General features: G+C 59.1%; 63 protein-coding genes and 1 pseudogene (1 of these 64 cut by a window edge). 33 read left to right on the forward strand and 31 right to left on the reverse strand.

Annotation, left to right across the window (positions count from 1 at the left end; all coding sequences use genetic code 11):
- The 13 genes and pseudogenes from NRG74_RS23850 to NRG74_RS23910 all read left to right on the forward strand — a co-directional run.
- Positions 1-677 (forward strand): annotated as a pseudogene (locus tag NRG74_RS23850) (type VI secretion protein); the annotation flags it as partial.
- Complete coding sequence (locus NRG74_RS23855; protein ID WP_064308181.1) at positions 677-1,369, forward strand: type IV secretion system protein; 693 nt, start codon at positions 677-679, stop codon at positions 1,367-1,369. The pseudogene NRG74_RS23850 and the gene NRG74_RS23855, both read left to right, overlap by 1 nt.
- A 28-nt stretch (positions 1,370-1,397) precedes the next feature.
- Positions 1,398-1,610, forward strand: coding sequence for a hypothetical protein (locus NRG74_RS23860; RefSeq protein ID WP_064308182.1), 213 nt, complete (start codon positions 1,398-1,400; stop codon positions 1,608-1,610).
- Entirely contained in the window at positions 1,603-2,007 is a 405-nt protein-coding gene (locus NRG74_RS23865) for a hypothetical protein (protein WP_257706773.1), read from the forward strand. The genes NRG74_RS23860 and NRG74_RS23865 overlap by 8 nt, the downstream gene beginning before the upstream one ends.
- Positions 1,995-2,858, forward strand: a complete 864-nt coding sequence (locus NRG74_RS23870; RefSeq protein WP_064308184.1) for a type IV secretion system protein — start codon at positions 1,995-1,997, stop codon at positions 2,856-2,858. Before NRG74_RS23865 ends, NRG74_RS23870 begins: the two co-directional genes overlap by 13 nt.
- A complete protein-coding gene (locus NRG74_RS23875) occupies positions 2,858-3,523 on the forward strand; it encodes a type IV secretion system protein (RefSeq protein WP_064308185.1) in 666 nt (221 codons plus the stop codon). Before NRG74_RS23870 ends, NRG74_RS23875 begins: the two co-directional genes overlap by 1 nt.
- A gap of 27 nt (positions 3,524-3,550) precedes the next feature.
- Complete coding sequence (locus NRG74_RS23880) at positions 3,551-4,336, forward strand: TrbG/VirB9 family P-type conjugative transfer protein (protein WP_257706774.1); 786 nt, start codon at positions 3,551-3,553, stop codon at positions 4,334-4,336.
- 2 nt (positions 4,337-4,338) lie between these two features.
- Positions 4,339-5,634: a TrbI/VirB10 family protein gene (locus tag NRG74_RS23885; protein WP_257706775.1), complete on the forward strand. Its 1,296-nt coding sequence runs from the start codon at positions 4,339-4,341 to the stop codon at positions 5,632-5,634.
- A 9-nt stretch (positions 5,635-5,643) separates the two neighbouring features.
- The gene (gene virB11 / locus NRG74_RS23890) at positions 5,644-6,672 is read left to right on the forward strand and encodes a P-type DNA transfer ATPase VirB11 (RefSeq protein WP_074585195.1); all 1,029 of its coding nucleotides are present in this window, start codon (positions 5,644-5,646) and stop codon (positions 6,670-6,672) included.
- Positions 6,656-7,600, forward strand: coding sequence for a lytic transglycosylase domain-containing protein (locus NRG74_RS23895; RefSeq protein ID WP_257706776.1), 945 nt, complete (start codon positions 6,656-6,658; stop codon positions 7,598-7,600). The genes virB11 and NRG74_RS23895 overlap by 17 nt, the downstream gene beginning before the upstream one ends.
- Before the next feature lie 28 nt (positions 7,601-7,628).
- Positions 7,629-7,958: a TrbM/KikA/MpfK family conjugal transfer protein gene (locus tag NRG74_RS23900; protein WP_257706777.1), complete on the forward strand. Its 330-nt coding sequence runs from the start codon at positions 7,629-7,631 to the stop codon at positions 7,956-7,958.
- 49 nt (positions 7,959-8,007) lie between these two features.
- Positions 8,008-8,547: a phospholipase D family protein gene (locus NRG74_RS23905; RefSeq protein WP_437181208.1), complete on the forward strand. Its 540-nt coding sequence runs from the start codon at positions 8,008-8,010 to the stop codon at positions 8,545-8,547.
- Between the two features lie 11 nt (positions 8,548-8,558).
- A complete protein-coding gene (locus tag NRG74_RS23910) occupies positions 8,559-9,191 on the forward strand; it encodes a KfrB domain-containing protein (RefSeq protein WP_257706779.1) in 633 nt (210 codons plus the stop codon).
- A gap of 179 nt (positions 9,192-9,370) precedes the next feature.
- Here the strand turns inward: NRG74_RS23910 and NRG74_RS23915 are convergent, their stop codons facing one another.
- From NRG74_RS23915 to NRG74_RS23940, 6 genes are all read right to left on the reverse strand, one after another.
- Positions 9,371-11,116 carry a DUF2326 domain-containing protein gene (locus NRG74_RS23915; RefSeq protein WP_257706780.1) on the reverse strand — a complete coding sequence of 582 codons (1,746 nt, stop codon included), beginning with the start codon at positions 11,114-11,116 and terminating at the stop codon, positions 9,371-9,373.
- On the reverse strand, positions 11,113-11,340 hold the full coding sequence (locus NRG74_RS23920) for an ABC-three component system middle component 6 (RefSeq protein ID WP_257706781.1): 228 nt from the start codon (positions 11,338-11,340) through the stop codon (positions 11,113-11,115). Before NRG74_RS23920 ends, NRG74_RS23915 begins: the two co-directional genes overlap by 4 nt.
- Positions 11,337-12,080 (reverse strand): HNH endonuclease, encoded by a 744-nt coding sequence (locus NRG74_RS23925; protein WP_257706782.1) that lies wholly within the window; start codon positions 12,078-12,080, stop codon positions 11,337-11,339. Before NRG74_RS23925 ends, NRG74_RS23920 begins: the two co-directional genes overlap by 4 nt.
- 229 nt (positions 12,081-12,309) lie before the next feature.
- On the reverse strand, positions 12,310-15,252 hold the full coding sequence (mobF, locus tag NRG74_RS23930; protein WP_257706783.1) for a MobF family relaxase: 2,943 nt from the start codon (positions 15,250-15,252) through the stop codon (positions 12,310-12,312).
- A 12-nt stretch (positions 15,253-15,264) separates the two neighbouring features.
- Entirely contained in the window at positions 15,265-16,818 is a 1,554-nt protein-coding gene (locus NRG74_RS23935; protein ID WP_257706784.1) for a type IV secretion system DNA-binding domain-containing protein, read from the reverse strand.
- Positions 16,818-17,201, reverse strand: a complete 384-nt coding sequence (locus tag NRG74_RS23940; protein WP_257706785.1) for a hypothetical protein — start codon at positions 17,199-17,201, stop codon at positions 16,818-16,820. Before NRG74_RS23940 ends, NRG74_RS23935 begins: the two co-directional genes overlap by 1 nt.
- Before the next feature lie 431 nt (positions 17,202-17,632).
- Between NRG74_RS23940 and NRG74_RS23945 the strand changes: the two genes are divergently transcribed.
- From NRG74_RS23945 to NRG74_RS23960, 4 genes are all read left to right on the forward strand, one after another.
- Entirely contained in the window at positions 17,633-18,109 is a 477-nt protein-coding gene (locus NRG74_RS23945; RefSeq protein WP_257706786.1) for a hypothetical protein, read from the forward strand.
- Positions 18,106-18,828, forward strand: coding sequence for a StbB family protein (gene stbB / locus NRG74_RS23950; protein WP_064308198.1), 723 nt, complete (start codon positions 18,106-18,108; stop codon positions 18,826-18,828). Before NRG74_RS23945 ends, stbB begins: the two co-directional genes overlap by 4 nt.
- A gap of 3 nt (positions 18,829-18,831) precedes the next feature.
- Complete coding sequence (locus NRG74_RS23955) at positions 18,832-19,218, forward strand: hypothetical protein (protein WP_064308199.1); 387 nt, start codon at positions 18,832-18,834, stop codon at positions 19,216-19,218.
- Between the two features lie 133 nt (positions 19,219-19,351).
- Entirely contained in the window at positions 19,352-20,149 is a 798-nt protein-coding gene (locus NRG74_RS23960; RefSeq protein WP_257706787.1) for a SprT-like domain-containing protein, read from the forward strand.
- Positions 20,150-20,412: 263 nt separating this feature from the next.
- Here NRG74_RS23960 and NRG74_RS23965 read toward each other — a convergent pair whose 3' ends face one another.
- The 3 genes from NRG74_RS23965 to NRG74_RS23975 are packed head-to-tail and all read right to left on the reverse strand — an operon-like array spanning position 20,413 to position 22,732.
- Positions 20,413-21,249, reverse strand: coding sequence for an APH(6)-I family aminoglycoside O-phosphotransferase (locus NRG74_RS23965; protein ID WP_257706806.1), 837 nt, complete (start codon positions 21,247-21,249; stop codon positions 20,413-20,415).
- Positions 21,249-22,052, reverse strand: a complete 804-nt coding sequence (gene aph(3'')-Ib, locus NRG74_RS23970) for an aminoglycoside O-phosphotransferase APH(3'')-Ib (RefSeq protein ID WP_001082319.1) — start codon at positions 22,050-22,052, stop codon at positions 21,249-21,251. The genes NRG74_RS23965 and aph(3'')-Ib overlap by 1 nt, the downstream gene beginning before the upstream one ends.
- A gap of 11 nt (positions 22,053-22,063) precedes the next feature.
- Positions 22,064-22,732, reverse strand: coding sequence for a recombinase family protein (locus NRG74_RS23975; RefSeq protein ID WP_023434504.1), 669 nt, complete (start codon positions 22,730-22,732; stop codon positions 22,064-22,066).
- Positions 22,733-22,857: 125 nt separating this feature from the next.
- On the opposite strand from NRG74_RS23975, the gene NRG74_RS23980 reads away from it, so the two are divergent.
- Positions 22,858-25,743 (forward strand): Tn3 family transposase, encoded by a 2,886-nt coding sequence (locus NRG74_RS23980; RefSeq protein ID WP_006473469.1) that lies wholly within the window; start codon positions 22,858-22,860, stop codon positions 25,741-25,743.
- A gap of 951 nt (positions 25,744-26,694) precedes the next feature.
- Here the strand turns inward: NRG74_RS23980 and NRG74_RS23985 are convergent.
- The 13 genes from NRG74_RS23985 to NRG74_RS24045 all read right to left on the reverse strand — a co-directional run bounded on the left by NRG74_RS23985 (position 26,695) and on the right by NRG74_RS24045 (position 34,787).
- Complete coding sequence (locus NRG74_RS23985; RefSeq protein ID WP_064308201.1) at positions 26,695-27,087, reverse strand: DUF2513 domain-containing protein; 393 nt, start codon at positions 27,085-27,087, stop codon at positions 26,695-26,697.
- A gap of 12 nt (positions 27,088-27,099) precedes the next feature.
- Positions 27,100-27,411 carry a transcriptional regulator KorA gene (locus tag NRG74_RS23990; protein ID WP_257706788.1) on the reverse strand — a complete coding sequence of 104 codons (312 nt, stop codon included), beginning with the start codon at positions 27,409-27,411 and terminating at the stop codon, positions 27,100-27,102.
- An 18-nt stretch (positions 27,412-27,429) separates the two neighbouring features.
- Positions 27,430-27,858 (reverse strand): hypothetical protein, encoded by a 429-nt coding sequence (locus NRG74_RS23995; RefSeq protein ID WP_064308203.1) that lies wholly within the window; start codon positions 27,856-27,858, stop codon positions 27,430-27,432.
- Between the two features lie 56 nt (positions 27,859-27,914).
- A complete protein-coding gene (locus NRG74_RS24000) occupies positions 27,915-28,742 on the reverse strand; it encodes a DUF932 domain-containing protein (protein WP_064308204.1) in 828 nt (275 codons plus the stop codon).
- Positions 28,743-28,937: 195 nt separating this feature from the next.
- Complete coding sequence (locus NRG74_RS24005) at positions 28,938-29,330, reverse strand: hypothetical protein (protein WP_257706789.1); 393 nt, start codon at positions 29,328-29,330, stop codon at positions 28,938-28,940.
- A 685-nt stretch (positions 29,331-30,015) separates the two neighbouring features.
- Entirely contained in the window at positions 30,016-30,219 is a 204-nt protein-coding gene (locus NRG74_RS24010) for a hypothetical protein (RefSeq protein WP_257706790.1), read from the reverse strand.
- Positions 30,220-30,228: 9 nt separating this feature from the next.
- Positions 30,229-30,441: a hypothetical protein gene (locus NRG74_RS24015; RefSeq protein WP_074585490.1), complete on the reverse strand. Its 213-nt coding sequence runs from the start codon at positions 30,439-30,441 to the stop codon at positions 30,229-30,231.
- Positions 30,442-30,524: 83 nt separating this feature from the next.
- Positions 30,525-32,207, reverse strand: coding sequence for a DNA cytosine methyltransferase (locus NRG74_RS24020; RefSeq protein ID WP_257706791.1), 1,683 nt, complete (start codon positions 32,205-32,207; stop codon positions 30,525-30,527).
- Positions 32,208-32,258: 51 nt separating this feature from the next.
- Positions 32,259-32,501: a hypothetical protein gene (locus NRG74_RS24025; RefSeq protein ID WP_257706792.1), complete on the reverse strand. Its 243-nt coding sequence runs from the start codon at positions 32,499-32,501 to the stop codon at positions 32,259-32,261.
- A gap of 142 nt (positions 32,502-32,643) precedes the next feature.
- Positions 32,644-33,735, reverse strand: coding sequence for a hypothetical protein (locus NRG74_RS24030; protein ID WP_257706793.1), 1,092 nt, complete (start codon positions 33,733-33,735; stop codon positions 32,644-32,646).
- Positions 33,736-33,795: 60 nt separating this feature from the next.
- Entirely contained in the window at positions 33,796-34,014 is a 219-nt protein-coding gene (locus tag NRG74_RS24035; RefSeq protein ID WP_257706794.1) for a hypothetical protein, read from the reverse strand.
- 54 nt (positions 34,015-34,068) lie between these two features.
- The gene (locus NRG74_RS24040) at positions 34,069-34,389 is read right to left on the reverse strand and encodes a theronine dehydrogenase (protein ID WP_257706807.1); all 321 of its coding nucleotides are present in this window, start codon (positions 34,387-34,389) and stop codon (positions 34,069-34,071) included.
- 29 nt (positions 34,390-34,418) lie between these two features.
- Entirely contained in the window at positions 34,419-34,787 is a 369-nt protein-coding gene (locus NRG74_RS24045) for a hypothetical protein (RefSeq protein WP_257706795.1), read from the reverse strand.
- A 197-nt stretch (positions 34,788-34,984) separates the two neighbouring features.
- On the opposite strand from NRG74_RS24045, the gene NRG74_RS24050 reads away from it, so the two are divergent.
- Positions 34,985-35,287, forward strand: a complete 303-nt coding sequence (locus NRG74_RS24050; RefSeq protein WP_257706796.1) for a type II toxin-antitoxin system RelE/ParE family toxin — start codon at positions 34,985-34,987, stop codon at positions 35,285-35,287.
- Positions 35,284-35,583, forward strand: coding sequence for an addiction module antidote protein (locus NRG74_RS24055; RefSeq protein ID WP_064308223.1), 300 nt, complete (start codon positions 35,284-35,286; stop codon positions 35,581-35,583). The genes NRG74_RS24050 and NRG74_RS24055 overlap by 4 nt, the downstream gene beginning before the upstream one ends.
- Before the next feature lie 928 nt (positions 35,584-36,511).
- On the opposite strand, the gene NRG74_RS24060 is transcribed toward NRG74_RS24055, so the two are convergent.
- Complete coding sequence (locus NRG74_RS24060) at positions 36,512-37,039, reverse strand: hypothetical protein (RefSeq protein WP_257706797.1); 528 nt, start codon at positions 37,037-37,039, stop codon at positions 36,512-36,514.
- A 50-nt stretch (positions 37,040-37,089) separates the two neighbouring features.
- Positions 37,090-37,572: a helix-turn-helix domain-containing protein gene (locus NRG74_RS24065; RefSeq protein WP_257706798.1), complete on the reverse strand. Its 483-nt coding sequence runs from the start codon at positions 37,570-37,572 to the stop codon at positions 37,090-37,092.
- Between the two features lie 490 nt (positions 37,573-38,062).
- Between NRG74_RS24065 and NRG74_RS24070 the strand changes: the two genes are divergently transcribed.
- Both NRG74_RS24070 and NRG74_RS24075 read left to right on the forward strand, forming a co-directional pair.
- Complete coding sequence (locus NRG74_RS24070) at positions 38,063-38,491, forward strand: LexA family protein (RefSeq protein WP_257706799.1); 429 nt, start codon at positions 38,063-38,065, stop codon at positions 38,489-38,491.
- Positions 38,481-39,767 (forward strand): Y-family DNA polymerase, encoded by a 1,287-nt coding sequence (locus tag NRG74_RS24075; protein ID WP_257706800.1) that lies wholly within the window; start codon positions 38,481-38,483, stop codon positions 39,765-39,767. The genes NRG74_RS24070 and NRG74_RS24075 overlap by 11 nt, the downstream gene beginning before the upstream one ends.
- A 19-nt stretch (positions 39,768-39,786) precedes the next feature.
- On the opposite strand, the gene NRG74_RS24080 is transcribed toward NRG74_RS24075, so the two are convergent.
- The 7 genes from NRG74_RS24080 to NRG74_RS24110 form a co-directional block, all read right to left on the reverse strand.
- Positions 39,787-41,079, reverse strand: coding sequence for a DUF1173 domain-containing protein (locus NRG74_RS24080; protein ID WP_257706801.1), 1,293 nt, complete (start codon positions 41,077-41,079; stop codon positions 39,787-39,789).
- A 138-nt stretch (positions 41,080-41,217) separates the two neighbouring features.
- On the reverse strand, positions 41,218-41,475 hold the full coding sequence (locus tag NRG74_RS24085) for an antirestriction protein ArdR (RefSeq protein ID WP_074585186.1): 258 nt from the start codon (positions 41,473-41,475) through the stop codon (positions 41,218-41,220).
- 35 nt (positions 41,476-41,510) lie between these two features.
- Positions 41,511-42,065: a hypothetical protein gene (locus NRG74_RS24090; RefSeq protein WP_074585187.1), complete on the reverse strand. Its 555-nt coding sequence runs from the start codon at positions 42,063-42,065 to the stop codon at positions 41,511-41,513.
- A 454-nt stretch (positions 42,066-42,519) separates the two neighbouring features.
- Entirely contained in the window at positions 42,520-43,155 is a 636-nt protein-coding gene (locus NRG74_RS24095; RefSeq protein ID WP_257706802.1) for a recombinase family protein, read from the reverse strand.
- Between the two features lie 162 nt (positions 43,156-43,317).
- Positions 43,318-43,668, reverse strand: coding sequence for a transcriptional regulator KorA (locus NRG74_RS24100; protein ID WP_257706803.1), 351 nt, complete (start codon positions 43,666-43,668; stop codon positions 43,318-43,320).
- Positions 43,665-44,609, reverse strand: a complete 945-nt coding sequence (locus NRG74_RS24105) for a ParB/RepB/Spo0J family partition protein (protein WP_074585189.1) — start codon at positions 44,607-44,609, stop codon at positions 43,665-43,667. The genes NRG74_RS24100 and NRG74_RS24105 overlap by 4 nt, the downstream gene beginning before the upstream one ends.
- Before the next feature lie 10 nt (positions 44,610-44,619).
- Positions 44,620-45,387 (reverse strand): ParA family protein, encoded by a 768-nt coding sequence (locus NRG74_RS24110; RefSeq protein WP_064308178.1) that lies wholly within the window; start codon positions 45,385-45,387, stop codon positions 44,620-44,622.
- A gap of 723 nt (positions 45,388-46,110) precedes the next feature.
- On the opposite strand from NRG74_RS24110, the gene NRG74_RS24115 reads away from it, so the two are divergent.
- The 11 genes in view from NRG74_RS24115 to NRG74_RS24160 are tightly spaced (at most 34 nt apart) and all read left to right on the forward strand, a layout consistent with a single transcriptional unit that may run on beyond the window.
- On the forward strand, positions 46,111-46,386 hold the full coding sequence (locus tag NRG74_RS24115; protein ID WP_064308179.1) for a hypothetical protein: 276 nt from the start codon (positions 46,111-46,113) through the stop codon (positions 46,384-46,386).
- 16 nt (positions 46,387-46,402) lie between these two features.
- Entirely contained in the window at positions 46,403-46,864 is a 462-nt protein-coding gene (locus NRG74_RS24120; RefSeq protein ID WP_082900428.1) for a TrbC/VirB2 family protein, read from the forward strand.
- A 1-nt stretch (position 46,865) separates the two neighbouring features.
- Entirely contained in the window at positions 46,866-47,162 is a 297-nt protein-coding gene (locus NRG74_RS24490; RefSeq protein WP_074585191.1) for a VirB3 family type IV secretion system protein, read from the forward strand.
- A gap of 34 nt (positions 47,163-47,196) precedes the next feature.
- Positions 47,197-49,833: a type VI secretion protein gene (locus tag NRG74_RS24125; RefSeq protein WP_257706808.1), complete on the forward strand. Its 2,637-nt coding sequence runs from the start codon at positions 47,197-47,199 to the stop codon at positions 49,831-49,833.
- The gene (locus NRG74_RS24130; RefSeq protein ID WP_064308181.1) at positions 49,833-50,525 is read left to right on the forward strand and encodes a type IV secretion system protein; all 693 of its coding nucleotides are present in this window, start codon (positions 49,833-49,835) and stop codon (positions 50,523-50,525) included. Before NRG74_RS24125 ends, NRG74_RS24130 begins: the two co-directional genes overlap by 1 nt.
- Before the next feature lie 28 nt (positions 50,526-50,553).
- Positions 50,554-50,766, forward strand: coding sequence for a hypothetical protein (locus NRG74_RS24135; protein ID WP_064308182.1), 213 nt, complete (start codon positions 50,554-50,556; stop codon positions 50,764-50,766).
- Entirely contained in the window at positions 50,759-51,163 is a 405-nt protein-coding gene (locus NRG74_RS24140; protein WP_257706773.1) for a hypothetical protein, read from the forward strand. Before NRG74_RS24135 ends, NRG74_RS24140 begins: the two co-directional genes overlap by 8 nt.
- Positions 51,151-52,014 (forward strand): type IV secretion system protein, encoded by an 864-nt coding sequence (locus NRG74_RS24145; RefSeq protein ID WP_064308184.1) that lies wholly within the window; start codon positions 51,151-51,153, stop codon positions 52,012-52,014. Before NRG74_RS24140 ends, NRG74_RS24145 begins: the two co-directional genes overlap by 13 nt.
- Positions 52,014-52,679, forward strand: a complete 666-nt coding sequence (locus NRG74_RS24150) for a type IV secretion system protein (RefSeq protein ID WP_064308185.1) — start codon at positions 52,014-52,016, stop codon at positions 52,677-52,679. The genes NRG74_RS24145 and NRG74_RS24150 overlap by 1 nt, the downstream gene beginning before the upstream one ends.
- Before the next feature lie 27 nt (positions 52,680-52,706).
- Positions 52,707-53,492: a TrbG/VirB9 family P-type conjugative transfer protein gene (locus tag NRG74_RS24155; RefSeq protein WP_257706774.1), complete on the forward strand. Its 786-nt coding sequence runs from the start codon at positions 52,707-52,709 to the stop codon at positions 53,490-53,492.
- Between the two features lie 2 nt (positions 53,493-53,494).
- Positions 53,495-54,373, forward strand: the 5' portion of a protein-coding gene (locus tag NRG74_RS24160; RefSeq protein ID WP_257706775.1) for a TrbI/VirB10 family protein. Its footprint extends 417 nt past the window's final position; only the first 879 of its 1,296 coding nucleotides appear in the window; it begins with the start codon at positions 53,495-53,497; its stop codon lies beyond the right edge, outside the window.

Raw genomic sequence — 54,373 nt, forward strand, 5'->3', positions numbered from 1 at the left:
ATGCCGGCGTATTCGACAACGCCGAGGACACTATCGACCTCTCCAAGGCTCGGCACTACTGCTTTGAAATGATGGAATTGCTCAAGGGTGGCGAAGCTCGGCCTGAGCTGCCTGTCGTGATGAGCTACCCGCTGCATCGTATCGAGCAAGCCATGAATGGCCGGCCTTTCATCCTGGTGCTGGAAGAAGGGCAGAACCTGGTCAAGAACGACTTTTGGCGCAAGCGTATCGACAACTTCATCATGCAGATCCGCCGCAAAAACGGGCTGATCATCTTTGTCACGCCCGATGCCAAGTATTTCCGGAGCGAAACCGACTCCATCGACAAGCAGACCGTGACCAAGATTTATCTGGCCGGAGATCAGGTGAAGGATGAGGACCATCAGAACCTGACCGAAGTCGAGCGCGAGTGGCTGCGCAAGCTGAATCAGAAGGATCGCAAGTTCCTGATCCGTCGTGGTCAGGAGTCGATTCGAGCTTGCTTCGATCTGTCCTCCGACAAGCCCGAGGAAGACCTTTCGGACTTCATCCCGGTGCTGTCTTCGAACGACGTGGGTGTAGCGCTGATGGAATCCATCATCGAGCGCCTGGGCACCGACGATCCCGAGGTTTGGGTTCCTGTCTTCATGGCAGAGGCCAAGACCAAAAACACCCACAACTTGAAGGCGGTCCGCTGATGAAAAACCTCAAGAAATTCGGCTTGGCTGCAGCCGTCTCCCTGGCCATTGCTGGTCAAGCTCAAGCGACTGGCGTCCCTGTCGGTGATGCAGGCACCTGGATGGCTCTGGCTCAGAACCTGGCAACTCTCCAGCAGCAGTATCAGACGCTGAAAGACCAGTACGAGACGCAGGGGGGAATCCTGAAAAACCTGCAGGGCACCTATGGTCGCGGCTCCATTGGTCTGGACGATTCGATCAACTCCGCGTCGGTCGTACCCGGATCCTGGCAGGAGGTGGTTTCCCGGCAGAACTCCGGCGCCTACGGCAGCAAGCAGAGCTATTACGAGGAACTGGTCAACACGCTCCCGCAGGAGCTGTTTGCCAATCCAGAAGGCAACCGCGCCCGCGACTACCAGCTGAGTTCAGATTCGGTGGTCGCGGCTCTGTCGGCGGGCGATGCCCTGTACAGCGAAGTACAGGTTCACCTGAACAACCTGGCCACCCTGGGCTCGCAGGTCGATACCACCACGAACGCCAAGGACGCTGCCGATCTCCAGAACCGCATCGCCACTGAGAACGGCATGTTGTCTTCGGCCCAGTCGAAGTTGCAGGCCCTGAACATGAACCTGCAGGCGAACCTGGCCAACCAGGAGAACCAGGCAACCTCGGACAACGAGCAGTTTTTCCGCTGGAAAGACGGCAACAACTGACTTCTCGCGTGCGAGAAAGGAGATCCATATGAAAGCGCTTTGGCTGGTCTTCAAGCTCATCACCTTCCCGATCTGGCTGCCGTTCTGGCTGCTCGGAAAAATGGGCAAGCTGCTGCTGCTGGTGCTGTTCGTCTCGGCTGCATCCGGTTGCGTGACCAACACCGGAAAGCTCGACAAGTCCCCCTGTGCTTGCGAGTTCACCCCCTTTGTCATCGATCACAAGGAGGCGAGCAATGCCTAAGTTCTTCACCCTGACCAATACCATCTGCCTGCTGGTTGGCGGCTTCGTGGTCGGCACCGTCATCTACGTCAACACTACGACCATTCACTTCGGTAGCGACGCGCCGACTGCACCCGCTGATGCCGGAGCCCCAGCTGTCCAGGCGCGCAGTGGCAATCCTCTGCTGAAAGCCACTCAGGCTGATGTCGCGGAGTGGTTCCCGGGCACCTGCTTTGCCGAGATCTACATGCAGGATCCGTCCTACAACGGCGGCCTCGTCGAGGGCTGTATCGACAAGACGGCACAGGAGATCAAGGCGCAGACGGGCGTTGCCTTGGGTGCTAGCGACTTCCGGACGCCTGAAGTGATCTCCCACTTCAAGAGCGTGTACGGAGCAGAGAACCCATGGCGGATCTGACGCTAAAAGGCCTGGTAGGGGCGACCGATGAGGTGACGAAAAGCTTCGTCGCTCAGGTCTTCCCGAACCTGGCCGGCATGGTCGAGCCGATAGTCTACCTCCTGGCAGTCGGCTATTGGGTCGTACTCGGCCTGCAGATGTACAACGGGCATGTAGCCGTCAAAACCTGGGATATCGTCAAGCGGGCCATGCTGACAGCGCTGGTGTTCAGCACGCTGAACTGGTCAAAGGGCGGCATCCAGCTGTACGACATCTGGGGAGGTTGGACCGAAGGTATCGCCGCCAAGATCATGAATGGTGGGAAAGACACAACCTCCATGCTCGATTCGCTCTACCAGAATGTCGGCAAAGTCTCCGCCACTCTGATGAATGTGAACTGGCGGCAGGTTGCAATGATCGTCATGGGCGCGGGACTGTTTGTTCTGAATTGCATCCTGTTCATTGCTGCAATCCTGAACATGCTGATCGCTAAGTTCGGTGCCGCGATTGTAATGTCGATCTTGCCAATCCTGGTCGGCTTCATTTTCTTCGATGCTGTACGTCAATGGGCAATGAACTGGTTTAGCAAGATGCTGAACTTCTCGCTGATCTACATCCTGTCGATTGCAGTCGTCCGATTTGGATATCAGATATTCGGCGAGGCCATTGATTCTGTTGCAAAGACTGCGACGATCAAAAGTGCAGCCCTGATTACTGCGCAGCAGTGGGGAACACTGGTGATTGTCGAGGGCGTTTTGATCATCTGCATGCTGCAGGTTCGTAGTTGGGCAGCTGCATTGTCATCCGGCGCAACGGTAGGCGGTTCGTCGCTGTTGGTCATGGCACTGCGCTCTGTTGGGATGAAAAGATAATGGACAAACAGTTCACGAAAGAAGAGAAAGCACGCCGCAAGCGTGAGCTTGAAGGCAACAAAACCAAGCAGGAGCGCAACCGTTCCCTGTTGGCCCAAGGGGTACAGGCAGTGGTCATTCTCAGCCTGGGATTCGCAGTTGCCAGCCTTGCCAATTCGAAGACCTACATTCCTGTCGTGACAGTCCTGGGCGCGGATGGCGAGGTGTTGAAGCAGCGCGTCATCGACAAGGACAACGTGGGCAAAGAGGAAGCCGTCACCGAAAAGGTGCTGTTCGACATGATCCGGGCCTGCAACACCTTCGACCTCCGTCGCAAGCAGCAGCTGTCCGATACATGCCACACCTACATGACCCCCGACGTTGCCGCCGAGTACGAGAAAGAACTGAGCCCGGAGAATCCGACCAACCCCTACCTCAGCCTAGGGGAAAAGGACTGGATCGAAGCCCAGCCCTACATGATGAACAAGGTCGGTGATGAATATCAGGTGTCGTTCAACTCCATCAAGCACCGATGGGGTGACAACCAACCCGTAGAACACCGATATCTGGCGACTATTAAAGTCAATCACACCTTGGTCCCGCGTGCGCTGGGCGAGCGCTGGGAAAACCCGTTCGGTACTTTGGCCACTCTGTACCGCAAGAGCGAAGAACTGAGCCGCCGGTAATTCGCTTAATCCACAAGGAAACTTCCAATGAAAAAACACTTCGTTTTGCCGACAGCTATTGCCCTGAGTTTGGCAATTGGCATATCTAACGCGCAGGCGGCCAAGTTGCCGCAGCCCCTGTCCAGCGATAATCGCGTTCAGCAAGTGCCCTACGATCCCAATCAGGTTTATCAACTTACCGGCACTTACGGATATCAGACTTCCATCGAATTTGAAGCCGATGAAATGGTGAAAGTGGTAGCCCTGGGCGACACCATCGCCTGGCAGAGCATGCCGTTCCGGAATCGGGTCTTTCTCAAGCCGGTGGAAGACAACGCTGAAACGAACATGACCGTTATCACCAGCAAGCGGACTTATTACTTTCAGCTGAATAGCAGCAAGAGAAAGAGCGGCCAGTCGTTCCTGGTGCGCTTCGTCTACCCGAGCACACGCCTTACCTCTTACAACGCCGAGCAGCAGCCGGCTCCCGGCGCTACCCCTGTAGCCACGGCGAGCGCTGCAGGAACGCCGAACATCAACTACGGCTATTCCGGCGACAAGGATGCCATCGGCCTGCAGGCCGTGATGGATGACGGGCAATTCACCAAGTTCCTGATGAAGAAAGGGGCGGATCTCCCACAGTTCTACCGCGTGCTGCCGGACGGCACCGAGGCCATGGTCGATGCCCATCGCGAAGGTGAGTACTGGGTGGTCAAGCGCCTGGCCAGCATGTTCGTGGTACGCAGCGGCAACGCTTACGTCTGCGTCGAGAACCTGGCCAATCCCTACAAGCGCACCGTGACCCGTGGTGCCCGTGACGGCGGAGGTGCATAAGCATGGCCGACGAAAAAAACCCGAACCCGAATCCGGGCCAGAATCCGAGCCAAGCTCAGCAGCCGGAGAAAACCCGCGAAGAAGAGATTCGCGAGTGGAACGAATCCAACTCCATGCTCAAGAGCAGCCCTGGCAATAGCAAACGCAGCGGGATCGGGATTGCTATTGCGGCTGTTGTTGCCCTGGGCTTCACCTACTGGATCAAGAATGGCGGCTCCGAGGGTGAGAGCAAAAACTCCCTGGGCAGCGATGAGATCGTAGCCTCGGAGCGTCGCACTGTGGCCGATCCGCCGCCGAAGCGTGAGGCTGCCAAGGTACAGCCCGTGTCCAACCAGGGGCTATCCGAGGCGCCTTCCGATACGCCGCGTAGCACCGTTGACCGTCAGCAGCAGAGCGGCATGAGCGAAGAGGAACGCCGCCGTCAGCAGCTGGAGTTCCAGGCTGAGGTGGAACGTCAGAAGATGCTGGCAGCGCGGCAGCGCTCTGCCATCTTCGCCACGGCCAAGGAAGAGGGTTTCGCGGAGCAGGGCGGCGGGAAAGAAGGCCAGCAGGGCAGCGGATCCCTCATTGGTGGCGACGGCGGCAACCGCGCCCCTCAGAACGCCAACGATGCGTTTGCCGCGTCCACCTATGGCGAATCAGTACCCATCACCGAGGCCCGCGCACTCGAGAACCTGCAATTCAAGGTGCTGCAGGGCACTGTCATCGAAGCCACCCTTGAGCCTCGCGCTCAAAGCCAGCTCCCTGGGCAAATCTGCGCATCGATTGCCCAAGACGTTTACGCCGCCGAAGGGCGCCGCGTGATGATTCCCTGGGGCTCGAAGGTCTGCGGCAGCTACAACGCGAGCCTGATGCCTGGCCAGGAACGTCTGTTCACCGTCTGGAACATGCTCAGGACGCCACGTCTGCCAGGCCGTGTCCCGATGGAAATTGCCATCAACAGCGCCGGCACCGATCAGCTGGGCAGCGCCGGCCAGGGCGGCGTCGTGAACAACCACTGGGCACAGATTTTCGGGGTGGCCGCTGCCGTTTCGATCATCGGCGCCGGCGCCTCCAACAGCGGCGTTTCCTCTGGCGATGAAGAAAACTCGGCGTCGCGCTACCGCAGCGAAGTGCAGGAGGCGGCAGCGAATTCCTCGCAAACGATCCTGAGCCGCTACGCGAATATCCAGCCGACGATCACCGTTCCCCACGGGTCGCGGGTAGTCATCTACCTCCAGCGCGACCTGGACTTCACCAAGCAATTCGCCAAGCAGGCCGAGCAGGCTGAAAACGGCGGCGTCACGTTCATCAATTGAGGGACCGTCATGTCTGAGATCGCATCCTTTCGGCGCAAACTGGAACCCCTGGTTTCTTTGCTGGACGATCCCGAAGTCTCCGAGATCGCTATCAACGGGCCGGGTAACGTGTGGGCGGGCTATCGCAGCAGCCGGTTCATGCGTCCGGTTGCTTGCGAGGGCGTGACGCTGCCACTGATCAAGTCGCTGGCCGATCTGATCGCCGCGCATACCGATCAGGAGGTCAGCGCCTATACACCGATCCTCTCTGGTCGGATCCCCATCAATCTCGACGATGGGGTATCGGAAAATGAGCGCGGCGACTATCGCGTCCAGGTCGTACTCGCCCCGGCTGTAGAACAGCACATTGGCGGGATCGTCTGTATCCGGAAGCCAGGTCGCAAGCAGATATCGCTGGATGAATACGAGGCCATGGGGGCGTTCGATTTCATCAACCAGCCGCGTCAGCCCGCCGAGTACGGCGACGATCACCTGGTAGAGCTCTACCGGGCCAAGCGCTGGAAAGAGTTCTTCAAGGGCATCGTCAAGGCTCGCAAGAACATCATGATCTCGGCGGGTACCAATGCCGGCAAATCCACGTTCCTGAACGAGCTGCTGCAGCACGTAGACCTTAGCGAGCGGCTGGTAACCATTGAGGACACGCGGGAGATCAAGGCTCCAGGTGAAAACGTCGTCCACCTGATCTATTCACGCGGTGGCCAGGGCAAGGCGAGGGTGACGCCGTTCGATCACCTCGAATCCATTCTTCGCCTCACGCCCGACCGGGCAATCATGGGGGAGCTTCGCGGAGGCGAAGCCTTCCCGTTCCTCGAACTGCTGAACACCGGCCACAGCGGCTCGATGTCCACCATCCACTCCGACTCCCCGGACCTGATGTTCGACCGCCTGGCGTCGATGGCATCCCGTGGCGGTGCCGACATGAGCAAGAGCCAACTCATCGAGTTCTCCCGTCAGCTCATCGACGTGGTTATCCAGTGGGAATACGGCTTCGATGGCCGCCGCATCATCACCGAGGTGCAATATGCAAAAGCTGCCTAAATTGACCCTGGCGATGCTGTTCGCTGCGGGCCTGCCTGCCCTGGCCTCAGCCGATGAAGGCCAACCAATGCGCTTTTCCGAACTGGCGGCCAAATGCGCGCCTTCGGTGCACCCTTCGACCCTGAAAGCGCTGGTCGGCAATGAATCGACCTTCAACCCCTATGCCATCGGCGTTGTGGGTACGCACCTGGCACGTCAGCCGCAATCGCTGGGTGAAGCCATAGCAACCGCCCAGCAGCTGGAACGCCAGGGCAAACGCTTCTCGATGGGCCTTGGCCAGCTACTGGTCACCAACATGCGGGCGAAGGGGCTGGACTACCCGGCAGTCTTCGAACCTTGCCGTAACCTGCAGGCCATCAGCGAACACCTGGCAGCTGACTACAAGAAGGCGCTAGCTACCAGCAGCAGCGAGCAAGAGGCGCTGCGCAAGGCCTTTTCCATGTACTACAGCGGCAACGAACTGCGAGGGTTCAAGCCGGATCATCCGGGTGAACCTTCCTATGTCGAGAAAGTGGTCACCCGGGCTCTAAACCCCTCGGCCGATGACCCGATTGTGCCTGCCGTAGAGGGCGCAGAAGCGGCAGAACCCATTTCCGCGGTAGCGGAGCCGGCCCCAGCTCGAACAGCGCCCCAGCGCGCTCGTAGGGCCGCTGAGCAGCAGGAGGGGCCATGGCTCACCTTTACAGACGACAACGGCCAGGTTCTTGCTGCTAGTCAGCAGCAAGCTCCCCAGCCCCAGCCCCAACAAGCCGAACAGCCGCAGATCCAGGTCCAGCTGAATACCGACGCTGATCCCGTCGATGCGCCGCGTGAATTCCAGCGCTTCCAGCCTACGGCGCCGGCTCCCGTCCAGCGCGAGGTCCAGGCTCCCCAAACCGTGGCAGAGCAGCGCCCGGCTACTCCCTCCTTCATTCAAATCGTCAACTGACTTCTCGCATGCGAGAAATGGAGCGTCTATGAGCATCAAGACCGCGATCCTCGCCGCAGCACTGGTCCTGGCCAGCAGCGCCTATGCCGATCAGCCGACCTCTCCGGATTACAGCTACGGATCCAAAAGCGACTCGGACGCTTGCGGCGCGACGCTGTGCCTGTTGGGCATGTCCCGCGATGGTGACTGCGACAAGTACGTCACCCGCTATTTCAGCATCGTTCGTACGAAGCATGGGAAATTCAGCCCCTCTCGCACCTCCGAGGCGCGGGGGGACTTCCTGGCCCAATGCGTCGAAGACAAAGCCAGCGGCAAGCAGGCAAACGACAAATGGGGAGGCTCCAAAGGTGGTTTCTAAGCTAGCAGCCATCAAGTCCCTTGCCCTGGTGGCACTGCTGGCCACGGGCATGCCGTATGCGCTCGCTGATCAGCAGCCAGCGGAAGGCAAGGCCCCGGTTCTGATCGATGGGGCTCGCCGGATCGAGGTTGGATTTTCTCCGGAAGGATCGGCCCTTGCCCTGGTGCTGCGCTCGATCAGCGCAGCGACCAATTCGATACGGCTATCCGCCTACATGCTGACCAGTCCCGATGTGACCAAAGCCTTGATCGAGGCCAAACAACGCGGCGTGGACGTGGCGATTGTGGCCGACCACGACGGCAATCTCGAAGGCGGCGCCGCCCGAGCTGGCCAACATGCACTGACGCTGCTGGCACGCGCCGGCATCCCCACACGGACCGTCAAGGTGTACCCGATTCACCACGACAAATTCATGGTGATCGACGGAAAGGCGGTCGAGACGGGCAGCTTCAACTACACGGCTGCAGCAGCAAAGAGCAACAGCGAGAATGCCCTGGTGGTCTGGAACGATGCCGATCTCGCTGAGCAGTACCTTCGCCACTGGCAAAGCCGGTGGGACAAGGGACAACCGTTCAAACCCAGCTATTGAGAGGTATGCGTATGGACAAGCAAAGCAGCGAGCCAACCACCTTCCAGCTCTTTCAGAAGGGCAAGGATCCGCAGGCATTCACGGATCCTCGCCAAGCAGGTGCAGCCTGGTTCAAGGCTGAAATGTCCGACAAGTCGGTTATCACGGTGCAGAAAGGTAACGGGCCAGCGCGGGTATACGCACAGGTGGGCAAGGAGGGCGCCCAGTACGCAAAGGATCTGCCATTCGACAACATGCCGGGCGCTGCCGATTTCAAGGCCTCTTTCAAAGACGCCCTGGAGCGACACAAGACTGAGCGAGCTGGAGCAGCTGCCGGCAAGGCGGCAGATTCACAGAGTCTGTCCAAACCGATGGACATGCCGGCAATTAGAGCCGCTGAGCGTGGCCACACCTATGAGGGGAAGATCGTCGGGTTCCAGAACAACAAGGTCATTCAGGCCGTGAGCGAAGGCCAGAAGACCTATCACGTCGCCCATGATCGGACGGCGCTGAGCAGCGCGAAAGCGGGCCTGCTGCATACCGGAAAGGATCTCTCCATCCGGTATCCCTTCGCGGGTGTCGGCATCGTTCAAGAACGCCAGCTGGAGCGCGAACGGAAGGCCCCGGCCCTGCAGCCGAAGTCACTCGGAGGCAAGGGCTTTTGAGGCTGCTGATCGCCTAAAAAGAACCCCGCCATGGCGGGGTTCTTTCATCTGTGCTTATTAAACGCAGGTAATGAGGCTTAGGAAGCGGTATCGGATAGCGAAAGCAACGGGAAACCTCTTCGACCGTGTTTCCCGCTGGAACGCTTTAGGGTTCCAGCTTACAGCCCCATGCTCCCCGTTTAATAACGGAACCCAAGGAGACTTCCAGTAGGGTCAGTATCGGTGAGTCGGATCCGGACGAAGCTGTCGTAATCAAAGCCTGAAGTAAAGTCAGCCACAGGAACCATATCGGTGTTCAGTGTGCAGATGTATTGGAAGCCGTATTTTGCAGCCATCGCGGCAGCAAGTTCCAAAGCATGGGCACGTTGCCGAGGGTCAACACCGTCAAAAATCGTGCTGTCGTGGATCAGGAAGTCGATCCCGAGACCACGCTGGCGTGCGAACGAAATCAGCATGAGGTCGTAGCAGAAGATTTTCATCTTGCTGATGCCCTCACTCGGACTGCCCGCTATCTCGACATCGAATTTGTAGCCAGTTTCGTCGATATCGATGACAAGCCGGCCAGGTGACTTATAAAGAGTCTCCGAGAACTCGGAAAAGAGGCCAAGCGCCTTTGACCACAGCACACGCCGCTCTTCATAGTCGAGGGTTGTTGCGCGCTTTAACTCGACGGTCTCGACCTTGATCGTGTCGGCCTTCGTGCTCATCTGACGAAGCTGGGTAATCCTATTGGTCAGTTCGTTAACTTTCAGCCGAGTAGCAGCATGCAGTTCCTGCAATTGAATAAATTCTTCCAGAGCGCCCTGTCCTGCAAGCGCACTAAGGTAGCCGGCACGTCGATCTGTGAGGGTCGCAATATCAGTCTCGCGCTCAACGACGGCAGCTTCTAGCGCGGCAATCTCGCTGGCGATGAACTGACGGCGATTGGCGATGATCTGGGCATTGAATGCCCGTGCTTCCTGCAGTGTCTTTTTGACCGCGCCAGGTAATGCGATGCCAGCCTCACTGTAAAGGGCTTCGAGACGGTCTATCGTTGGAGCGCCTTCGCTCATTAACGAATCGCGGTAGCGATTGAGACGGCGCTTATCCACGATATTGGCGTTGACCAGGCTATGAATTTCGCTAGTCATGAGGTTCGCCTGACTCTCGATTTCACGGTATTGGGGAAGAACACGGAAATTCGATAGAGCCTCTCGTTCACGCTCAAGCTGGGTTGCAAGGCGCAGGCGTTCGGCTTCGAGTTCGCCGAGTGATGCCAGCTCGCCTTCTATGGCTCCAGTCTTGATCGCCTGCTTGAGCGCATCGAGCGCTTTCTTTTGATCTTTCAGCTGCTGCCAGGCGGCGGCCTTCTCCCAATTCAACCCCAGTAGAAAGGCATTGTGGAGCTGAATGTCCCAAGTTTTCTGGTTGTCGAAGTGCTTGAATGGGATGTTATAGGCGGCTGTCTGGTTACGCACAAAATAGGAAAGCAGCGAACGTACCGAGGGCTTGTACCCGGATTCTGATGACAACTCACTGACACCGAATAGTGACCAGGCGAGAACGGCTCGCCACCTCTTGACGTCTAGTCCCGGGACACCTTCCTTGTTCGGCGTTGGCTTGATAGGCCAGTCATCGGTAGTCCCTTCGATTGCAAAGAACCCAGGTGTATCGACCGCGCGCGTCACAGCAACGTCGTTGCCCTGCAAGGAAAGCTCTAGCGTGAAAGCCCAACCCTGCAGAGCTTCAATGCGAAGCCCTTTTCCAGGTGCGGTATTACTGGCGAGGCAAAAGTCGATGATTTCAATTAGCGTCGATTTGCCCAGAGCGTTGGTCGTATCTTTATCCCCGGCCGAGGTAGATCGGTCCGCTAAGATAAGATTGACCCCCGGCTTTAGCGGCGTGGTGTGGAAGCCCTTTCGGTTGGCGCGAACAGCTCTGATCATGAGGCGGTCCTCACAATAAGGCCGTCTCGGATATCGATAGCGCCGATTAAATAAAGGAGGTTCGAGGCCAGCACAAATCGCTCGAAGGTCCCTACATTTGGTTCCTTGCGCAGACGCTCCCAGAGGCCTGAAATAGTCATTGGCATGTTGAGATGCGCCAACAGCGTAGCGCCGACACCGATCAGCGCCTCGTTCTGCGGGATATGTTTGGTCGGAAGAATCATCTCTCAAACACGTCGCAGATTTCGAAAAGGTAAATTAGAACGGCGATGCCTGCGGTCTTGTCTGCCTGTCGACGCAGACCACGTTGGGCAAAGGCGCACATTAATTCGAATAGCTCGTCACCCTTATGGCCCTCTTGCCGGCGAGCGTAATATTCTGCCAGGAAGCCGGCTTTCAATCGCTCAGGAAAGTCAGGATCCAGCTGCGCTTCTGCCTCGACATAATCGCTAACGGTGGCTCGTGAGGTTAGCCCAGCAGCGATGATGTGGCGAGATCCATTCGAAAGCGAGTTCTTCTTGACCTTCTCGTCTGGTGCGAGAAGGTCGAAAGAGCCATTTGGCGCCGGCGCCTGGCCAGCAACCCAAGAGACGGCGTTCTGCAATTCGGGAAAGGCAACATCCGCAAAGGCTGCTTCTATAGCTTGCCGGACCTGTCTTTCGTGGCTTTCTTTCAGTTGTAGAAGGGTTGCAGTAGGCCAATCGGCCGCAACCTTGTCGATGATCGTGTGGTGATCGGTACAGAGATAGATGAGGTTTTGGACGCTATCGCGCTCATCATCAGTCATAGAGCCGTCATGCCGGGCAGCAGTCGGCTTTTCGCCACAAATATGCGCTGCCTCGCCAACATAGGTATCGTCTCCCACCTGGGCACGGTACGTAAGGTGTTTGCCACACATCGGGAAGGCGCAGACGCCCCCGCTTCTGAACGCCAGGATGATTTTTGTTGTGTAACTAGCGCCCATGGCCACCGCCGATTTGGAGAGAATCCCTGCTGCTATTGCTATTTGACACGGCTTTCCGTACCTGTTCTGACGGCTCAATCAAACCGTTTTCAGTTTGAAGGCGTCATCGCCGTAAAACAATGGTTTGCCGTCAGCTCCCGCCAGTTCGAGCTTACCGTCAAGGACGGAATATTCTGGGGTTCCGGCTTACACCCCCGATGCCATTTCTTAGGTAATAGCCCTGCCTCATTCAGGTCCTCGCTTGGCCACCGCCCACGCCATCAAGGCCCGTCCGACGCTTGCGTTCCAGTCCAGCCTGGCCGTCCACTACAGTGCGAGGCTGTATGGGTTCGCGCCTTTGCTTCTCCCGATCCTGCTGTAGGGACAACGCCGTGGACTTGTCGTAGCGTTTGGCGATCGCAGCGGGTAGCCCACTGATCGAGTCAGCGTAAACCCGGGCTTCGAGTCGAGCCCGGCTGATGGCGACATACCAGAGGTTTTGCGAGGTCGTCCGGCTCTTGGTATTCAGCGAGATCATGACCCGATCATTCGTCAGGCCCTGGGCGCTGTGCACCGTTGCCGAATAGGCATGCTCCAGGTGCAAGGGCCTATTGGTCGGGAGGCTGACCGTCCGCTCAGGCTGGCCGTTCACCTCCTTGATCGAGGCCAACTGCACCACGCCATTCTCGATGCTCGTCACGCGCATACGGTCGCCGTTGGTGAGATCGAGCTTCGGATCCTGACGGTTGATCCGAATGAGGTCGCCGACCGACAGTTCGGGCTTTTCCAGCTTGTACACGCTGAGCTTGGTGGCCTTGCGAGGATTGAACTCGTAGCGATTGCCGCTGCGGTCTTTGACCACCAGCACGTTACCTGGCAGCGCCTGGTCTACCACGTACAGCTCGCCCCGAGTCAGGCCAGCGGCCTTGTAGTCCTTCTCGGGCTGGATGACCATTCCCTGCTTGTAGCTAGGGGCATACCGACGCTCTGCTTCGGTGGAATCAACCCGGTTTAGGGTCTCGAACTCCTTGCCTTTGCCCGACAGGCCGAGCGCCTTGCGGGCCATCTGGTTGATCTCCTTTCGATCCTTGTTGGTGCCGGCGACGATCAGCACCTCTTTCCGCTGCTCCGGGGTCAGGGCGATGTAGTCGCGCACGATTGCCTGGTGCCGGTCCGAGGCTTGCCGCAGTTCTTCGACGTGCTGCAGGTGCTGCAGCGCCTGGGCGGGCTTGCCATCCGCCGCGTACTGGACGGCCCGCTTCAATTCCGGATCCTTCTGCCGCTGGATCTCCTTGATTCGGGCCGTCTCCATGCCGTTGTGCTGCAGCTGCGCGAAGGGCTTGCCGGCTTCAATGGCTTCGGTCTGCTTGGTGTCGCCCAGCTGGATCAGGCGCGCACCCGTTTGCTCGACCTCTCGCATGAGCCGTTCCATCTGGCGGGCACCGACGACACCGGCTTCATCGAGAATGACGATTGTCTTGTCATCGAGGGTCTTGTTCTTGGTGTTGAAAAAGCTGGCCAGGGTATGGGCATCCAATCCCTCGTTCTTCAAGGCGGTGACCTGGTTGCCATAGGGTGCCAGCGCGACGACGCGATAGCCCGTCAGTTGCTGCGGGTCGCGGGTACTCATTGCCGTGTTCACAGAGTTGATCAGCTGCACGGCCCGCTCGACCGAATAGGTCTTGCCCGTGCCGGCGTCGCCCTGGATTCCAACGAATCGGTTGTTGGTCCCGACGATCACCTCCACGGCTTGGTACTGGCCAGCGGATAGGGTGGACCCTTGGAGCGCGCTCGCAACCTGCTCCTTGGTCATCAGGGGTGTGACCTGGCCACGTCCAGCGCGCTCGATGGCAAGTATCGCCTTTTCCCGCTTCAACGCTTTCTGTGTGGTGTACCGCTTGCCGGTCACCTCCAAGGATCCTCGCTTGATGGCCATGTCCACGTATTGACGTGACTGCTTCTCCGACCAGCCTTTCAGCTCCTGCAGGTGAGCGCGCCATCCTGCAGGCGAGAGTGCCGGCGAATCGGCATCGCCGCTGGCCATCCGGTAGGTGGGGGCGGATTCGATCAAGGTCCCCTGCTTGACCAGCCGGCGTATCTCGTCATCGACCTGATCAGGCGTCGCAAGGCCGATGGCCCGGCGCAACGCGACAGTCCGCAAGTCGTGGTCGCTTACCACTTGCTCACGCTCGGTCAGGTGGTTGATCGCGTACTGGACCACGGCCTGGCCGGGGGTGATGCCTTCCGGCAGGCTGTATTCCGCCTGGCCCTTGGCGGATCTGGCCGCGTACTCACGATTGTCGAGGTGACTGCGCGAACCGAAGTCGATGCCCAGCTCTCGCGCCTTGGTAACCCAGTATTCCTTGACCAGGTGCCGGTCGCGCTCGTCCTTTCGCGGACGGGTCGCCATGGCGATGATCTGCTTCTCAAGCGGTGTCGCATCGAGCCGGGTTTTTCCGTCCTTGGCGAGGGCTTCCTCGATCACCTTCGAGCGGCTGGAGAACGCTTCGATCTGCTCGCGGGAGATATGGGCCAGCTCGAAGTTGCCCTGGTTGTCCAGAACCCGGATCCCATAGCCCAGCGCTCGCAACTCCTGGGCGAGAATGCCCTTGTACATGGCATCGATCTGCGGCTGGATCTTGTAGATGTCGTCGTTCCGCAACGCCCGCCATTTGCCATCGGATCGCTGCGTCATGTTCATGACCACAGCATGCGTGTGAAGCTGCGGATCCTTGGCCCTGCTCATTTCGTGGCGAAACTTGCCGATGACAAGGTTTCCGGAGCGTTCCACCATCGACTTGCCGTCCACCTTCTTGCGGGTCTGAGCCAGGCGCTCGACCTCCTGCATGCTGCGGGTCACAGCGCGGTCGTGTGCGGCGATCACATCCTTGTCGCCGGCAATCAGGGATTGCATGGATACCGACTTGGGAGCCGAAAACGTCAGGTCCAGGCCCATGCGACGGGTGCCGGTTTCCTTGTCGAAGGTCTTGGCCATCCGCTCGCCGTTCGGCAACTTGCCGTCGAGCAGCCGTGCAAGCTCTTTCTGGTCGATTGCGCCCTCTAGGCCCAGCAGGTCAGCCCCGATGCCCTGCCATTCGCCAGGGGCCTCCTTGGCGTAGTAGTCATCAGCGCTGGAGAAATACCCTGCAGCTGCATACTGGTTGTCGCCTTTGATCAGCGTCACGTTGAACATCGGGGCACCTCGTCAGGCTGCAGCCTGGCCTAGAACAATGGCCGGCGCGCGCTCTTTGTAGTCCACGTGGGGCGATTTGATCTTGGTGATCGGGTAGTCCTCGGCAAATTTGACGTACGCCTCAAGGTCATTGAGGTTGGAGATTTCCGAGTCCATCACCACCGGCTCCGACTTGATTTCCTCGGCCCTGGTCTGCTTGCCGGCAGACCACGATCTGCGGAAACGCTTGACCTCGTGGTTGCCCAGGATCTCCCGGGCCTGGTCGGCGTTCTTCGCGTTCGCCGCCGCTAAGATGACGTAGTTTCGGAAGCACGAAAGCAGGGTTTCCGCATCGTCCCGGCCATAGCTCGCATTTAACTGCGACCAGTCCTGCAGGCTGCCAACCATGCGCAATCCATGTTTCCGGCCCTTGGTCGCGGCAGGAACGAAGCTCTCCAGCTTGCCCAGCGATTGCAGCTCATCGAGGAAGAGCCATAGGCGTTTGCCTGTCATGGGCTCCGAACTCAGGATCGTCGCGCAGATGGTGTCGATCCAGGTGGCCACCAGCGGGCGCATGGTGTCGCGCATGTCTTCCCGCCAGGTGATGAAGAGATTGCCAGCGTCTGGATCGTGAACCCACTGATAGAGCGAGAATGCGCCCTTGGTCATGTAGCGCAGTGGGCGGACGTACTTGTTGATCATGAACTGGATGCTGGCAATCGCCTTTTCCGCGTTGTCGCGGAAATAGCCCTCCGAGTCGGTGTTGGCCAGGAACGCCCGGACGGTCTCTCCGTCTTCGCGAACCAGCAGGTTCACCAGCGTCTCCTGGTCGGGGTTGTTGGTCTCCATCAGCTTGCGCATGGTGTCGGCGATGACGTTCCGTGCGTACTCGCACCATTCCTCGCTGCTCGGGTCGATCTGCGGAGGCACGATGGACTTGGCCATGCGGTTGAAGTCATGGACGCCACGGATCTCGTTGAAGATCGACCAGCCGACTGATCGGGCATCGAAGGGGTTGAGCACGTAATCCCCTTTGAAGCTGAATTTCGACAGGAACGTGCCGTTCGGGTCCACGACCGCCATGCGGTCGCCGCGCTTGAGCGCCGAGGCCATCATTCCCTCCATCGTCACGGATTTACCGGCGCCGATGGACGCGCAAATCATGGTGTTGCGGTCTTCCAGGTGCAGCGGCATCGGGAGTTTGCCGATCATGATCGGCTCAAGCTTCTCCAACCCCTTCTTGCGGCGTTCCCTGTTGGTCTTAGCGTTCCGCGCATTGACCTTGCTTTTGACGTGGTGCCAGTTGCGGATGCGAGATCCGCGCAACCACATCTGGAAGCGTTCCCCCCTGAATCCGTCGTCGCAATACTCGTACAGGTAGTAACAGAGGCCCGCGGCTGCCACGGAGGTTGCAATGGTCGCGCCGGTGACGACTGGGTTATGCCAGCCGTTGTGCAGCGTCTCCCTGAATGCCGCAGGGAACGGGGTCAAAGGCAGCCCCGCGAAGTGAATGCCTCCCAGCCAGCCCGCCAGCGGCAGACCAAAGCCGGCTGTCATGACGGCGGAATCGACCTCTTGTTTGTGCATCAGTCTTCTCCAGTCAGTCGCTCGATATCGTTGGCCAGCTCCGGCAGCAAGACCGCCAGGGCATCCTCGGCACCGTCCAGGTGCTGCAGCTGGGCACGCAACTCGTTCACTTTTCCCTGGGTCACGTTTTGCCGAATCAGGTAGATGGCCACCGTGAGAATTGCCCGGTTGCGGGTCTGCTCCTGGGCGATGCTTTCCAGCAATCCGATCATCCGTTGCTGCTCGGCCCAGTCCTCGACGCCTGGCCTGTGTGCCCCCTTGTCCATGGCCAACACGCGGTCGCGGATGTATGCCGAGAGGTGCTTGTAGCCAGCCAGTGCGGCGGCTTCTTCTACCCGGGCCAGCTGCTCGGTATTGAATCTGATGGGTACTGTCCGGCCCACGCTGCGCCCTCAATTAGCTGGGAAAAATGGAAATTTTCAGAGGTAAAGGTACAGGACAGCATGTGTAATGCAAGTGTGATACACAGAAACGCTTGATTGATGCTACTTGCGTGCTATTTTGTAATACAGATGTATCACAGTGATTTTCGGGTCTACTGGTCTGCAAGCCGCAGCCTATGCGGCTTTCACCTCCCGACAGGGAGGTGCGTGTTGTGTATTGAGACTTTGACCCTGTTAAGGGTTGAAGTTGATGCTCTTGTTAAGGGCGTTTTCAGTACCTAGGCCGAAGGCCGTAGAGATAGAAGGGGAGGGGAGTGCAAAAAGGGAGCAGATGAGACGCAGGTAGAAGGCAGAAGAGGTGCAGATTGACTACAATAGGGAGACAATTAGCATGCAATAGAAATGCAACAAGGGTGCAGGTAGGGTGCAAAATGGCAGGCAAGGACATTGAGGCAGCATTGATGGCTGTCGAACCAGAGACCAAGGCAGCAAAAATACGCCAGGTCATGCCGGTGATTGAAAGGCAGTTGAAGGCAGGGGTGACACGCAAGGCGATCCTGGAAGTGCTCAAAGCGCAGGGGATCGAGGTGAGCATGGACACGCTCAAGAGCTACCTATATCGGCACCGGAAAGCACAACGGGTGGATGCTGATCAGAAGCCAGCATTACCAGTTGGCCAACCTGAAAGCCAAGCGAGGCCAGTAGCCTCAGCACCAACAGACAGCCGCAGGGAATCAGAAGAGACGGGAGTTGTATCGTACGATACAGATGCAAAACCCAAGGCAGCTCCACAGGGTCATTTTGGACCTGCAGAACTCAGCAAGCTCATGAATCCCGGGGACGATCAGAACGCCCTGGATCTGGACAAATACGAAAGCGCAGCACGTAGCTCAAGGAAACGCAGATGAGTAAAACAGTCATCGTCAACTTCACCGGAAACTCCGGCAAAACCACGCTATCGGACAACCTGATCTGGCCTCGGAATGGTGGACTGCGGTTCGCAGTCGAGACCATCAACGCGGGCGCGGCTGATACTGCAGCCGAGATCGAGCGCTTGAAGGGCAAGCAGTTCGGCGAACTGTCGGAGGTGCTGCTGACCGAGGAAAACGTGGTGGTCGATGTGGGGGCATCGAACGTCGAAGACTTCTTCAAATTCATGGGCCAATACGACGGCTCCCACGAAGACATCGATTACTTCGTGATCCCAGCCGTACCGGAAAAGAAGCAGCAGGTGGACACGATCAACACGATCAAGACGCTCTCTGCCCTGGGCGTGCCGGCAAAGAAGATCCTGGTCGTCTTCAACAAGGTCCAGATCGAGGACGCCGACGATGTTCCGCAGACGTTCTCGGCGCTGTTCGGCTTCCATGAGGTGGAAAAGAAATTCACCCTCAAGCGGGATGCCGTGGTGTTCTCGAACGAGGTATTCGAGCGGCTGCGCGGGTTGAAAATGAACGTAGGCGAGGTGCTGGCCGATACGACCGACTACCGCGAGAGCCTGCGCGCTGCGACCGATGAGGCCGACAAGGAGCATGCCAAGCGCATGATCTCTGCCCAGCGGCTGGCCAAGTCGGCTTGGCGCAACCTGGATCAGGTCTACGCGACCCTCTTCGGCAAGGGGAAGTAGCCCATGGCCAAGGATCCGACCACGGCCCGGGAGGCGATGCTCGGGCAGATGATGGATGACTTCGATGTCATCGTGCGTCGGCTTGAGGAAGTCGATGCCGCGTTGGCAGAGAAGATCAGCCAGGCTGTTCGAGACGCCGCCGGCAAGGCCCTTTTGCAGTCGCAGATGAACTTCGAGTCGATGATGAGCGAGCAGCGCAATGCCCTGGTACAGGCCGGGCGCGAGGCGGCGGCAAGGATCGGTAACGAGATCAACCGCAGCACGGCTAGCCTGGTCACGGCACAGGCCGAGCGCCGCGCCGTTGGCTTCTCGGCGCTGTTGCTGGCCGTAGGCGCAGCGCTGGGCGCGGCTCTGATGTTCATTGCCGTGCGTGGCGGATACTTGGGTTGAAGTAGGGGGATCCACCCCCTTTTTCATTGCGTGTCTGTATCGTACGATACAGACGACAAACTGTATCGTTCACCTACCTTCCGCGCATGAGTATTCAATCCGGGGGGTTCTCGCATGCGAGAAAGGAGGCCCCATGGCCGGCACGGCAAGTCAGCTGCTGTACGACGAAATCGAAGCGGCCTATGACTGGTTCAATGAGCGGCTGTATGACGGAAAGCTGCCAGGCTGCATCTTCACGCTGCAGCGCAAGGCGAACACATTCGGGTACTACTCGGAATCTCGCTTTCTGCGCCGAAACGGCACCGGCAAGAGTGATGAGATCGCGCTCAACTGCGCGTATTTCGCCCATCGCAGCATCAAGAAAACGCTCTCCACACTGGTGCATGAGCAAGTTCACCAGTGGCAAGCCCACTTCGGTAAACGCTCTCGCGGCGGATATCACAATGCCGAGTGGGCGGACAAAATGGAGTCCATCGGGCTCATGCCGTCCGACACGGGCGAACCTGGTGGTCGCCGTTGCGGCCAGCAGATGACGCACTACATCATCGAGGGCGGCCCCTTCGATTTGGCCTGTGATGAGCTGATTGAAAGCGGGGCGATGCTGTCGTGGATCGATGTCGTCACCCAGCGTGTCCCCATGTCGGCAACCCAGCTCTTTGGTCCAGGCGGCGAGCCTGTGCCCCAGCCAGAAGACCCGACGATTGATATTCCGGCGCTCACGACTGCCGGCCTGATCCAACCGTCTTCCAGGCCCGAGGATCCGAAGAACAAGCGCAAATACACCTGCCCGAGCTGCCACCTGAATGTGTGGGGAAAACCGGGACTGAGTGGGAAGCTGCAATGTGTCGAATGCGAAGTCCGGTTTGTCGAACCCAGCGAGTTGGTTGAAGTGACCCTCGACGATGACGATCAGCCGGACACGGACGACTGAAACGAGCGTCCGCCGTCAGAATCTTTCGCCGTGCGGATCCAAGGGTGCAGCCCTTGGTCGCCGAAGGCTGCTTCTCCGCTGCAGCGGCTCCACGGAAAAAATCGGCCAGTGAGCGAGGCCCCAGCAAGGGCCAGTAGCGAGCGGTGCCGTTGTCCACGGGGTCGTTTGCGGGAAGGGGCGGAATCCTACGCTAAGGCTTTGGCCAGCGATATTCTCCGGTGAGATTGATGTGTTCCCAGGGGATAGGAGAAGTCGCTTGATATCTAGTATGACGTCTGTCGCACCTGCTTGATCGCGGCCGCGATAGCTAGATCGCGTTGCTCCTCTTCTCCATCCGCGTTCCAAGCTGCGGAAAGGCACCCATAAGCGTACGCCTGGTCGAGCAGGCGACGCGGATCGACGTCCAGCGCACGAGAGAATGCGTCCGCCATCTGTGCAATGCGTCTAGGATCGAGACAAAGGTCGTCTCTGTCAGCCGGATCGTAGAACATATTGGCGGCGCCAAAGCCCACTTCACCGACCAGACCGACGGGATCTATCACCAGCCAGCCGCGACTGGAGAACATGATGTTTTCATGATGCAGATCGCCATGTAGCCCACGCAGTTCCGAGGCATTGCTCATCATTTGATCGGCTATAATCGCCGCGTGGACGTAGTCAGTTTGACAACCTGCGTTTTGATCATCGCGCGCCCGCTGAAACAAAGCTGCAAAGCGATACCGGATCGGGAGAAGGGCAGAAGGCAGGGGTTCCTCAGATGCGGCATACAGCTTCGCCATTAGTTCCGCTGCAATTTCGGTCGCCTGGTAGTCGCCGTGCTCGGCAACGATGTGAGAGAGCATTCGCTCCCCGGCATATTCGAGCAACATCAGATTGTTCTCACGACCGAGCAACCGGACTGCTCCCCTCCCATTGCGCCATACCAGATAGTCGGCCCCGCGCAGTTCATCAGCAATGTCTTCTATAGGTTTCAATCCCTTGACGATTGCAGGAGTCCCGTCTGGCAATGAAACTTTCCAAACGAGGCTGGAAAAGGTGTCCGCAATGAGAACAGGTTGCGAAACGTGCCAATGAGCAGGAAAAACAGGCGGCATGAACATCAACCCCAAGTCAGAGGGTCCAATCGCAGATAGAAGGCAAGGCGTTCGCGGTCGGGGGCTTCGATCCCCAATACATTGAATAGGACAGCGAAGGCGCGCTCTGCTTCATCTGGCGCTGCCCAGTTCTCTTCGGCGTTAGCAATCATGAGTGCCAAATCGGCATAGCGATCTGCTGTTCCGAGCCGCCCAAGGTCGATCAGACCCGTGCATTGAAGAGTTTTAGGGTCCACCATGAAGTTCGGCATGCAGGGATCACCATGGCAAACAACCATATCGGTGCGCTCTTGGTCGAGCCGCACCGGTAGCTCTCGTTCGACACGAGCCAAAAGATCGAGCTGCGGCGTACTCTTGTCCTCGTCCGGTAAGAAGTCGGGATTGACGGCATTGCGGGACACCACATCAACGGCGCGTCCGAACATTCGCGACAGCCTGCGCTCAAACGGACATTGATCAACCGATAGGCTGTGAACAGCGCCAAGTTGCTGCCCCATTGACGGCCACGCTTTGAGCAAATCCGCTCCAGACAGATCAGCCGCCGGTACTCCCGGAATTGCCGTTATCACCAAGCATGCACCCTCCTGTTCCTCCTGCCAGTTGATGACCTCGGGGCAAGCCACACCTCGACCTTTGAGCCAAATGAGGCGGTCACGCTCTCCAGCGAGCTCACCGCGGCGGGAAGCAGGTGCGATTTTCGCGAAGGCATGCCCGTCACCACGTCGAAAAACAAAATCACCAGATTCTCCGCCTCTGACAGGCAACCAGTCAGAATGCGATTCACCAAAAAAAATATTAGTTCGATTCAATGGAGGTTCCTTCAGTTTTCTGATGAAGCGCGGAGGTGGCTCAACTTGCGAAAAGAAACGAGTTGCGACGTAAGTCCGAGAACATGCTTTCCATGGTCTCTGAGCTCGCCTTTGGGACCGACATATCGGTAGAGAGTGACGCGCTCGATGCCGAGTTCCTTGCAGAGATCGGAAACTGAAGTATCGCGCTGGGCCATGGCGGCTTGCGCGAGACGCACCTGAGCTTTGGTGAGCGCGAATTTTCGTCCGCCCTTGCGACCGCGCGCTCTCGCGGAGGCGAGACCCGCCATGGTGCGCTCTCGGATCAGATCCCGCTCGAACTCGGCCAAGGTGGCGAAGATTCCGAACACCATGCGACCGGACGCAGTCGTGGTGTCGATCTGAGCGCCCTTTCCAGTCAGAACCCGCAGGCCGATCTTGCGGTCTGACAGCTCCTTCACCGTGTTGACCAGATGGGCAAGCGATCGTCCGAGGCGATCGAGCTTCCAGACCACCAGCACATCGCCGTCACGCAATGACTTGAGGCAGGCAGTCAAGCCAGGGCGATCATCACGACCGCCGGAAGCAAGATCATCATAGATATTGTCCCGTTCGACACCTGCGGCGCGCAAGGTGTCGTGCTGCAGGTCGAGAGACTGCGAGCCATCGGCTTTGGAGACGCGGGCATATCCGATCAGCATGTATCACAAACGTTGGTTTGAGGCGGCGCTTCGGCCACGATTGCATTGACCTCTGGAAATGTATCTCAACCAGCTTCATAAACAAAGCGTCTTGAACGCTATCAGATTTTGAAAAAGGAACATGTATGCCGCGTCGCGTCACTCTAACCGATCGGCAGAAAGACGCGCTGTTGCGCTTGCCGACTTCACAGACGGATTTGCTCAAGCACTATACGCTGAGTGATGAAGACCTTGGGCATATCAGGCTGCGTCGGCGCGCTCACAACAGGTTCGGCTTCGCCCTGCAATTGTGTGTCCTGCGCTATCCCGGCCGGGTGCTGGCTCCAGGCGAACTGATCCCTGCAGAGGTCATCGAATTTATCGGAGCGCAGCTTGGCCTGGGTGCCGACGATCTCGTAGACTATGCTGCCCGCGAGGAAACACGGCACGAGCATCTTGCCGAGTTACGGGGGCTCTACGGCTTCCGCACCTTCTCCGGACGTGGTGCGAGCGAGCTGAAGGAATGGTTGTTCCGAGAAGCCGAGATGGCGGTGTCGAACGAGGATATCGCCCGTCGCTTCGTAGCCGAGTGCCGACGCACCCGCACTGTCCTTCCCGCGACATCCACGATCGAGCGGCTTTGTGCCGCGGCTCTCGTCGATGCCGAGCGACGCATCGAGACGAGGATCGCCATTCGTCTGCCTATGTCGATCCGAGAACAGTTGCTGGCATTGCTCGAGGAGACGGCTGATGATCGGGTGACCCGTTTTGTGTGGCTGCGCCAGTTCGAGCCTGGCTCGAACTCTTCGTCGGCCAACCGGCTGCTCGACCGGCTCGAATATCTGCAACGCGTCGATCTCCCCGAGGATCTGCTTGCCGGCGTTCCTGCCCATCGGGTGACTCGTCTGCGCAGGCAGGGTGAACGGTATTATGCCGACGGCATGCGCGATCTCCCGGAGGACAGGCGGCTTGCGATCTTGGCTGTTTGCGTCTCGGAATGGCAGGCGATGTTGGCCGACGCAGTGGTCGAAACCCACGACCGGATCGTCGGCCGTCTCTACCGTGCTTCGGAGCGTATTTGCCATGCAAAGGTCGCAGACGAAGCGGGGGTGGTGCGTGACACCCTGAAATCCTTCGCCGAGATCGGGGGCGCCCTGGTCGATGCACAGGATGATGGCCAGCCGCTGGGCGACGTCATCGCGAGCGGATCAGGGTGGGACGGCTTCAAAACCCTTGTTGCAATGGCAACCAGGCTCACCGCCACCATGGCCGACGATCCGCTCAACCATGTGCTCGACGGTTATCACCGCTTCCGCCGATACGCTCCACGCATGTTGCGCCTGCTCGATCTGCGAGCTGCGCCCGTTGCACTGCCGCTTCTGGAAGCGGTGACGGCCCTTCGTACCGGTTTGAACGATGCCGCGATGACCAGCTTCTTGCGGCCCAGCTCGAAATGGCATCGCCACCTTCGGGCCCAGAGGGCTGGCGACGCTCGCCTATGGGAGATCGCGGTGCTGTTCCATCTGCGCGATGCGTTCCGCTCCGGAGATGTCTGGCTTACTAGGTCCCGGCGCTATGGCGATCTGAAACACGCACTCGTTCCGGCACAAGCCATCGCGGAAGGCGGTCGTCTCGCTGTGCCATTGCGGCCGGAGGAATGGCTGGCAGACCGGCAAGCTCGCCTCGACATGCGGTTGCGCGAGCTTGGCCGTGCCGCTCGCGCAGGCACGATCCCGGGCGGGTCGATTGAAAACGGCGTTCTGCATATCGAGAAACTCGAAGCCGCCGCGCCGACAGGCGCCGAAGATCTGGTGCTCGATCTCTACAAGCAGATCCCGCCCACGCGCATCACCGATCTCCTGCTGGAGGTGGATGCGGCGACCGGCTTCACCGAAGCGTTCACCCATCTGCGCACAGGAGCACCCTGCGCTGACCGGATCGGGCTAATGAACGTTATCTTGGCGGAAGGGATCAACCTCGGCTTGCGCAAAATGGCGGATGCGACAAACACCCACACCTTCTGGGAATTGATCCGCATTGGACGGTGGCATGTCGAGGGCGAAGCCTATGACCGGGCGCTGGCCATGGTGGTCGAGGCACAGGCAGCGTTACCCATGGCCCGGTTCTGGGGCATGGGCACGTCGGCTTCGAGCGACGGACAGTTCTTCGTCGCTACAGAGCAAGGTGAGGCCATGAACCTGGTCAACGCGAAATATGGCAATACCCCGGGCCTGAAAGCCTATAGCCACGTCTCCGACCAATATGCGCCGTTCGCAACCCAGGTGATTCCTGCAACGGCAAGCGAAGCGCCTTACATCCTCGATGGCCTGCTGATGAACGATGCTGGACGCCATATCCGCGAGCAGTTCACCGACACGGGCGGCTTCACCGATCACGTCTTTGCCGCATGTGCCATTCTCGGCTACCGGTTCGCTCCGCGCATCCGCGACCTGCCATCCAAACGGCTCTACGCGTTCAATCCGTCGGCCGCCCCGGCGCACCTGCGAGCGTTGATCGGCGGAAAGGTCAACCAAGCCATGATCGAGCGCAATTGGCCCGACACCCTGCGCATCGCCGCCACCATTGCTGCCGGGACCGTCGCGCCAAGCCAGATTCTGCGGAAACTCGCCTCCTATCCGCGGCAGAACGAGCTCGCGACAGCCCTGCGGGAAGTCGGTCGCGTCGAGCGCACCCTGTTCATGATCGACTGGATTCTGGATGCCGAACTCCAACGGCGTGCCCAGATCGGGCTCAACAAAGGCGAAGCTCATCATGCGCTGAAGCGGGCAATCAGCTTCCACCGCCGCGGTGAAATCCGCGACCGTTCCGCCGAAGGCCAGCATTACCGCATCGCCGGCATGAATCTGCTCGCCGCCATCATCATCTTCTGGAACACCATGAAGCTCGGCGAGGTCGTTGCAAACCAGAAACGCGATGGAAAGCTGCTATCGCCCGATCTCTTGGCCCATGTTTCGCCGCTCGGATGGGAACACATCAATCTCACCGGAGAATATCGCTGGCCAAAGCCTTAGCGTAGGATTCCGCCCCCTCCCGCAAACGACCCCTCCACGGGCCAGGCGCGCTCCATCGCCTGGGCGGTGGGCAACGGCAGGGCGATTTCCTCGGCAAAGCCTCGATGCTCGATTGGAGCCGCTGCAGCGGCTGGCCCGCCCGGGCCAGTTTCGAACTAACTACCCTCCCCTGGCCATCAGCCTGTTCCTGGTCTGTAGGATCTGCGGATCCAAGGGTGCAGCCCTTGGTCGCCGAAGGCTGCTTCTCGCTGCAGCGGCACCACGCGAAAAATCGTCCAGCGAGCGAGGCCCCAACAAGGGCCAGTAGCGAGCGGTGCCGTTGTCCACGGGCCAGGCGCGCTCCATCGCCTGGGCGGTGGGCAACGGCAGGGCGATTTCCCCGGCCAGGCCTCGATGCACGTTGGGGCCGCTGCAGTGACTGGCCCGCCAGGGGTAGCCGCTATCGAACCTGATCACCTGGAATGCGAGAGAGGCAATCTGGCCGTGAGGCCGGAAACTGGAAGACTCCCCTGTGCCGTACGGTAGAGTCCGAGTCCCTGGGCGAGGCTGGCCACCCTCGATTTCGCGCAGCCGCGCCGATCTGCCCGGGCCTGGTCAGCAGCAGCTGGCCAGCCCGGCGCGCAGCGTGAGATCCGAGCCCCTGGGCGAGGCTGGCCACCCTCGATCTCGCGCAGCGGCGCCGATCTGCCTGGGCAGCTGGTGGCGTCACCTGGTATCCCTGGTGGTGAGGTGGTTCGTCCAGCAAACAACGGATTCCGTGTGCCGTACGATAGAAAGCAAGCGGAGCGCGCAGGCCGAAGGCCGGAGGCGTGAGGATGGAAGCCCGAAGGGCCAAGACCCGGCGCGCTCTTTGCCGGGGCTTGGTTTACGACAGCCGACCCCCGAAGGGGGCACGCCCGGAAGCGGGGCCGGGATCGCAGGCGTTGCAACGTGATCGCTGGCGTTGAAGCCTTACAGCTCAATGCCGGTGTGTTTTTCGATCTGCTTCTTCGCGAAACCCTTCGCCAACTGACCCAAAAGGTCCAGTGTGAAGGTCCCGGCTTTTTTCGCGCCGTCTCGGGTCATTGCCCACACCTCCTCGTCTCTGACCGAATCAACGAAATCGTGGCCTTCGTCGGTGAGAGCGCGGAAGTAAAAATAGCCGAAACGCACGGGGAATCCTCCGGTATCGATCCATCCCTTATCGACGATCAGCTTGTAGTGATACTCGACCTGCTCAGGGGTAAAACCTTCGATTGGAAAGTCTTCCCCGATGTCAGGCGAGCTGATTATGGAGCTGGGGGATTTATCCCAATCCTCCAGTTTCAACATGATCACGCGGATCAGTTCCATATCTCTGCGCATGGTCAGATCCTGCTAGACGTTCGGCGTCTTGGGCTGCGGGTAGGGCTTGGCCATCTCCCTGACCTGCTCGGCCAGCTCGGGGGGCAGCCACACCAGAACCGGAATGAGTTCGCTCGCGCCCTGCTCTTCCAGGATCAAGCGCACCCGCTTGACGGCGGCATGCGCGTTTTGCCGGGAAATGCCACGGGCGGTGGCTACGTCCTGAATCCGCTGGCCGTCCACCAGCACGGCTTTGGCTATCTCGACGGTCGCGATGGCCAGGCGCCGGGACGCGAAAACGGGCGCGATCTCCTTCCACTGCTCTTCGGTGTAAATCGGCTGCATTCAGTCGGTTCCTTGGGGTCAGTTATCGATCAGCCGCGGCTGGTCTCGCCGTATACGTTGCCATATCTCGGCATGGGTGATGGTGGGCAAGGCAAGAAACGACCAGTATTGCCCTTTTGCACGGGCGTACACGCGCACCAGGTCGCCGATCTCTCGGCCCTGCAGGATGAAACTGTCGCCGGCGTCGCCGGCGTGGAAGTCGAGCACTTGGCCCCGGCTGAGCGCGTAGTCATAGCGCGATTCGGTGACACGCTGCGGTCGCGTTCCGTGCGCGTTCTCCTGGGCCTGCAGGAACTCCGCTTCGTCGCCCAGTACCGCGCCTGGGTGCCTCACTCGGATCTCCTGCAGCATGAGCCAGCTGCAACGTGCGGCCCACGCATTCGGGGCGATTTCGCGGGCGTAGTCGATGATGGCGGTCTGTCCGGGTACATAGAAAACTTTTTGCATGGCGGCGCTCTCCCTACATGAGGAAGACCGGGCGCAGCGCGCCCGGTCGGTTGCGATTACGCGGCTTGGCGCAGGTGCTGGGCCAGTACCCATAGGGCGCGGTTGAGCTTCACGTCCTGATCAATGCCGGTGACGGCGCGGGTAGTGGCGCGGCGGCCTTGCTTGGTGCGACCTCGCAGCCCGCCCTTGATGGTGTTTTCCTGTACGCGGTTGAAGGTGGACCAAAGGTCGCTGGCTGCATCCTCGCGGCGACGCGGGGCCAGCAGCTGGCTGGCAGTGACCGGCGCCGGTCCCTCGGCGGGATCGTAGCGGTAGGCCAGGGCCGCTTCGGCGAAGGCGTGCTGCAGGTCGCCGCCCAGCTGGACCTCCTTCATGGTCTCGCGCTGATCCTCGATCAGTGCGAACTGATTCAGCACTTCATAGGCGCCTTCGATGACCTCGCCGATGACGTTATGGCGCCCGCTGTGACGGACCTTCTGATCCATCGCCGCGTCGCCCAGTACCAGGCCATTCGCGCAGACGAAGCGGAAGCAGCCGCCCATCATCTGATAGCTGCTGGTGCCGTCGTGGCTGTTCAGCAGAATGATTTCGTTCGCCTCCTTGGCCACGATGGTGTTTGCGTGGCGCAGGCGGATCATGTGCTTGGTGTGCTCGCGCTTGCCGCTGTTGCGGACGCGGGTCTGGCAAGCCATGAACGGCATGAACCCTTCGCCCCGGAGCGCTTCGAGTACGTCAACGGTGGGAATGTAGCGGTAGCGATCGGAGCGGCTTTCGTGCGCTTCCTCGGCAAAGATCGAGGGGGCCACGGTGGCGATTTCCTCATTCGAGAGCGGACGATCACCACGGATCATGCAGGGGTTACGGAAGTTGCTGGATAGACGCATTGTGAATCTCCTTCGCGATGTGCCCGGAGCGGTTGCCGCCGCTGGTTCCAGGCTGTCGGAGCGGGATTGCTTCGACGGGATTAGTATCGCAAAAGGACGTTCCTAAGTCAACTATTAGTCAAATCCGATTTGACCGTTTATCAGATGTAGAAAGGCCCGGTTTCCCGGGCCTGGTCTTACTGGGTTTCGACTGCTTTAGTCGAGATCGCCGCAACCACGCGGGCAGCAATCGAAGTCCAGGCCGTGGCAGCAAATGCCCACAGCGGCGTTTTCCTGCAGTAGTTCATCAACCTCCCTGGGAGACATATAGCCGTATGCCTCGCGGGCATACTCGAACGCGGGTGCCACCCCGTCCGCATGTTCGTCTGTGCCGAACTCGTCGTTCATGCTGGAGCAAAAGGCTTGGTGAACCATCCCGTCATAGGTAGGGAAACGCTCGCAAGCTGCGCCATACAGAGCCTCTACTCTGCGCTCCAGCGCCTCAATGCCGCTGACTGCTGGCCAGATTTTCCGGGCGAATCCCAAGAGGTCGCCGGCAGTGAGCCAGTTGCTGACGCTGCTGATTGGAGCCTGGGCGGTGATAGTCATGTGAATCTCCTTCGCGATGTGCCCGGAGCGGTTGCCGCCGCTGGTTCCAGGCTGTCGGAGCGGGATTGCTTCGACAGATTCAGTATCGCAAAGGGATGATCTTGTGTCAACTGTTAGTCAAATCCGATTATACTAATTGTGTTTCTCGCACGCGAGAATTTAGACTCCAAAGTTGCAGCTTGCGCGCTCTGCCGATCTGCTTTAATGCCGAGGTTTGGGCGCGGGAAACAAACGCTTTTCAGCAGCGACCGCGTAGCGGTTGCCTCCTTGCTCTTGGGAATGGAGTCACCTCCCTGCTCGGAGGATCTGCTCGGCAGCCTTCGGTAGGACGCGGTAAGCCCGGACTATCCAGAGACAGGCCGCGTGCAAGGGGTCGTGGAATACCGCAGGGCGCTCGCGACCGAGGATATGCCGCGAAAGCCCCTTGCAGGCAAGGGCTGGCGGCGGATAGGCCATTGGGGCGTCCGCTTCCTGCCGATGGCAGCTGAGCCCGCGCAGGGGTAGGCCGGAACGACCGGCAAGCGGAGCGCGCAGGCCAAGGGCCGGAGACGTGAGGATGGAAGCCCGCAGGGCCAAGACCCGGCGCGCTCTTTGCCGGGGCTTGGTTCACGACAGCCGTCCCCCGAAGGGGGCACGCAAAGCCCTGGATCCTCCACGGCTGAGGTGCCACAGATTGAAGGCTGATTCAGCCCGTGCACAGCTTCGGAAACTCGTTGGCTAGCATCGGGCGGTCCGACTTCATCATGCTCCGGATCCCCCTTTCGAGATCATCCCGGCTGAGGCCCCACGATATCGCCAAGGCCCCTCGGATCTCCTCAACGGTTGCCGTGCGCAGCCAGGCCAAAACGTCCTGATAGGGCTGGCTGCGTCCCTCGTTACTGTCGTCCATGTCGAATCCTCAAATGTCCTTATCATCGTAATTCCCGCACAGCGAGCGGCACTGCTCTGCGCGGCGTAACAAGTCGTCGCCGTCCTCGGCGCAGAGGGAGGCAGCACCCTCGTACAACTCTGCCGCTGAATACCATTCTTTGCGTTGCTCGGCCAGCCGTGCAGCTTCGTGAAGGGCCAGGCTAGAGCGTTGGGCTTTGCTCAAGGTGAGGTCGCGGAACATGGTCGTTCTCCTTCGCGTGTCCGGGGACGGTTGCCGCCGTCGGGTCCCGGTTGGTGGTGTGCCCCGAACAAGGGGCACGGTGGTCAGGCTACGTTTTCAATGGGGCTGGCCAGCGAGAGGCTGACAGCGATAGGGCGCACCCAAACGGGCGTGCTGCTGAGCAGGAAGGTCTCCCCCTGTTTGGACAGCAAAAGGGTTTGGGCCATGACTCCGGCGATAGCCTCGGCGGCTTTCGGTGGGACGGCGTTACCGATCCGCTCGCACCATGCCTGATCGCTCAGGCCATCCAGTTCGAGTTGCTCTTCCGGATCCACCAGGCTTTGCAGCGCCGCCTTCTCCAGCGTGGTGAACGGTCTGTGCCAAGTGCCATCGAGGCTCCTGATAACGCAGGTCAGTCGATCGCTGGCCGCTGGCATGCGCGGATCGGCAACGCTCCAGCGTCCGTTGTCGAGGCGCGCCCTGGCGGAGACGGCTCCGGCTGTCCCATCCCACGGCACGACGCCGTAGTGGCCGCCTGTAAGGTAGGCGTCGCCCTTCACGCGGCGCAGGCCGGTGCGCGGATCCTGAACAGCGAAAGCGCCCTGCCCTGTCGTGCTGCCGGCGATCACTGTGCGGGCCGAGCCGGTCCAGCGGGTCACGTTGTACTTCCCATGGCCACCAGCTGCGCCGCGAGGATCTGCAACGCTAAAGGTGCCCTGCCCTGGCGACTTGATGCCGATGATGGCGCCGGTCGGATCGGACCAGCGCCGTACGCCATATTGCTGGTACTGGGCGGCGTTCGCGGGACTGCGTGGATCCGCGACAGAGAACGCGCCGTTAGTGGGGCCTGTCTGGCCCGCGATGGTGCCCACGAAATCCTCCCAACCGCGCACACCGAGATAACCTGAATAGGCTTCCGGCACGATCACAAAGTCACGCAGGTGGCCATCTTCGACGGCCAGCTGGTCGAGGCTCCGCCAGTCTTTGCCTGCCTCTACCAGGGCGAGCCTTACCCATGTTTTCCATTGGAGCGCGGGAATACGGTGCATGGGACCGGCGCGCTCAATGTCGCCTGGCAATGGCATGCGGCCCAGCAGCGAGCCGACAGATTGCAGCGTTCGCTTCTCGGGTTCGTAGAGGAACGGCGGCACCTTCTCGACGTGGCGAGCCACCAGCAGGAAGCGTTTACGGCGCTGGGCCAGGCCGCCCAGCTCGCCGCAGTCGTGGGTGGTCTCGTTCACGGCGTAGCCGAAGAAACTCAGTACCTGGGCGATCTGGTCAAGCAGGTGACGACCTCGGGTCGCCAGGCGCGGCACGTTCTCGAACACGATCAAGCTGACCGGATTGTGCTGCCAGGCTTCGCACATGAGCCACACACAGCGCAGCGTCAGTTCGTTGAGCGCCTGATATTTCGGCGTCTGGCTCAGGGTCTCGGACAATAGGCCGGAGGCACCTTTGCAGGGGCTGCTGATGAACACCACATCAGGATCTTGGAAGCCCGCTGCGCGACGAATGTCTGCCGGTGTCGCCTCCCGCCATTCGGCAGGAGGTTCCTTGCCGTGAAAGTCGGTGTATTGCTCGCGGGTGAAGAGGTCCATCTGGGTGCCAGGCACGCCGGCAATGCGGCCGAAGTCGCGCAGCGCGCCGGGGTCCACGTCCACCCCGCCGATGCAACGCCAATCGGCCTGGAGGTGGCCGACCACCTCCCTGTTCTGATTGAACCCTTTGGCGCCGCCTCCGATGCCACAGCAGAAGTGGAAGTGCTTGAGCACATACCTTGTGAGCATGATCGTCTTCCGTCACGGATGCCCGGGCGCTAGGTCCGGGCAGGTTGTAGGTCAGAGGGCGCGGGCGGTTGCCTTGGCCATGTCGCGGAAAATCTCGGCGTGCAGCTCCAGCGGGAACTCGGCCAGGACTTCGCGCTGTCCGGTCGTGTTGCGCAGCGCGACGACGGTGTAGAGGGTCACGGAAGACGGGATTTGCCCTGGGCGGGTCTGAAAGGAGGGTTCAACGGCAAAGCCGTTGAATTCGCGAAGCTGCGCGGCTTCGCTGAAATAGAACAGGTGGAATTCGGTAGCCATGGTGGATCTCCTTCGCAATGTGCCCGGAGCGGTTGCCGCCGCTGGTTCCAGGCTGTCGAAGCGGGATTGCTTCGACGGATTCAGTATCGCAAAGGCTTGAACTCAAGTCAACTATTAGTCAAATCCGTTTTGACAAATAGTCTTAATCCCATAGCTCCAGCTGCTCGACCTTGGTGCTCACAGTGGGGATCACCTGCGACCGCGAGTCCAGCGCGTTGTCCGGATCTCGTAGGGTGTCGGACAGCCTGGCGAACCGTGCTCGATCCCCCTCCCCGCGCTTCACGTTGAACGCTTCATCCACCACGCCATTGATCCTGGCCCACTGATTCCAGGCGAAGCTACGGCCCAGCCCTACCGTTGTCGTCGTGCTGGGAAAGCTGTCGGCATTTCGCACCAGGTCTTCCCATGAGGCGCCGAACTCCACCGCGTCGAACCGGCTGTGCTTGCCGGTGAGTGCCTGCCGCTCCAGAAGCAAGGCCCGCTCCAGCAATTGGGGATGATAGGCGGCCAGCCAGTACAGCTCCCAATGCTTGGACGCGGGACAGAAGAAGCACGCCGACTTGATCGGCACCCGATCGGCGCCGAGGGCCTGGGTTATGGCTCGCACGCAATCGCGGCGAGCCCAGCGGATCAGTTGCAGCGGATAGACATAATCAAAATCGGCATCCGCTGGCTTGAGGCGCTGCGAGCGCCGCAGGTCAGCCCTTCCGCAGTCGTAGCCGATCAGCTTGACGATCCGTTGGCCGGTTGCTGTCGCCTGCTGCCAGAGCGGGTGCGGGGCTCGTGCGTTCGGTCCGGAGCGAGCGCCTTTGATGAACTGGTCCTGTGGCACCTGCTTCCACTTCACCGAACAGGATTTCATGCCAAAGGCCAGGCTAGGCAGGGTCTCGTTGGCCATACAGTTGCCGTAGAGATCCTGGTAACCCGTCGTGGGCTTGGGCACCTTCCGGCAGACGCTGACGGTCGGCCATCCCCAGCCACGCAGCACAGTATTCATCGCCTCAACATGGGCCAGGGTTTCCGGCTTCTCGGCGCCGGTGTCGGCAAAGGTGATGAGGTCGGGGCGCAGGCCCGCTGTGTGCAAGGCAACGAGCATGGCGGTCGAATCCACACCGGATCCGAAGCATACGGCCAGGAGCCGGCCAGCCAGCGCCGTGTGCAGGGTTTCGATTTGGTCCAGGGACAATACGGGCTGAGCGCCGTCCACCGGACAGCCGCGGCTAATCGCGTTCATGGATGCTCCTTCGCGGTGCCCGGGCGGTTGCCGCCGCTGATCCGGGCACTTAGTGGGGATTTACTGGGTGTCGTCGCCTTCGAGTTCACTCAGGCTGGGGGCCAAGTCGATGACCGCAGGTCCATCGACTGGGCCTGTCACCTCGAAGACGCAGGCGCTGCCGGGTTGACCCGCTGCAATCTCCGGTTTGAAGTAGGCCAGGGCGCAGGCCTCGGCGGCGGCCAGATGGTCGCCGTCCACGTCGATATCAATTTCCCAGACCACGCGGTAATGGGGCATTGGGGGATCTCCTTCGCTAGGCCGGGCGGTTGCCGCCGCTGATCCGGCCTGTGGTTATTCGCCTTTGAAGTACCCGGCGCGCTGCTCCAGCTCGCGAGCAATCAGCTCATCCGCGAAGAGCGGTGCCTGCTTGTCTATGCGCCGCGCTAGGTTCCTTTGCCTTACTCGGGCTTTGGCTTCCGCGCTCCAGCGCTTGCCGGTTTCGTTGCCGGGAAAGTCGAGACAGACGCCGTAACCCACTGGGCGAGACTCCCAGGCGGCGCGCATCGCTTCTGGCATTCGCTCGCCGGCTGGGGCCTCGATCACCAGCAGCTCAAATTCCCCCGGACACGGAACGTGCGGCAGGCACCACCGCAACGAGTAGCGCCACATCAGCGGCGCTATCGGCTGGGCTGGGGACGCCATCAATCGAGATCCCACTTCGCCTGGTCGTATCCCGCGAGCTTGCTCATGGCCGAAAGGCGAAGGCCATGCAGCGTGAGGAAGGCGCTGGTGGTGTAGTAATCAGGATTCTGCTCGGACTGGTACTCAAGGCAGCTCATCAGCTTGAGGACTTCAACCGCCGAAGGCTTGCGGACCGTTTCGTCCAGCTCGAACCGTTCGGCCTGGAGCGTTTCACGCGGGTAACGGTGCTGCACGGAGCGGATGTTCTCGTCCAGCAGCTGCTGGCCCTGGCTGGTGAGAATCTGGCGAGTGGCGTCGTCCGGCTTGCCGACGCAAGCAAACATGACGATGGCGGAAATGTGGCTTTGGCTGACGACGTAGGCGCTCATGAAATTCTCCTTCGCGATTTGCCCGGAGCGGTTGCCGCCGCTGGTTCCAGGCTGCCGAGGCGGTATTGCTTCGACGGATTCAGTATCGCAAATGGACACCCTTATGTCAACTATTAGTCAAATCCGGATGTACATTTATTTTACTTCTCGCATGCGAGAATCTTGCTACGCTGTGATTTATAAGCTACAATTGTCTCATGAAAACGATTAAACAAACCGCCACTTTCAGGAACTGGGAACGCAAGCTGAAAGACAAGCAGGCGAAAGCAATCATCGCTGCGCGGGTCTTTCGGGTTGCGAACGGATTGCTCGGTGATGTCCAGCCAGTCGGCCAGGGCATCAGCGAACTCCGCATTCATCATGGTCCCGGCTATCGTGTGTATTTTCAGCAGCGCGGGAACCAGCTGGTCCTGTTGTTGTGTGGTGGAGACAAAAGCAGCCAAGCGCGGGACATCGAGACCGCCAAAGCACTGGCCAGCCAGTGGAGTGATGACGAATGAAAGAGAAAATTTTCGACTACGATCCCGCCGATGCCCTCACGGACCCGGCGTCCATCGCTGTCTTCCTGGAAGACGCTTTCGAGACTGGCGACGCCGCCTACATCGCCAAGGCCCTGGGCGTTGTCGCCCGTGCCAAAGGGATGGGTGAGATTGCCAAGGAATCGGGCTTGTCCCGTGAAAACCTGTACCGCTCGTTTTCAGAAAACGGCAATCCGACCCTGAAAACCATGTTGGCCGTCATGCAGGCTGTCGGCCTGGATCTGACTGCCCGCGTCCATATCACTCCAGCACACTAACGGGCGGCCTGACGCGCAGAAAGTCGAGACACCGACGCGCTTGGCCCTTGCCGTTTGCTGCTCTTGCCGATCTGCTTTAATGCCGAGGTTTGGGCGCGGGAAATAAACGCTTTTCAGCAGCGACCGCGTAGCGGTTGCCTCCTTGCTCTTGGGAATGGAGTCACCCCCCTGCTCGGAGGATCTGCTCGGCAGCCTTCGGTAGGACGCGGTAAGCCCGGACTATCCAGAGACAGGCCGCGTGCAAGGGGTCGTGGAATACCGCAGGGCGCTCGCGACCGAGGATATGCCGCGAAAGCCCCTTGCAGGCAAGGACTGGCGGCGGATAGGCCATTGGGGCGTCCGCTTCCTACCGATGGCAGCTGAGCCCGCGCAGGGGTAGGCCGGAACGACCGGCAAGCGGAGCGCGCAGGCCAAGGGCCGGAGACGTGAGGATGGAAGCCCGCAGGGCCGAGACCCGGCGCGCTCTTTGCCGGGGCTTGGTTCACGACAGCCGTCCCCCGAAGGGGGCACGCAAAAGCCCTGGATCCTTTACGTGTGAGGTGTAGAGCCTGTGACTAGACTGGCGGACCAGGACGCTGAAAAATGCTGGATTGATAGCCATTCATCGGGAGTAGGGAGGCATCGACGACTAGGGGGGGGGCAAATATTTGCATTTTTGCCGGGGGGTGCTTACCATGTTCCTCGACTACGCAGACAGCAGAAAATTTGTCGGCGGAGCTGCGAAGGCCTGGCTAGCACAGGTCAAATGAAGGGAAATCGTAAGGCGTTTGGGTTGTTCCGCTTCAGTGCGGGAGACTTGCCTTCGAGGCCGTCCTTCCTCGTAGTCACCCAATCTTTCGCATCTTGGCCTCAGTCGCGTGATAAGCGTTGACTGGGGCAAGTTCGTTTTGCCCCCTCCTTGTGTATCTCGACGACTGGTTCAGCGAAGCTATCCTCCTAGCTTTTGCGTCATTCCTCGAATCTTCGAGTCATTCGCGTGAAAGGCGGTGATTGGAGCCAGGTACGTTTTGCTCCCTTCGCTGCGTACCTCTACGACCGCTACGGCGCAGTAGCTACCCGTGCCTACCTTCACCTTCCTCTTGTTGAACATGATCCCCTGTCTGTATTTGGGCTTGTTCGTGCCTACCTCGCTATAGGCGCAGTACGCATGAGTCAGTATGGCTAGTACCTCTGCCGGGGTGCAGCCGTCCTTGATCCCGCGCGTGTCCAACGGGTGAGCGACAGCTTCCAGGTCGATGAGGATCCCTCTGCAGTTTGGTTCAGGCCACTGGTTCTCGCGGCAGATCCTCTTGATCCGGTCGAACTGCTTGGGTGTCAGTAGGTAGGTGAATACGGGAGGTTCCGTCACGTGGGCCAAGGCCACGCCTGCCTGCTGCATGTTGATGACTACACTCATCAGCTCGCTAAATGCTTCTACTAGGCTCTCATCTCCTAGCTCCCTTGGGGTTTTACTCATTGTCATGCTTCCCGCGCTTGGCGAGCGGATAAGTTACCGCCGTCGCCGCCTCACTTGACCAATTCCAACGGCTTCGCCTTTTTGGGCTTGGCCGTGCCATCACTCGCAGCCTTTTGCTTCTCGCGGGCATCCATAATCGCCTTGGCGAAGGGCTCGGCAGCTTTGATAAGGCCCTCGAATGAGTACCTGTTAGCGAGATTGCCACCTTGCTTTGATTTACGAGCATGCCGTTGGATGTAGCCTCTCTCCTCAAGGCCTGCGATAGCACGCTGAACCGTACGAGGGGTGCAGCCGATCTTCCCGGCCAGAGTTTCCTTGGTCGGAAAGGGATCGTTTCCAGCGGTCCACCAGAAGCTCGCCAGGTGCACAACGATCAACACATCCAGTTGCTTGAGACCCAACTGTTGGGAGCAGTCGAAAATCACGTTGGGGATAGCTGTCCATCCTGCTGCTACCAGGTCCTTTCCCCACTTTTGCTCGATGGACTTATTGTCCGGTGCCGCAGCCGGTTTTTTTGCCTTAGCCGTAGTCATCGCCTGACCTCTATATGTTCGGATGGCGCGAGTATGCTGGCTCGAAAAATGGCTGACAACGGGAGGGGGGGAGACGCCTGTGTCAGCCCCTTTCATGAGTATGCTGTGTCTCGATTGACTGGGTGTGATTGAGGATGAGTGTGTATGAAATGGGAATTCTTTGGGAGTCATCAGCGTCGCCGGGATGGAGAGGTGCATGTCTCCCGGGATAGGGTCATTGGTGACTCCCCCCGGCGACATTAATGCCTCCCTACCACCCGAAAAAAATTTCAAATTCCCTCAAAAAAGTAGCCTTTTCCTGCCGAACGGCTGGAAATGACCAGTTCCACCCTGGATACGACTTTCAAACTCTCGATTAAAAAGTCTACCGCGACGTCCTTACGGGTCTGACTACCTACCCCTCCAAAGCCGCAGCAATTTACGCCGCTTGGCTAGCCGACTGGCCAACCCTGGATTACTGTATATCTAAACAGTCCTTCGGCGGTGCCGTATGTACATCCTCAAATTCCGACCCCTCGCTCCATCGGCGCTGACTCTGAAAGTGATGCCAGGCTGCGCAGCTGGTGGATTTCCCAGCCCTGCAGCTGACTACTACGAACCCCCACTGTCACTCGATGAGTTGATGAACATCCGTGCCCCGCACGTCTGGCTCGTCGAAGTCGAAGGCGACAGTATGCGCGACGCCGGCATCTTCCACGGCACCCGCCTGGTCGTGGATCGATCCATCACCCCATGCTCTGGCCACATCGTGCTGGCCTACGTGGACAATCAGCCGCTGGTGAAGCGGCTGGCCAAGTCCCCTTCGGGCTGGTTGCTTGAATCGGAGAATCCCGCCTATCGCACGATCAGGCCCGAGGAATACGGCGCGATTGAGGTGTTCGGCGTCGTCACCTGGGATCTGACCCAACATGCCCAGTGACTCACGGCCACAGGTCTTTGGCCTGGTGGACGTGAATTCCTTTTACTGCAGCTGCGAGCGCATATTCCGACCCGAGTTGAGGCAGCGGCCTGTCGTCGTCTTGTCCAATTCGGACGGCTGCATTGTGGCTCGTACGACCGAGGCGAAAACCTTGGGGCTGAAAATGGGAGATCCCTATTTTAAGGTGCGCAGGTTCCTGGAGCAGAACGGCGTCGCCGTGTTCAGCAGCAATTACACCCTGTATGGCGAGCTGAGCCACAGAGTCGGCCTGGCCATCGCCTCCCTGGTGCCGGAATGGGAGCGGTACTCCATCGATGAGCTGTTCGTGCAGCTGGACGGGCTACCCGAGCCGTTGGCCGACGTGGGCCGTGCGATACAGGCCCGGGTGCTGCAGTGGACGGCGCTGCCTGTAGGCGTCGGTATCGGCCACACGAAGACCCTAGCCAAAGCCGCCCAGCATGCCTCCAAGGTCTGGCGAGACCGCACGGGGGGCGTGGTCGATCTACGCAAACCCGAGGCAGTGGAGTGGTTGCTGCGGCGCATGCCGGTCGATGAGGTGTGGGGGATCGGTCGGCGGATGCGGGACAACCTGGCCCGCGATGGCATCGCTACGGCCTGGGAGTTGTCCAGGGCGGATCCGCGAGCCATGGGCCGCAAGTACAGCATTGTTCTTGAGCGCACTATCCGAGAGCTACAGGGCGAATCCTGTCTGGATCTCGAACTGTCGGTGCCGGCGAAGCAATCGATCTGTTCAAGCAAGATGTTTGGCCAGCGGGTGCATACCCTCCAGGCCCTGCACGAAGCCCTGGCGACGTATGTGCATCGGGCCGCTGAGAAACTGCGGAAGCAGCGTTCACTCTGCGGAGCCCTGCGGGTGGGTATCCAGACCTCGTTCCATGGCGACGGCCCGAAGTATGCGAACGCGGTGACGTGCGTTCCGGCCTATCCAACCGATGATGTTCGGCAGCTGACCAAGTACGCCCTGCAGGCCGCGCAGGAGATCTTCCGGCCCGGCTTCGCCTACAGCAAAGCCGAGGTGCTGCTGATGGATCTACGCAAGCGAGGGGAGTACACGGAAGACCTGTTCACCCCAAGCCAGCCAGTGCGTACCGACGCGCTGATGGAGGTGATGGACAAGATCAATCGGCGCTGGGGGCACGACTGCCTGCGAACCGCTGCTGTTCCCCTGTCTCCTGACTGGGGCATGCGTAGAGCGCTGCTGAGCCCCAGTTACATGACCAGCTGGGGCCAGCTGTGGAAGGTGCAATGCCGCTAATTCTCGCGTGCGAGAATTCTTACACGCTGAGGGCCTTGGCAGGTGGAAACGGCGGAATAGCTTTTCCTTTGGGGTCGCTATAGGCATCCCAATACCACCACCCAGTCGGGGTGTACTGATCGTCGTAGTAAGTCGCCTTTTCGGCTTTTCGATCCAGGTAGTCCTGGTCGTTCCTGCCGTAAACCTCCATCGGAACGTGCCGGCCATTGCCTACGTCGGTCAGCCAGAAATCGGGGAAAACCAGCTCTTTACCGGCATCGAATCGCATCGGTTTCACGAATGCTCGCCTTTGCTCACGCAACTGCTTCTCAATCTTCCACTCGTACCCGGACTCAACCGGCACCCATGCCTGCGAGACGATCATCAAGGCGATGTTGAGCACTTGCGTCTTATAACGGCCCTTACTGTCCTTCTCAGGCTGGTCTGTCTGCATGATGGCGACCACAGGGCATTTCTTCCGCCATGCAAGCATCGCAAGCGGGTAGCTCTGGACGGCCTGATCCCATAAATCGGGGGTGATGTTCAGATACGGTAAGCCCCAGCCGCTATCGATCTTGATACAGCGACTCATGGCCTCCTCGATGTCTGCAGAGTGCTCGGCCAGCTGGCCGATAGCGATCAGGCGACGCTTGTTCTTGGCGGCGCTCTCCACCTTGCCCCTATTTGCTGTCTCCTGGTCGCCCCGCGTGCCCGCAACAATCAAAGCATCGCCAATACGCATGCGCGATACAACGACTCGCTTCGCCGCACGCAACAAGCGGGCGTGAACGGGTCCTATCCAGCGATTGCCCGTGTCGGGGTCCCACTGGTTCAGCCTCGCTTCGGTCCAGAGCAAATGCAGCAACCCGCCCAATGTCATGGCGGGTTTCGAGGTTTTCGAGGTGCTGGATTTTGCAGTCGTCGGAGCCTCTACCTCCACCAGCTGGACATCGACAGGCTCCTTCTTCCGTAGCGACAGCGTGAGCTTCACCCTCAGCTTACCGTCGTCGGTTTCCTCTACTACGCCCACGCTATAGGCTCCCAGCCCGGACTGTTCGGGCGCCTCCGCGTAGTACTGGCAATTCACCGCGTGCTCTGCGCCTGTACGCGGATAGCGGGATAGGTGATAGGAATCCTTTTCCGACCTGTAGCGTACGGCCAACAGGCGGTCGCCAGATCCTGGACACAGGCAGCGTACAAGATCTTTGCCGTGTGCCTTCTGCAGTACCGCCTTCCACTTGGCAGCATTCTGGCGGGCCGTCTGGTAAGCCTCGGAGTAGCGTTCTACCTTCGCGCCTTCGCCGATACTCACTGGATAGCATTTGTCGGACATTGGTGAAAACTCCGTATCCCTGGGCAACTGCGGGAACCTGATGTAGCATGAGAACTGGATTTTGCTCCTTCGCAAAACCCTAGAAACCCGCTTGCATTGCCGTGCAGCGGGTTTCGCCTTTTCTGGCCTGACAAATTGCTACGTCGAGGTGCCTGGATCCGTTACCGCGACCCAGCATTTCGCACCGTCGTAGGCATTGCCGCCCTCGGCAACGAACACATGGCCATCTTCATCGATTGCATAGGCCCCTGGTTGCTCATGGTTGGCGTTGCGCAAGCAATCTTTCCAACCATAGGCCTGGCCTTGCCACACAAGCACGATGCCTCCCTGACGTTCAGGGTTTGTCCTGCGGTAAGTGCGGGCGACCGCTCGCACGGTACTCAGTAAATAGCCCATTGGATGACTCCGGTAGGTGATAGCAGCTGGCTGCATCAGCTGCTGTGAGGAATCGACGGCATGTCCGGAAGCATGTTGTCGAATGAGTCCTGGGCGGGTGGTTCTTCGCCAGGCCCTGACGGAAGTTGGATATCGCCGTCGTCCATGGTGGGCAGTTGCTTGAGCTTATCCGTCCCAAGATCGGACTGGTCCTCGGTCGAGACCAGAACCCGGGCGCTGAAAAGGGCATACTGCAGATTGTCGCGCTTGTCGGCCCAGGCGATGCGACTGTTGACCACGTAGGCCAGTGTCCCGCCACGTTGGCCACCGACACTGATCGTCTGGACCCAGTTGTGTTTGGTCAGTACGCTGATCGCCCGTTTCGTGGTGGCTACAGAGGTGTCCATCAGCTTGGCCAATGTCGCTTGGCTGATGATCAAAGCCCCTTGCTTGTCCATGTGCTGCACCAGGATGTGCATGAGCTGGGCAGCCCTGGGTGCCTGAGCTGTGAGCGCGGCCCAAGCTTCGTGCCCGGCACGTTCGGTCTGAACCCAAGTGCCGCGCTGAGCTGGCTGGGCCAGGGCGCGAATGTCGTTCTTGTCGTCAGTCATGAAGACTCCCGCTGGCTGTGCTTCGTGTTCGATATCATGCAGATTTGTCAGATATCGTTCATGGATGGAACTAGCCTAGCTCATCCTGTGAGCGATAGATAGCTCATCCCTGCTCGATATCTTCCAAGGTTTGCGCGATATCGTTCAGCCATGAGCGAGGGGTAGCTCATGGTGGGGGTAGCTCATGGGGTGAGCTAACCTAGCTCACGGATCGTGAGCGAGGGGTAGGTCATAGATAGTGAGCGACGGTCGCTCACAGAGCATGAGCGAAGGTTGGTTCACGGTATGAACCAGGTGCCGGCCTGCAGGCCGCATTGCTCAAGGGTTCGCTAGTCGTCCCTCTTATGATCTCCTAACCCCTGATGCTTTTGCCGTGGCTAGCAGGTCCGCAAAATCGCCTGCCGGCGGCGGCCAGTCGTGAATACCTGACAGACTACGGCTGCGCCTTCGCTAGTCAGGAATCCCCGACCGGCTTCTGTGGAAGCTCATCGCGTATACGCATAACCGTCGTTGTCGAACAGGTAGCGTGCCTTGCCGTGGCACGGATACCCAAGCCCGCATCTAGCAGCTCACGGACCCGTTTTCGAAGATCCTCATCAACCGGCCTTCCGCGATAAACCCCTGCAGCCTTTGCCTTGATGATGCCCTGGGCCTGCCGCTCGCGACGTTGCTGGTAATCCTTCCTGGCAATCGCTGCCATCATGTCGATCATCATGTAGTTGATGGCCGATAGCATCCGATCGGTAAATTCATCGCCCGAGGGCAGGGTGATGCCCTGGTGGCTGGTCGGCAGGTCGATGGCGACAATCCGTAGACCTCGCTGATCAATCGCTGATCTGAGTTCCCTCCAGTCCTGGTCGCTCATCCTCGATAGCCGATCAATGCTCTCGACCAGCAGCACGTCCCCGCGCCTGGCATCTTTCAGCAGCCGGATCAGTTCGGGGCGATTCGCGTGCGTACCGCTGACGTTTTCCATGTAGCTGGCCGCGATGGCCAGGCCGAACCCCTGGACGAACGTCTCCAGCTGGTCGCGTGCGCGGCTAGCATCCTGATCCGCCGTCGATGCTCGAAGGTAGGCTCTGATAAACATTAGGGGCCTGTATCAATATGGGTGTTACTGAATGACTGTATCAAATAGGGTGTACATTAACTAATCAGCTAGCTCGACTGGATCGAGGACCGCACGTATCAGTTGATGTATACCCTATTGTTACACGTCAAGCGGTAACGACGCTGATCAATCCGAGGGCTTTCACTCGTCGAGATCCTTCGGCGTCATCGACTGGTTCTGCCAGTACCGCTGGCGTTCTGCCTCGGCCTCCTGAACGAAGCGGTCGATCATTTCGACAGGGCCACAGATTTGGGCCGTACGCCAGCCTTCGGGTGTCTGTGTGAGATAGGCCGAATAGATCTTGTCGCGAATCGCCAAGGCCCTTTGCTTTGTCAGGCCATGTGCATTGGCGACCGCTACAAGGCCCTTGCCTTCCACCAGTATCTCGAATGCCGCGTCCAGGCTCCGTGGGTGCATCTTCGAAGTGCTGCGGATCCGTTCGAATTCCTCTCGCGGTATCCGCATGTCCTGGTCAACGTGCCGGGTACTCATTCGGGTTTCCAGACTTCGGCCAGCTTCTGGCGAGCGGCCTCCAGTTCGGCCTTGAGATAGGCATTCTCAGATTCCAGCGTCTGCACCTGGGCTTCCAGCACCGACTTGCTTTCACGGAGCTTATCCAGCTCGTCATCGAGTAATGCTTGAGGGGCCGGGGCAGGGGAGGCAGGGTTCGTGTCGGTTTTTTTCGACCCGGCTTTGTGGACGCGCAGGGCTTTGGTAGCGCGCAGGGTGGTGCGGACCTCCTGACGCAGGTTGAGATCCGGATTGTCATCGGCACGGTTGATCAGGTCTGCAGCAGCTTGCGGATCTAGGCGCTCAAGACGACCGATGTCGTTCACCGTCGATATGTCAGCTGTCACGCCTCGCGTTACCGCTTCTCGGCTGGCACCGTCGCGACTCACGTTCTCCAGATAGGCCAGGCGCTCGGCCACCCAGTTGAGGCCCTTGTTCCATTCTGCAGCCACCTTTTCCAAGGTGCCCAGCTCGTCCTTGCTCTCCTTGAGTGCCAGGGCCAGGTCGAGCTGAGTCAGGTTCTCACTATGGACATTCTCGGAACGCTGGATACGTCTTGCCTGTGCATCGGTCAGGTCTTTGACCACGGCCATGACCAGCACGCCCGCGATGATGCAAGCGCGATATCGACGTTCGCCGGCGACCATCAGGTATTTGAAACCGGACTCCGGATTCGGGTGAGGCCGCAGCACGCATGGCTCGATCTGCCCATTCTCGAGAATGTCCTGGGCCAGCTCGTTCAAGGACTCTTCGGAAAACCCCGGATTGTCCTTGCGGCGAATCTGCTTTACGCACTCGATCTCGCCCGGGCTGATCGACTCGATGCGGGACCCGTCGTTGATGGTCGGTCTTTTCTGGAAGTCCGATAGTTTCTTGGCCGTCGCGGTGGCTGCTCGGCCAAAGGCGTTTTTCTTCTCCGTCATGATGCGGTCCTCACGCTGAGTAGATCTTGCTGAGTACAGCCTCGCAGGCCTCTTTCATTTCCTTTCCCGCCGCACGCTGACTGCCACTTCGCGCCTTCCACCAGACCGGGGTGCCGTTGGCCAGCGCCTTGTTGATGCAAGGCCGGTGGGTGATCTGCTGGCTGAACATGGCGTCGCCGTGTTCCTCGCGAAGACTGGGCAGGATCTCCAGTTCCTCAGCGGACCGGCTGTTGATCAGGTTCGGCATGAAACCGAGGAAGCGCAGGTCGGGGTTGTACTGTTCGCGGACCGTTTCGATTGTCGCCATCAGCTTGGGCATGCGGGCCAGGGTGAAGGCACTGATGTTGAAGGGGGTCACGACCGAATCGGACGCCGCCAGGGCCGCGATCATTCGGCGCTGCAGGTTGGGAGGGGTATCAATCAGGCAAAGATCGAACTGGTCAGTGAAGCGATCCAGAGCCTTGCTGAGGTTGGTCACCACGTCCAGGTCCATGTCATCGACATCGAGCAGCGCGACATCTGCCTCGATAAGCCAGATGTTCTCGGCTACCTGTCGCGGCTCCAGCTGCTGGTGATCGTCGCTGAATAGCTGGCTCGCAACCAGGTAGGGCGAGTCGTCGTCTTCCTCTACAGGCGGGAAGAACTGGGAAAGGTCGCTTTCGTCGAGATCGACGACTAGCACGCGCTTGCCTTGCTCGGCCGCATAGCAGGCGAGGTGGGCTTCAAGGGTGGTTTTGCCTACGCCACCTTTCTGGTTCGCAACAGTGGTGCGTTTCATGGTGCCCTTCCTGTGATCTCCGATGGAGCAGTGAGTGGATGTGGCACTATCCTTTCACTGGTAAACCCCTAAGTCAATATCTTTTAGGGGTTTACTTTCTCGCATGCGAGAACCTGTTTTGGGGCTGCTACAATCGGGCTATGCCATTGATTTAGCCGTGGGCCAGTTTCCTTGCGCGTGTCTAGATCAATGGTTAGGGGGTTGGCCGGGGCGGCTCCTGGTCAACCTCCGCACTTCACACAAGGCGCCTATTCGGCGCCTTTTTTGTGACTGATCGGGCATAAATTCGGACTGATATCAAAGTGCCCGCCGTAAAGTGTCTATTAAGTCACGGACACAACTCCTTACATTCAACACCATCCGCACCACATTGAGGCGCCATCAATTGGCCACCTCAGTATCTGGCACCGATGCGTCTAGCACGGGCATTTGAGCGATTTCCACCCTCATCAGGGACCGGAAAAATCCATTCAAGACGGCGATTTAGCAGCACAGCTCACAGAAAGCCAGCCAAGGCGATGTGACTTCTCTCGCACAAAATCGCGATTTCAGAAAACAAAACCTTGATTTCATGAAACGAAAAGCCTATTTTGAATCACGAAACACGGAAAACGCCATTCAAAACCCCAAAGAGGAAGAAAATGCGAGGTGGCATCTAGAAAGAAACCGTCGAGGTCAGCACTATCCGCCCTGTTCTTAGCTACCCGCTACCCAGAGGCACTGATGCAGACCCTAGACAAGAAAGAACTCGCCACTTTTGTGCGAGCACAGCCTGACTACCGTGTGTACCTAAAGGAGACCTGGCTCGACTCCAAGACTCGCAATTGGATCCTCGTTATTGAGATTCCATCCACTGAGCAACTTTTCACGGTAGTTACCACGCAGGGAAAGACTCGACATTTCAAGATGGTTGAAACCGCGATTGATTTCGTCAAAGAGACCTGCCCCAACAACCAAAATAAAGCGGTAATCGTAACGTACGGGGATGCCCCGTCATGACTAAAGAGGATGTAAAATGCAACGCTCTGAACTCAAAGCTGAATGCAACGTAGGTAACAACGATAAACAAAACTGGCGTACTTGGCTCAAGGCCAAAACTGCAACTACCCTGAAAGCTGTATTCGCTCAAAAGACTCCCTCCCATAAAGCCCTGATGCGTGAGGACTGGGTGGCCAAGGCCACCAAGTTCGCGGTGCTGGGCTCGTTCCTCTCCCTCGCGCTCTTTCCTGAATTCGCCAACGCGGCCATGGATTTCAGCGGGCTCAAGAAGCTGGCGAAGGACGTCGTATCCTTCCTGATCTTCGACGTCGGCTACTACCTGGGCATCGCAGCCATCGCGTTCTGCGGCTTCCAGGCCAAGTCGGGCCGCATGTCCTGGGGTCAATTCGGATGGGCCGTCGCTGGCGTGTTCCTGGTCTTCTTCGCGCCGAACCTCGTGGACACCATCAAGGAAGGCGCTCAAACGCAGCTGAAATAACATGGCCGAGAACGACGACCTTGAACAAGGTGAAGTGCTCGTTCTGGCAATGGCCCGACCTTCAATGGTCGGCCCATTTACTCTGTCGAGCATCCTAATAAGTCTGATCGCTCCAGTAATTTGCTCATTACTGATCCGCTCATTGTATCCGTTGGGGCTTATTCCATTACTGTTCGCCGTTTCCTACTGGATATGTAGCAAAGACGTATACCTATTCGGTGTATTGCAAGCGGCAAGCAACTTGAGAGCTTCACGGCTACGCAAACTTTGGGGGTATCGCAGTTATGCGCCTCGTTGATACCGCATTCAAAAAGCTGACGAAAAACATGGATCTGTCGCTCGGCGTACAACAACCCGAGGGCGCTGCGCTGGATGACGACGAATTGCTGGTCAGCGCAATGGTCCCGTACGACGTTCACTACGACGACCAGACCGTAATGACCAGCGAGGAAGCATTGGTGCAGGTCATCAAGGTGGATGGCCTGCTGTTCGACTCCCTGTCGGCTGAGCAAATCAAGCGCTTCGAGCATCAGCGCAATACTGTGCTGCGTACCGTGGCCAGCAGCGACATGACGATCTATGTGCATGTCGTTCGCCGGAAGACCACTGACTTCCCCGATGGGGTCGGCAGCACCTGGTTCGCGCAGCAGTACAACCAGCGGTTGCGCAAGCGCTATGAAAGCCGGGGCTTCTTCGTCAACGACATCTATATCTCGCTGGTGAGAAAGCGTTTCCGTGCCGGCATGCCTGGTCTGATGGACCGGGCCGTCGCCCTGATGACCGGCACCGAAGCCAGCAAGACAGAAGCCGAGTCGATGGAGGCCATGGCCGACGCGCTGTACAAGGCGTCCAACCTGGTGCTGCGTAGCCTGTCCGACTACGGCCTTCGTCGCCTGCAGATTCAACGGCACCCGCAAGCTACCGACGGGCTGATAGATCGCGAGAGCGCGTTCCAAGCTGTCCAGCGGTACAGGCTCAAGTGGGCGACCTTTAAGACCGAGCTGGGCGATCTTGAAGAGTACGACGCAGAGGCGGTGTATGACTTCCTCGGTGAAGAGTTCTGCGAGCTGAGCAGCTTCTTCAACTACCTGATCAACCTGGATGATCGTCGCGTGCCGGTCACTGATCTCAAGATCAATGAGGCGCTGCCCTACGCTCGGCTCAATTTCCGGGTGCTGGCCAATATGTGCGAGGTGCGCGGCAGCACGTCGTCGAAGATTGGCGCCGTACTGAGCATGGGTGAATGGCCCCGCCGTACGCCCTCCCGCATGTTGGACAAGTTCCTGCAGCAGCCGGTGGAGTACGTCATTACCCAGTCGTTCTCGTTCATCAACCGCATCGAGTCGGAGCAGGGGATGATGGATGAAACCCGGCGCCTGACGGTGGACGACAAGCACAATATCTCCGAGGACGATCAGAAGGAGCTCAAGCAAGGCATCAGCGACCTGCGTCGGGGAAACGCCGTCAACGGCGCGCACCACCTGACGATCTTCGTGCATGTCGATTCGCTGCCGATGACCACCGAGGCCAATCGCGAGATCAATCGCCGCAACCTCGATCACGCGGTCGGCCTGGTCGAAGGATGCTTCGTGGAAATGCTGGTGAAGCCGGTCCGCGAGTGGTTCGCCCTGGAAACGTTCTTCTGGTCCCAGCTGCCTGGTCAGAAGGAAGCGCTCATCGGTCGTCGCGGCAAGATCAAATCCACCAATTTCGCCGGGTTCGCGTCGCTGCACAATTTCGCCCGCGGTCGTCGTGATGGCAACCTGTGGGGACCGGCGATCACCGCGTTCGAGACCGAGAGCAATACCCAGTACAACTTCAATTTCCATCGCGAAATGGAAGGCATGGTCGCCGGCCACACGGCAATGGCAGCCGATACCGGGTCAGGCAAGACAACCCTGCTAGCGGCCCTGATCAGCGAGGCAGATAAGGCACAGCCGCTGGTGTTCTGGTTCGACAACCGCTACGGCGCCAAGGTGTTCATGAAGGCAATGGGCGGGATCCATACCACCCTGTCACCTCATGGCCAAATGCGCTGGAACCCGCTCAAGCTGCCCGATACCCCGGAAAACCGAGCGTACCTGGTGGACTGGCAAGTCCAGATGCGTGAGTGCTACGCGACCACTCCGACCAGTGCCGACGACATCAAGCGGTTCAAGACCGCTGTCGAGGAAAACTATCTGCTGCCCGAGCAGGATCGCCGTCTGCGCAATGTGGTGTGGACCTACGGTCAGGGCGAGCTGGCCGACGTGATGGCCATCTGGCACGGGGCCAAAGGGGTCACAGGGGCGAATGCCGGCGTATTCGACAACGCCGAGGACACTATCGACCTCTCCAAGGCTCGGCACTACTGCTTTGAAATGATGGAATTGCTCAAGGGTGGCGAAGCTCGGCCTGAGCTGCCTGTCGTGATGAGCTACCCGCTGCATCGTATCGAGCAAGCCATGAATGGCCGGCCTTTCATCCTGGTGCTGGAAGAAGGGCAGAACCTGGTCAAGAACGACTTTTGGCGCAAGCGTATCGACAACTTCATCATGCAGATCCGCCGCAAAAACGGGCTGATCATCTTTGTCACGCCCGATGCCAAGTATTTCCGGAGCGAAACCGACTCCATCGACAAGCAGACCGTGACCAAGATTTATCTGGCCGGAGATCAGGTGAAGGATGAGGACCATCAGAACCTGACCGAAGTCGAGCGCGAGTGGCTGCGCAAGCTGAATCAGAAGGATCGCAAGTTCCTGATCCGTCGTGGTCAGGAGTCGATTCGAGCTTGCTTCGATCTGTCCTCCGACAAGCCCGAGGAAGACCTTTCGGACTTCATCCCGGTGCTGTCTTCGAACGACGTGGGTGTAGCGCTGATGGAATCCATCATCGAGCGCCTGGGCACCGACGATCCCGAGGTTTGGGTTCCTGTCTTCATGGCAGAGGCCAAGACCAAAAACACCCACAACTTGAAGGCGGTCCGCTGATGAAAAACCTCAAGAAATTCGGCTTGGCTGCAGCCGTCTCCCTGGCCATTGCTGGTCAAGCTCAAGCGACTGGCGTCCCTGTCGGTGATGCAGGCACCTGGATGGCTCTGGCTCAGAACCTGGCAACTCTCCAGCAGCAGTATCAGACGCTGAAAGACCAGTACGAGACGCAGGGGGGAATCCTGAAAAACCTGCAGGGCACCTATGGTCGCGGCTCCATTGGTCTGGACGATTCGATCAACTCCGCGTCGGTCGTACCCGGATCCTGGCAGGAGGTGGTTTCCCGGCAGAACTCCGGCGCCTACGGCAGCAAGCAGAGCTATTACGAGGAACTGGTCAACACGCTCCCGCAGGAGCTGTTTGCCAATCCAGAAGGCAACCGCGCCCGCGACTACCAGCTGAGTTCAGATTCGGTGGTCGCGGCTCTGTCGGCGGGCGATGCCCTGTACAGCGAAGTACAGGTTCACCTGAACAACCTGGCCACCCTGGGCTCGCAGGTCGATACCACCACGAACGCCAAGGACGCTGCCGATCTCCAGAACCGCATCGCCACTGAGAACGGCATGTTGTCTTCGGCCCAGTCGAAGTTGCAGGCCCTGAACATGAACCTGCAGGCGAACCTGGCCAACCAGGAGAACCAGGCAACCTCGGACAACGAGCAGTTTTTCCGCTGGAAAGACGGCAACAACTGACTTCTCGCGTGCGAGAAAGGAGATCCATATGAAAGCGCTTTGGCTGGTCTTCAAGCTCATCACCTTCCCGATCTGGCTGCCGTTCTGGCTGCTCGGAAAAATGGGCAAGCTGCTGCTGCTGGTGCTGTTCGTCTCGGCTGCATCCGGTTGCGTGACCAACACCGGAAAGCTCGACAAGTCCCCCTGTGCTTGCGAGTTCACCCCCTTTGTCATCGATCACAAGGAGGCGAGCAATGCCTAAGTTCTTCACCCTGACCAATACCATCTGCCTGCTGGTTGGCGGCTTCGTGGTCGGCACCGTCATCTACGTCAACACTACGACCATTCACTTCGGTAGCGACGCGCCGACTGCACCCGCTGATGCCGGAGCCCCAGCTGTCCAGGCGCGCAGTGGCAATCCTCTGCTGAAAGCCACTCAGGCTGATGTCGCGGAGTGGTTCCCGGGCACCTGCTTTGCCGAGATCTACATGCAGGATCCGTCCTACAACGGCGGCCTCGTCGAGGGCTGTATCGACAAGACGGCACAGGAGATCAAGGCGCAGACGGGCGTTGCCTTGGGTGCTAGCGACTTCCGGACGCCTGAAGTGATCTCCCACTTCAAGAGCGTGTACGGAGCAGAGAACCCATGGCGGATCTGACGCTAAAAGGCCTGGTAGGGGCGACCGATGAGGTGACGAAAAGCTTCGTCGCTCAGGTCTTCCCGAACCTGGCCGGCATGGTCGAGCCGATAGTCTACCTCCTGGCAGTCGGCTATTGGGTCGTACTCGGCCTGCAGATGTACAACGGGCATGTAGCCGTCAAAACCTGGGATATCGTCAAGCGGGCCATGCTGACAGCGCTGGTGTTCAGCACGCTGAACTGGTCAAAGGGCGGCATCCAGCTGTACGACATCTGGGGAGGTTGGACCGAAGGTATCGCCGCCAAGATCATGAATGGTGGGAAAGACACAACCTCCATGCTCGATTCGCTCTACCAGAATGTCGGCAAAGTCTCCGCCACTCTGATGAATGTGAACTGGCGGCAGGTTGCAATGATCGTCATGGGCGCGGGACTGTTTGTTCTGAATTGCATCCTGTTCATTGCTGCAATCCTGAACATGCTGATCGCTAAGTTCGGTGCCGCGATTGTAATGTCGATCTTGCCAATCCTGGTCGGCTTCATTTTCTTCGATGCTGTACGTCAATGGGCAATGAACTGGTTTAGCAAGATGCTGAACTTCTCGCTGATCTACATCCTGTCGATTGCAGTCGTCCGATTTGGATATCAGATATTCGGCGAGGCCATTGATTCTGTTGCAAAGACTGCGACGATCAAAAGTGCAGCCCTGATTACTGCGCAGCAGTGGGGAACACTGGTGATTGTCGAGGGCGTTTTGATCATCTGCATGCTGCAGGTTCGTAGTTGGGCAGCTGCATTGTCATCCGGCGCAACGGTAGGCGGTTCGTCGCTGTTGGTCATGGCACTGCGCTCTGTTGGGATGAAAAGATAATGGACAAACAGTTCACGAAAGAAGAGAAAGCACGCCGCAAGCGTGAGCTTGAAGGCAACAAAACCAAGCAGGAGCGCAACCGTTCCCTGTTGGCCCAAGGGGTACAGGCAGTGGTCATTCTCAGCCTGGGATTCGCAGTTGCCAGCCTTGCCAATTCGAAGACCTACATTCCTGTCGTGACAGTCCTGGGCGCGGATGGCGAGGTGTTGAAGCAGCGCGTCATCGACAAGGACAACGTGGGCAAAGAGGAAGCCGTCACCGAAAAGGTGCTGTTCGACATGATCCGGGCCTGCAACACCTTCGACCTCCGTCGCAAGCAGCAGCTGTCCGATACATGCCACACCTACATGACCCCCGACGTTGCCGCCGAGTACGAGAAAGAACTGAGCCCGGAGAATCCGACCAACCCCTACCTCAGCCTAGGGGAAAAGGACTGGATCGAAGCCCAGCCCTACATGATGAACAAGGTCGGTGATGAATATCAGGTGTCGTTCAACTCCATCAAGCACCGATGGGGTGACAACCAACCCGTAGAACACCGATATCTGGCGACTATTAAAGTCAATCACACCTTGGTCCCGCGTGCGCTGGGCGAGCGCTGGGAAAACCCGTTCGGTACTTTGGCCACTCTGTACCGCAAGAGCGAAGAACTGAGCCGCCGGTAATTCGCTTAATCCACAAGGAAACTTCCAATGAAAAAACACTTCGTTTTGCCGACAGCTATTGCCCTGAGTTTGGCAATTGGCATATCTAACGCGCAGGCGGCCAAGTTGCCGCAGCCCCTGTCCAGCGATAATCGCGTTCAGCAAGTGCCCTACGATCCCAATCAGGTTTATCAACTTACCGGCACTTACGGATATCAGACTTCCATCGAATTTGAAGCCGATGAAATGGTGAAAGTGGTAGCCCTGGGCGACACCATCGCCTGGCAGAGCATGCCGTTCCGGAATCGGGTCTTTCTCAAGCCGGTGGAAGACAACGCTGAAACGAACATGACCGTTATCACCAGCAAGCGGACTTATTACTTTCAGCTGAATAGCAGCAAGAGAAAGAGCGGCCAGTCGTTCCTGGTGCGCTTCGTCTACCCGAGCACACGCCTTACCTCTTACAACGCCGAGCAGCAGCCGGCTCCCGGCGCTACCCCTGTAGCCACGGCGAGCGCTGCAGGAACGCCGAACATCAACTACGGCTATTCCGGCGACAAGGATGCCATCGGCCTGCAGGCCGTGATGGATGACGGGCAATTCACCAAGTTCCTGATGAAGAAAGGGGCGGATCTCCCACAGTTCTACCGCGTGCTGCCGGACGGCACCGAGGCCATGGTCGATGCCCATCGCGAAGGTGAGTACTGGGTGGTCAAGCGCCTGGCCAGCATGTTCGTGGTACGCAGCGGCAACGCTTACGTCTGCGTCGAGAACCTGGCCAATCCCTACAAGCGCACCGTGACCCGTGGTGCCCGTGACGGCGGAGGTGCATAAGCATGGCCGACGAAAAAAACCCGAACCCGAATCCGGGCCAGAATCCGAGCCAAGCTCAGCAGCCGGAGAAAACCCGCGAAGAAGAGATTCGCGAGTGGAACGAATCCAACTCCATGCTCAAGAGCAGCCCTGGCAATAGCAAACGCAGCGGGATCGGGATTGCTATTGCGGCTGTTGTTGCCCTGGGCTTCACCTACTGGATCAAGAATGGCGGCTCCGAGGGTGAGAGCAAAAACTCCCTGGGCAGCGATGAGATCGTAGCCTCGGAGCGTCGCACTGTGGCCGATCCGCCGCCGAAGCGTGAGGCTGCCAAGGTACAGCCCGTGTCCAACCAGGGGCTATCCGAGGCGCCTTCCGATACGCCGCGTAGCACCGTTGACCGTCAGCAGCAGAGCGGCATGAGCGAAGAGGAACGCCGCCGTCAGCAGCTGGAGTTCCAGGCTGAGGTGGAACGTCAGAAGATGCTGGCAGCGCGGCAGCGCTCTGCCATCTTCGCCACGGCCAAGGAAGAGGGTTTCGCGGAGCAGGGCGGCGGGAAAGAAGGCCAGCAGGGCAGCGGATCCCTCATTGGTGGCGACGGCGGCAACCGCGCCCCTCAGAACGCCAACGATGCGTTTGCCGCGTCCACCTATGGCGAATCAGTACCCATCACCGAGGCCCGCGCACTCGAGAACCTGCAATTCAAGGTGCTGCAGGGCACTGTCATCGAAGCCACCCTTGAGCCTCGCGCTCAAAGCCAGCTCCCTGGGCAAATCTGCGCATCGATTGCCCAAGACGTTTACGCCGCCGAAGGGCGCCGCGTGATGATTCCCTGGGGCTCGAAGGTCTGCGGCAGCTACAACGCGAGCCTGATGCCTGGCCAGGAACGTCTGTTCACCGTC

It is taken from the genome of Pseudomonas oryzihabitans (assembly GCF_024652905.1).
GTDB classification, from domain to species: Bacteria; Pseudomonadota; Gammaproteobacteria; order Pseudomonadales; family Pseudomonadaceae; genus Chryseomonas; species Chryseomonas benzopyrenica.

Bases quoted from the DNA above. Each gene is read 5' to 3' on its own strand.
- NRG74_RS24120 (WP_082900428.1), top strand. From the start codon at position 46,403: ATGCAACGCTCTGAACTCAAAGCTGAATGCAACGTAGGTAACAACGAT.
- NRG74_RS23915 (WP_257706780.1), bottom strand. From the start codon at position 11,116: ATGATCAGAGCTGTTCGCGCCAACCGAAAGGGCTTCCACACCACGCCG.
- NRG74_RS24145 (WP_064308184.1), top strand. From the start codon at position 51,151: ATGGCGGATCTGACGCTAAAAGGCCTGGTAGGGGCGACCGATGAGGTG.
- NRG74_RS23910 (WP_257706779.1), top strand. From the start codon at position 8,559: ATGGACAAGCAAAGCAGCGAGCCAACCACCTTCCAGCTCTTTCAGAAG.
- NRG74_RS23905 (WP_437181208.1), top strand. From the start codon at position 8,008: ATGCCGTATGCGCTCGCTGATCAGCAGCCAGCGGAAGGCAAGGCCCCG.
- NRG74_RS23965 (WP_257706806.1), bottom strand. From the start codon at position 21,249: ATGTTCATGCCGCCTGTTTTTCCTGCTCATTGGCACGTTTCGCAACCT.
- NRG74_RS23980 (WP_006473469.1), top strand. From the start codon at position 22,858: ATGCCGCGTCGCGTCACTCTAACCGATCGGCAGAAAGACGCGCTGTTG.
- NRG74_RS24150 (WP_064308185.1), top strand. From the start codon at position 52,014: ATGGACAAACAGTTCACGAAAGAAGAGAAAGCACGCCGCAAGCGTGAG.
- NRG74_RS23945 (WP_257706786.1), top strand. From the start codon at position 17,633: ATGGCAGGCAAGGACATTGAGGCAGCATTGATGGCTGTCGAACCAGAG.
- NRG74_RS24010 (WP_257706790.1), bottom strand. From the start codon at position 30,219: ATGGACGACAGTAACGAGGGACGCAGCCAGCCCTATCAGGACGTTTTG.
- NRG74_RS24110 (WP_064308178.1), bottom strand. From the start codon at position 45,387: ATGAAACGCACCACTGTTGCGAACCAGAAAGGTGGCGTAGGCAAAACC.
- NRG74_RS23875 (WP_064308185.1), top strand. From the start codon at position 2,858: ATGGACAAACAGTTCACGAAAGAAGAGAAAGCACGCCGCAAGCGTGAG.
- NRG74_RS24115 (WP_064308179.1), top strand. From the start codon at position 46,111: ATGCAGACCCTAGACAAGAAAGAACTCGCCACTTTTGTGCGAGCACAG.
- NRG74_RS24085 (WP_074585186.1), bottom strand. From the start codon at position 41,475: ATGGGCTATTTACTGAGTACCGTGCGAGCGGTCGCCCGCACTTACCGC.
- NRG74_RS24035 (WP_257706794.1), bottom strand. From the start codon at position 34,014: ATGCCCCATTACCGCGTGGTCTGGGAAATTGATATCGACGTGGACGGC.
- NRG74_RS23920 (WP_257706781.1), bottom strand. From the start codon at position 11,340: ATGATTCTTCCGACCAAACATATCCCGCAGAACGAGGCGCTGATCGGT.
- NRG74_RS24070 (WP_257706799.1), top strand. From the start codon at position 38,063: ATGTACATCCTCAAATTCCGACCCCTCGCTCCATCGGCGCTGACTCTG.
- NRG74_RS24095 (WP_257706802.1), bottom strand. From the start codon at position 43,155: ATGTTTATCAGAGCCTACCTTCGAGCATCGACGGCGGATCAGGATGCT.
- NRG74_RS24080 (WP_257706801.1), bottom strand. From the start codon at position 41,079: ATGTCCGACAAATGCTATCCAGTGAGTATCGGCGAAGGCGCGAAGGTA.
- NRG74_RS23955 (WP_064308199.1), top strand. From the start codon at position 18,832: ATGGCCAAGGATCCGACCACGGCCCGGGAGGCGATGCTCGGGCAGATG.
- NRG74_RS23870 (WP_064308184.1), top strand. From the start codon at position 1,995: ATGGCGGATCTGACGCTAAAAGGCCTGGTAGGGGCGACCGATGAGGTG.
- NRG74_RS23960 (WP_257706787.1), top strand. From the start codon at position 19,352: ATGGCCGGCACGGCAAGTCAGCTGCTGTACGACGAAATCGAAGCGGCC.
- stbB (WP_064308198.1), top strand. From the start codon at position 18,106: ATGAGTAAAACAGTCATCGTCAACTTCACCGGAAACTCCGGCAAAACC.
- NRG74_RS24090 (WP_074585187.1), bottom strand. From the start codon at position 42,065: ATGACTGACGACAAGAACGACATTCGCGCCCTGGCCCAGCCAGCTCAG.
- NRG74_RS23975 (WP_023434504.1), bottom strand. From the start codon at position 22,732: ATGCTGATCGGATATGCCCGCGTCTCCAAAGCCGATGGCTCGCAGTCT.
- NRG74_RS24490 (WP_074585191.1), top strand. From the start codon at position 46,866: ATGGCCGAGAACGACGACCTTGAACAAGGTGAAGTGCTCGTTCTGGCA.
- NRG74_RS23855 (WP_064308181.1), top strand. From the start codon at position 677: ATGAAAAACCTCAAGAAATTCGGCTTGGCTGCAGCCGTCTCCCTGGCC.
- NRG74_RS23985 (WP_064308201.1), bottom strand. From the start codon at position 27,087: ATGCGCAGAGATATGGAACTGATCCGCGTGATCATGTTGAAACTGGAG.
- NRG74_RS23925 (WP_257706782.1), bottom strand. From the start codon at position 12,080: ATGGGCGCTAGTTACACAACAAAAATCATCCTGGCGTTCAGAAGCGGG.
- NRG74_RS23880 (WP_257706774.1), top strand. From the start codon at position 3,551: ATGAAAAAACACTTCGTTTTGCCGACAGCTATTGCCCTGAGTTTGGCA.
- NRG74_RS24155 (WP_257706774.1), top strand. From the start codon at position 52,707: ATGAAAAAACACTTCGTTTTGCCGACAGCTATTGCCCTGAGTTTGGCA.
- NRG74_RS24055 (WP_064308223.1), top strand. From the start codon at position 35,284: ATGAAAGAGAAAATTTTCGACTACGATCCCGCCGATGCCCTCACGGAC.
- NRG74_RS24135 (WP_064308182.1), top strand. From the start codon at position 50,554: ATGAAAGCGCTTTGGCTGGTCTTCAAGCTCATCACCTTCCCGATCTGG.
- NRG74_RS24075 (WP_257706800.1), top strand. From the start codon at position 38,481: ATGCCCAGTGACTCACGGCCACAGGTCTTTGGCCTGGTGGACGTGAAT.
- NRG74_RS24030 (WP_257706793.1), bottom strand. From the start codon at position 33,735: ATGAACGCGATTAGCCGCGGCTGTCCGGTGGACGGCGCTCAGCCCGTA.
- NRG74_RS23990 (WP_257706788.1), bottom strand. From the start codon at position 27,411: ATGCAGCCGATTTACACCGAAGAGCAGTGGAAGGAGATCGCGCCCGTT.
- NRG74_RS24015 (WP_074585490.1), bottom strand. From the start codon at position 30,441: ATGTTCCGCGACCTCACCTTGAGCAAAGCCCAACGCTCTAGCCTGGCC.
- NRG74_RS24130 (WP_064308181.1), top strand. From the start codon at position 49,833: ATGAAAAACCTCAAGAAATTCGGCTTGGCTGCAGCCGTCTCCCTGGCC.
- NRG74_RS23935 (WP_257706784.1), bottom strand. From the start codon at position 16,818: ATGCACAAACAAGAGGTCGATTCCGCCGTCATGACAGCCGGCTTTGGT.
- NRG74_RS23885 (WP_257706775.1), top strand. From the start codon at position 4,339: ATGGCCGACGAAAAAAACCCGAACCCGAATCCGGGCCAGAATCCGAGC.
- NRG74_RS24025 (WP_257706792.1), bottom strand. From the start codon at position 32,501: ATGGCTACCGAATTCCACCTGTTCTATTTCAGCGAAGCCGCGCAGCTT.
- NRG74_RS24100 (WP_257706803.1), bottom strand. From the start codon at position 43,668: ATGAGTACCCGGCACGTTGACCAGGACATGCGGATACCGCGAGAGGAA.
- NRG74_RS23865 (WP_257706773.1), top strand. From the start codon at position 1,603: ATGCCTAAGTTCTTCACCCTGACCAATACCATCTGCCTGCTGGTTGGC.
- NRG74_RS23860 (WP_064308182.1), top strand. From the start codon at position 1,398: ATGAAAGCGCTTTGGCTGGTCTTCAAGCTCATCACCTTCCCGATCTGG.
- NRG74_RS23895 (WP_257706776.1), top strand. From the start codon at position 6,656: ATGCAAAAGCTGCCTAAATTGACCCTGGCGATGCTGTTCGCTGCGGGC.
- NRG74_RS24105 (WP_074585189.1), bottom strand. From the start codon at position 44,609: ATGACGGAGAAGAAAAACGCCTTTGGCCGAGCAGCCACCGCGACGGCC.
- NRG74_RS23995 (WP_064308203.1), bottom strand. From the start codon at position 27,858: ATGCAAAAAGTTTTCTATGTACCCGGACAGACCGCCATCATCGACTAC.
- NRG74_RS24045 (WP_257706795.1), bottom strand. From the start codon at position 34,787: ATGAGCGCCTACGTCGTCAGCCAAAGCCACATTTCCGCCATCGTCATG.
- NRG74_RS24000 (WP_064308204.1), bottom strand. From the start codon at position 28,742: ATGCGTCTATCCAGCAACTTCCGTAACCCCTGCATGATCCGTGGTGAT.
- virB11 (WP_074585195.1), top strand. From the start codon at position 5,644: ATGTCTGAGATCGCATCCTTTCGGCGCAAACTGGAACCCCTGGTTTCT.
- mobF (WP_257706783.1), bottom strand. From the start codon at position 15,252: ATGTTCAACGTGACGCTGATCAAAGGCGACAACCAGTATGCAGCTGCA.
- NRG74_RS24060 (WP_257706797.1), bottom strand. From the start codon at position 37,039: ATGAGTAAAACCCCAAGGGAGCTAGGAGATGAGAGCCTAGTAGAAGCA.
- NRG74_RS23900 (WP_257706777.1), top strand. From the start codon at position 7,629: ATGAGCATCAAGACCGCGATCCTCGCCGCAGCACTGGTCCTGGCCAGC.
- NRG74_RS24050 (WP_257706796.1), top strand. From the start codon at position 34,985: ATGAAAACGATTAAACAAACCGCCACTTTCAGGAACTGGGAACGCAAG.
- NRG74_RS24020 (WP_257706791.1), bottom strand. From the start codon at position 32,207: ATGCTCACAAGGTATGTGCTCAAGCACTTCCACTTCTGCTGTGGCATC.
- NRG74_RS24065 (WP_257706798.1), bottom strand. From the start codon at position 37,572: ATGACTACGGCTAAGGCAAAAAAACCGGCTGCGGCACCGGACAATAAG.
- NRG74_RS24140 (WP_257706773.1), top strand. From the start codon at position 50,759: ATGCCTAAGTTCTTCACCCTGACCAATACCATCTGCCTGCTGGTTGGC.
- NRG74_RS24005 (WP_257706789.1), bottom strand. From the start codon at position 29,330: ATGACTATCACCGCCCAGGCTCCAATCAGCAGCGTCAGCAACTGGCTC.